At 60.4% G+C, this 45,254-nt stretch carries 53 protein-coding genes, 1 other RNA gene, 1 pseudogene and 1 other annotated feature (1 of these 56 running past the window's edge); of the genes and pseudogenes, 45 read left to right on the top strand and 10 right to left on the bottom strand.

Annotated features, from left to right (window positions below; genetic code table 11):
* Window positions 1–173 precede the first annotated feature (173 nt).
* Window positions 174–414: a binding site (T-box leader), on the top strand.
* A 44-nt stretch (window positions 415–458) separates the two neighbouring features.
* The 4 genes from H8S34_RS10120 (at window position 459) to H8S34_RS10105 (ending at window position 3,820) form a co-directional block, all read left to right on the top strand.
* Window positions 459–758 (top strand): zinc ribbon domain-containing protein, encoded by a 300-nt coding sequence (locus tag H8S34_RS10120; RefSeq protein ID WP_101693053.1) that lies wholly within the window; start codon window positions 459–461, stop codon window positions 756–758.
* 50 nt (window positions 759–808) lie between these two features.
* Entirely contained in the window at window positions 809–2,035 is a 1,227-nt protein-coding gene (tyrS, locus tag H8S34_RS10115) for a tyrosine--tRNA ligase (RefSeq protein ID WP_101693054.1), read from the top strand.
* Between the two features lie 32 nt (window positions 2,036–2,067).
* Window positions 2,068–3,288, top strand: coding sequence for an AI-2E family transporter (locus tag H8S34_RS10110; protein ID WP_207724940.1), 1,221 nt, complete (start codon window positions 2,068–2,070; stop codon window positions 3,286–3,288).
* Between the two features lie 67 nt (window positions 3,289–3,355).
* On the top strand, window positions 3,356–3,820 hold the full coding sequence (locus H8S34_RS10105) for a GNAT family N-acetyltransferase (protein ID WP_186963904.1): 465 nt from the start codon (window positions 3,356–3,358) through the stop codon (window positions 3,818–3,820).
* Here the strand turns inward: H8S34_RS10105 and dapA are convergent.
* Window positions 3,796–4,731, bottom strand: coding sequence for a 4-hydroxy-tetrahydrodipicolinate synthase (gene dapA / locus H8S34_RS10100; RefSeq protein WP_243207979.1), 936 nt, complete (start codon window positions 4,729–4,731; stop codon window positions 3,796–3,798). The two genes, H8S34_RS10105 and dapA, sit on opposite strands and share 25 nt — an antisense overlap.
* Before the next feature lie 4 nt (window positions 4,732–4,735).
* Window positions 4,736–5,824 (bottom strand): aspartate-semialdehyde dehydrogenase, encoded by a 1,089-nt coding sequence (gene asd, locus H8S34_RS10095; RefSeq protein WP_101693057.1) that lies wholly within the window; start codon window positions 5,822–5,824, stop codon window positions 4,736–4,738.
* Window positions 5,825–6,103: 279 nt separating this feature from the next.
* On the opposite strand from asd, the gene H8S34_RS10090 reads away from it, so the two are divergent.
* The 22 genes from H8S34_RS10090 (at window position 6,104) to H8S34_RS09985 (ending at window position 24,237) form a co-directional block, all read left to right on the top strand.
* Entirely contained in the window at window positions 6,104–7,762 is a 1,659-nt protein-coding gene (locus H8S34_RS10090; RefSeq protein ID WP_186963902.1) for a SpoIID/LytB domain-containing protein, read from the top strand.
* Complete coding sequence (gene queA / locus H8S34_RS10085) at window positions 7,759–8,829, top strand: tRNA preQ1(34) S-adenosylmethionine ribosyltransferase-isomerase QueA (RefSeq protein ID WP_186963901.1); 1,071 nt, start codon at window positions 7,759–7,761, stop codon at window positions 8,827–8,829. The genes H8S34_RS10090 and queA overlap by 4 nt, the downstream gene beginning before the upstream one ends.
* 189 nt (window positions 8,830–9,018) lie before the next feature.
* Window positions 9,019–9,441, top strand: coding sequence for a DUF3842 family protein (locus tag H8S34_RS10080; RefSeq protein WP_101693060.1), 423 nt, complete (start codon window positions 9,019–9,021; stop codon window positions 9,439–9,441).
* 111 nt (window positions 9,442–9,552) lie between these two features.
* The gene (gene tgt / locus H8S34_RS10075) at window positions 9,553–10,683 is read left to right on the top strand and encodes a tRNA guanosine(34) transglycosylase Tgt (RefSeq protein ID WP_101693061.1); all 1,131 of its coding nucleotides are present in this window, start codon (window positions 9,553–9,555) and stop codon (window positions 10,681–10,683) included.
* 114 nt (window positions 10,684–10,797) lie between these two features.
* Complete coding sequence (yajC, locus tag H8S34_RS10070; protein ID WP_366485849.1) at window positions 10,798–11,121, top strand: preprotein translocase subunit YajC; 324 nt, start codon at window positions 10,798–10,800, stop codon at window positions 11,119–11,121.
* 120 nt (window positions 11,122–11,241) lie between these two features.
* Window positions 11,242–11,664 (top strand): TIGR04086 family membrane protein, encoded by a 423-nt coding sequence (locus H8S34_RS10065; protein WP_186963900.1) that lies wholly within the window; start codon window positions 11,242–11,244, stop codon window positions 11,662–11,664.
* A 68-nt stretch (window positions 11,665–11,732) separates the two neighbouring features.
* Entirely contained in the window at window positions 11,733–11,876 is a 144-nt protein-coding gene (gene scfA / locus H8S34_RS10060) for a six-cysteine ranthipeptide SCIFF (protein WP_101693063.1), read from the top strand.
* Window positions 11,877–11,998: 122 nt separating this feature from the next.
* Complete coding sequence (gene scfB, locus H8S34_RS10055; protein ID WP_101693064.1) at window positions 11,999–13,360, top strand: thioether cross-link-forming SCIFF peptide maturase; 1,362 nt, start codon at window positions 11,999–12,001, stop codon at window positions 13,358–13,360.
* A gap of 294 nt (window positions 13,361–13,654) precedes the next feature.
* Entirely contained in the window at window positions 13,655–14,278 is a 624-nt protein-coding gene (locus tag H8S34_RS10050) for a stage II sporulation protein M (protein ID WP_101693065.1), read from the top strand.
* A gap of 33 nt (window positions 14,279–14,311) precedes the next feature.
* Complete coding sequence (gene xerD / locus H8S34_RS10045) at window positions 14,312–15,193, top strand: site-specific tyrosine recombinase XerD (RefSeq protein WP_101693066.1); 882 nt, start codon at window positions 14,312–14,314, stop codon at window positions 15,191–15,193.
* A 218-nt stretch (window positions 15,194–15,411) separates the two neighbouring features.
* Entirely contained in the window at window positions 15,412–15,948 is a 537-nt protein-coding gene (gene ruvC / locus H8S34_RS10040) for a crossover junction endodeoxyribonuclease RuvC (RefSeq protein WP_101693067.1), read from the top strand.
* A gap of 23 nt (window positions 15,949–15,971) precedes the next feature.
* A complete protein-coding gene (ruvA, locus tag H8S34_RS10035) occupies window positions 15,972–16,577 on the top strand; it encodes a Holliday junction branch migration protein RuvA (RefSeq protein WP_186963899.1) in 606 nt (201 codons plus the stop codon).
* Between the two features lie 54 nt (window positions 16,578–16,631).
* Complete coding sequence (locus tag H8S34_RS10030) at window positions 16,632–17,084, top strand: hypothetical protein (RefSeq protein WP_101693069.1); 453 nt, start codon at window positions 16,632–16,634, stop codon at window positions 17,082–17,084.
* 12 nt (window positions 17,085–17,096) lie between these two features.
* Window positions 17,097–18,161, top strand: a complete 1,065-nt coding sequence (ruvB, locus tag H8S34_RS10025; protein ID WP_101693070.1) for a Holliday junction branch migration DNA helicase RuvB — start codon at window positions 17,097–17,099, stop codon at window positions 18,159–18,161.
* Window positions 18,162–18,219: 58 nt separating this feature from the next.
* Window positions 18,220–19,572 carry a phosphoglucosamine mutase gene (gene glmM / locus H8S34_RS10020; protein ID WP_186963898.1) on the top strand — a complete coding sequence of 451 codons (1,353 nt, stop codon included), beginning with the start codon at window positions 18,220–18,222 and terminating at the stop codon, window positions 19,570–19,572.
* An 87-nt stretch (window positions 19,573–19,659) separates the two neighbouring features.
* Entirely contained in the window at window positions 19,660–20,295 is a 636-nt protein-coding gene (locus H8S34_RS10015) for a sigma-70 family RNA polymerase sigma factor (protein WP_101693072.1), read from the top strand.
* Between the two features lie 79 nt (window positions 20,296–20,374).
* Window positions 20,375–20,656, top strand: coding sequence for a zinc-ribbon domain containing protein (locus H8S34_RS10010; protein WP_101693073.1), 282 nt, complete (start codon window positions 20,375–20,377; stop codon window positions 20,654–20,656).
* A gap of 323 nt (window positions 20,657–20,979) precedes the next feature.
* Window positions 20,980–21,192, top strand: a complete 213-nt coding sequence (locus H8S34_RS10005) for a DUF1858 domain-containing protein (protein WP_101693074.1) — start codon at window positions 20,980–20,982, stop codon at window positions 21,190–21,192.
* A 69-nt stretch (window positions 21,193–21,261) separates the two neighbouring features.
* The gene (locus H8S34_RS10000; protein ID WP_186963897.1) at window positions 21,262–21,978 is read left to right on the top strand and encodes a class I SAM-dependent methyltransferase; all 717 of its coding nucleotides are present in this window, start codon (window positions 21,262–21,264) and stop codon (window positions 21,976–21,978) included.
* On the top strand, window positions 21,965–22,759 hold the full coding sequence (locus H8S34_RS09995) for a Nif3-like dinuclear metal center hexameric protein (RefSeq protein WP_101693076.1): 795 nt from the start codon (window positions 21,965–21,967) through the stop codon (window positions 22,757–22,759). Before H8S34_RS10000 ends, H8S34_RS09995 begins: the two co-directional genes overlap by 14 nt.
* Before the next feature lie 115 nt (window positions 22,760–22,874).
* Window positions 22,875–23,603, top strand: coding sequence for a YebC/PmpR family DNA-binding transcriptional regulator (locus H8S34_RS09990; protein ID WP_101693077.1), 729 nt, complete (start codon window positions 22,875–22,877; stop codon window positions 23,601–23,603).
* A 259-nt stretch (window positions 23,604–23,862) separates the two neighbouring features.
* On the top strand, window positions 23,863–24,237 hold the full coding sequence (locus H8S34_RS09985; RefSeq protein WP_186963896.1) for a DUF6291 domain-containing protein: 375 nt from the start codon (window positions 23,863–23,865) through the stop codon (window positions 24,235–24,237).
* Between the two features lie 56 nt (window positions 24,238–24,293).
* Here H8S34_RS09985 and rnpB read toward each other — a convergent pair.
* Together rnpB and H8S34_RS09975 are read right to left on the bottom strand one after the other, a co-directional pair.
* Window positions 24,294–24,752, bottom strand: an RNA gene (gene rnpB, locus H8S34_RS09980) — RNase P RNA component class A.
* A gap of 33 nt (window positions 24,753–24,785) precedes the next feature.
* Window positions 24,786–25,013 carry a hypothetical protein gene (locus H8S34_RS09975; protein ID WP_186963895.1) on the bottom strand — a complete coding sequence of 76 codons (228 nt, stop codon included), beginning with the start codon at window positions 25,011–25,013 and terminating at the stop codon, window positions 24,786–24,788.
* Window positions 25,014–25,271: 258 nt separating this feature from the next.
* Here H8S34_RS09975 and murD point away from each other — a divergent pair, with 258 nt between their 5' ends.
* From murD to H8S34_RS09930, 9 genes and pseudogenes are all read left to right on the top strand, one after another.
* On the top strand, window positions 25,272–26,660 hold the full coding sequence (gene murD / locus H8S34_RS09970) for a UDP-N-acetylmuramoyl-L-alanine--D-glutamate ligase (protein WP_186963894.1): 1,389 nt from the start codon (window positions 25,272–25,274) through the stop codon (window positions 26,658–26,660).
* Window positions 26,661–26,708: 48 nt separating this feature from the next.
* Window positions 26,709–27,743 (top strand): zinc-binding metallopeptidase family protein, encoded by a 1,035-nt coding sequence (locus H8S34_RS09965; protein ID WP_101693980.1) that lies wholly within the window; start codon window positions 26,709–26,711, stop codon window positions 27,741–27,743.
* Entirely contained in the window at window positions 27,737–28,762 is a 1,026-nt protein-coding gene (locus H8S34_RS09960) for a M42 family metallopeptidase (protein ID WP_186963893.1), read from the top strand. The genes H8S34_RS09965 and H8S34_RS09960 overlap by 7 nt, the downstream gene beginning before the upstream one ends.
* Window positions 28,763–28,778: 16 nt before the next feature.
* Complete coding sequence (locus H8S34_RS09955; protein WP_186963892.1) at window positions 28,779–29,777, top strand: M42 family metallopeptidase; 999 nt, start codon at window positions 28,779–28,781, stop codon at window positions 29,775–29,777.
* 43 nt (window positions 29,778–29,820) lie between these two features.
* The gene (locus H8S34_RS09950; RefSeq protein ID WP_101693083.1) at window positions 29,821–31,071 is read left to right on the top strand and encodes a methionine gamma-lyase family protein; all 1,251 of its coding nucleotides are present in this window, start codon (window positions 29,821–29,823) and stop codon (window positions 31,069–31,071) included.
* A 64-nt stretch (window positions 31,072–31,135) separates the two neighbouring features.
* Window positions 31,136–31,816, top strand: coding sequence for a sporulation protein YunB (gene yunB, locus H8S34_RS09945; RefSeq protein ID WP_186963891.1), 681 nt, complete (start codon window positions 31,136–31,138; stop codon window positions 31,814–31,816).
* 62 nt (window positions 31,817–31,878) lie between these two features.
* Window positions 31,879–33,861: an NAD-dependent DNA ligase LigA gene (ligA, locus tag H8S34_RS09940; protein ID WP_186963890.1), complete on the top strand. Its 1,983-nt coding sequence runs from the start codon at window positions 31,879–31,881 to the stop codon at window positions 33,859–33,861.
* Window positions 33,862–34,109: 248 nt separating this feature from the next.
* The gene (locus H8S34_RS09935; protein WP_243207978.1) at window positions 34,110–34,610 is read left to right on the top strand and encodes a spore coat protein CotJB; all 501 of its coding nucleotides are present in this window, start codon (window positions 34,110–34,112) and stop codon (window positions 34,608–34,610) included.
* Window positions 34,610–34,705 (top strand): annotated as a pseudogene (locus H8S34_RS09930) (manganese catalase family protein); the annotation flags it as partial. The gene H8S34_RS09935 and the pseudogene H8S34_RS09930, both read left to right, overlap by 1 nt.
* A 19-nt stretch (window positions 34,706–34,724) precedes the next feature.
* Here the strand turns inward: H8S34_RS09930 and H8S34_RS09925 are convergent.
* The 4 genes from H8S34_RS09925 to H8S34_RS09910 form a co-directional block, all read right to left on the bottom strand.
* A complete protein-coding gene (locus H8S34_RS09925) occupies window positions 34,725–36,188 on the bottom strand; it encodes a recombinase family protein (protein WP_186963889.1) in 1,464 nt (487 codons plus the stop codon).
* A complete protein-coding gene (locus tag H8S34_RS09920; protein WP_186963888.1) occupies window positions 36,185–36,763 on the bottom strand; it encodes a Uma2 family endonuclease in 579 nt (192 codons plus the stop codon). Before H8S34_RS09920 ends, H8S34_RS09925 begins: the two co-directional genes overlap by 4 nt.
* Window positions 36,764–36,782: 19 nt before the next feature.
* A complete protein-coding gene (locus H8S34_RS09915; RefSeq protein ID WP_186963887.1) occupies window positions 36,783–38,102 on the bottom strand; it encodes an SNIPE associated domain-containing protein in 1,320 nt (439 codons plus the stop codon).
* A 304-nt stretch (window positions 38,103–38,406) separates the two neighbouring features.
* Window positions 38,407–38,793 (bottom strand): helix-turn-helix domain-containing protein, encoded by a 387-nt coding sequence (locus H8S34_RS09910; RefSeq protein ID WP_186963886.1) that lies wholly within the window; start codon window positions 38,791–38,793, stop codon window positions 38,407–38,409.
* Between the two features lie 148 nt (window positions 38,794–38,941).
* On the opposite strand from H8S34_RS09910, the gene H8S34_RS09905 reads away from it, so the two are divergent.
* Window positions 38,942–39,094 (top strand): hypothetical protein, encoded by a 153-nt coding sequence (locus H8S34_RS09905; RefSeq protein WP_186963885.1) that lies wholly within the window; start codon window positions 38,942–38,944, stop codon window positions 39,092–39,094.
* Window positions 39,095–39,137: 43 nt separating this feature from the next.
* The gene (locus tag H8S34_RS09900) at window positions 39,138–39,338 is read left to right on the top strand and encodes a hypothetical protein (RefSeq protein ID WP_186963884.1); all 201 of its coding nucleotides are present in this window, start codon (window positions 39,138–39,140) and stop codon (window positions 39,336–39,338) included.
* A 17-nt stretch (window positions 39,339–39,355) separates the two neighbouring features.
* Here H8S34_RS09900 and H8S34_RS09895 read toward each other — a convergent pair whose 3' ends face one another.
* On the bottom strand, window positions 39,356–39,565 hold the full coding sequence (locus H8S34_RS09895; RefSeq protein WP_186963883.1) for a hypothetical protein: 210 nt from the start codon (window positions 39,563–39,565) through the stop codon (window positions 39,356–39,358).
* Window positions 39,566–39,772: 207 nt separating this feature from the next.
* Here H8S34_RS09895 and H8S34_RS09890 point away from each other — a divergent pair, with 207 nt between their 5' ends.
* Window positions 39,773–40,138 (top strand): hypothetical protein, encoded by a 366-nt coding sequence (locus H8S34_RS09890; protein WP_186963882.1) that lies wholly within the window; start codon window positions 39,773–39,775, stop codon window positions 40,136–40,138.
* A gap of 377 nt (window positions 40,139–40,515) precedes the next feature.
* Here H8S34_RS09890 and H8S34_RS09885 read toward each other — a convergent pair whose 3' ends face one another.
* Entirely contained in the window at window positions 40,516–41,502 is a 987-nt protein-coding gene (locus H8S34_RS09885) for a DUF4393 domain-containing protein (RefSeq protein WP_186963881.1), read from the bottom strand.
* 22 nt (window positions 41,503–41,524) lie between these two features.
* Here H8S34_RS09885 and H8S34_RS09880 point away from each other — a divergent pair, with 22 nt between their 5' ends.
* The 7 genes from H8S34_RS09880 to H8S34_RS15360 all read left to right on the top strand — a co-directional run.
* Window positions 41,525–41,764 (top strand): hypothetical protein, encoded by a 240-nt coding sequence (locus H8S34_RS09880; protein ID WP_186963880.1) that lies wholly within the window; start codon window positions 41,525–41,527, stop codon window positions 41,762–41,764.
* A 16-nt stretch (window positions 41,765–41,780) separates the two neighbouring features.
* Window positions 41,781–42,095 carry a hypothetical protein gene (locus tag H8S34_RS09875; RefSeq protein WP_186963879.1) on the top strand — a complete coding sequence of 105 codons (315 nt, stop codon included), beginning with the start codon at window positions 41,781–41,783 and terminating at the stop codon, window positions 42,093–42,095.
* 5 nt (window positions 42,096–42,100) lie between these two features.
* On the top strand, window positions 42,101–42,418 hold the full coding sequence (locus H8S34_RS09870; RefSeq protein ID WP_186963878.1) for a hypothetical protein: 318 nt from the start codon (window positions 42,101–42,103) through the stop codon (window positions 42,416–42,418).
* Window positions 42,419–42,566: 148 nt separating this feature from the next.
* Complete coding sequence (locus tag H8S34_RS09865) at window positions 42,567–42,932, top strand: helix-turn-helix transcriptional regulator (RefSeq protein WP_186963877.1); 366 nt, start codon at window positions 42,567–42,569, stop codon at window positions 42,930–42,932.
* A gap of 1 nt (window position 42,933) precedes the next feature.
* Window positions 42,934–43,332: a hypothetical protein gene (locus H8S34_RS09860; RefSeq protein WP_186963876.1), complete on the top strand. Its 399-nt coding sequence runs from the start codon at window positions 42,934–42,936 to the stop codon at window positions 43,330–43,332.
* Window positions 43,333–43,346: 14 nt separating this feature from the next.
* The gene (locus tag H8S34_RS09855) at window positions 43,347–45,032 is read left to right on the top strand and encodes a PcfJ domain-containing protein (protein WP_186963875.1); all 1,686 of its coding nucleotides are present in this window, start codon (window positions 43,347–43,349) and stop codon (window positions 45,030–45,032) included.
* Window positions 45,033–45,043: 11 nt separating this feature from the next.
* A protein-coding gene (locus H8S34_RS15360) for a DUF3102 domain-containing protein (protein WP_186963874.1) crosses the window boundary here: on the top strand, window positions 45,044–45,254 show its beginning. It continues 971 nt past the right edge of the window; the window shows 211 of its 1,182 coding nt (coding positions 1–211); the start codon lies at window positions 45,044–45,046; the stop codon falls past the right edge of the window.

The raw sequence follows: 45,254 nt of genomic DNA, 5'->3' as shown, positions 1-45,254 counted from the left end.
GTGTCCAAGGGCAAATAATTTGTTGGTTAGGTAGTGGGGCTTAACACTTATTCTTTAGACTATTCCGCCCCAACCGGGGCGGATTTTTTTATGTTTATTTTTTACTTTGCGAATTGAAGGACGCGGAAATCTCCATTTGACAAACCGGGAGGACTGCGCTATAATACATCTCAATCACTGTGATGATGGGGAGAAGTAACGGCCCCACCGCTGCAAAGAGAGCCTCTGGATTGGTGAAAAGAGGAGAGCGGACGCCGTGAATACACCCCGGAGCAGCCCCCTGAACGCTCAGGTCAAGTAGGGAGGGTCGGGTGCGCCCGTTATCGCGCTGGGAGTGTGATGGCACTCGACGAGGTCTCCCGCCGTGAGGGGGAGACGAACCAGAGGTGGTACCGCGTGATCCACGCCCTCTGTCCGAATGGGACAGAGGGCGTTTTTTTGCGAAACGGGGGGAGAATATGGAGCGGGATACCTGCATCCGCTGCGGCGGTACGATGGCGCCCATGGGATCGCATTTTCTGAAGAAAGGTGCTCCCGGCTGGCATCTGCGGGGCAACCTGGAGCATTTCGACGGGGAGAATCTCCTGCCGGTCGAGGTCTGGTGCTGCCAGAACTGCCGCCGGCTGGATTTTTACCTGGCTGAGAGCGCTTCCGGCAGCTCCGGCTCCGGCATCGCCCAGACCCGCTGTCCTGTCTGCGGAACGCTCCATGATCTGGACGACCCCAAATGTCCCCACTGCGGAACGCGGCTCTATTAAACTGTAACAAAACGGATTCCCATCAGAATCCGATCAAAGGAGAATGGAAGATGACTTGCTACGAAGAACTGAAGGCCCGCGGCCTGATCGCCCAGGTGACCAACGAGGAGGAGATCTCCAAGATGATCAACGAGGGCAAGGCGGTATTCTACATCGGCTTTGACCCCACCGCTGACTCCCTCCACGTGGGCCACTTCATGGCCCTGTGCCTGATGAAGCGGCTCCAGATGGCGGGCAACCGGCCCATCGCCCTTATCGGCGGCGGCACCGGCATGGTGGGCGACCCCTCCGGCCGCACCGACATGCGCCAGATGATGACCCCCGAGACCATCCAGCACAACTGCGACTGCTTCAAGAAGCAGATGGAGCGCTTCATCGAGTTCGGCGAGGGCAAGGCCCAGATGGTCAACAACGCCGACTGGCTCATGAAGCTCAACTATGTGGAACTCCTGCGGGAAGTGGGCGCCTGCTTCTCGGTGAACAACATGCTGCGGGCCGAGTGCTACAAGCAGCGCATGGAGAAGGGTCTGTCCTTCCTGGAGTTCAACTACATGATCATGCAGTCCTACGACTTCTACCACCTCTTCCAGCACTACGGCTGCAACATGCAGTTCGGCGGCGACGACCAGTGGTCCAACATGCTGGGCGGCACCGAGCTCATCCGCCGCAAGCTGGGCAAGGACGCCCACGCCATGACCATAACCCTGCTGCTCAACTCCGAGGGCAAGAAGATGGGCAAGACCCAGTCCGGCGCCGTGTGGCTGGACCCCAACAAGACTTCTCCCTACGAGTTCTACCAGTACTGGCGCAACGTGGGCGACGCCGACGTGCTCAAGTGCCTGCGGATGCTCACCTTCCTGCCCATCGAGCAGATCGACGAGATGGACCATTGGGAGGGCGCCCAGCTCAACACCGCCAAGGAGATCCTGGCCTTTGAGCTGACCCAGCTGGTCCACGGCACCGAGGAGGCCCAGAAGGCCCAGGACGCCGCTAAGGCCCTCTTCGTGGGCGGCGGCGACATGAGCAACGTGCCCACCACCACGCTGGAGACCGGCGACCTGACCGAGGGCTCCATCGGCGTGCTGGATCTGCTCCTCAAGTGCGGCCTGGTCCCCTCCAAGAAGGAAGGCCGCCGTCTGGTGGAGCAGGGCGGTGTGTCGGTCAACGGCGAGAAGGTCTCCGACGTGAACGCCGCCTTTGACGCCGCCTCCTTCGGCGACGAGGGTCTCATGATCAAGAAGGGCAAGAAAGTGTTCCACCGTGCCCTGCTGGGCTGATTTGCCGGACCAGTACCGATGAGAAGGGTGGAATGCCTGTGAAGGAAAAGAAGAAATGGTTCTCGCTGGACGAGCGCATGTGGTCCAATCTGCTGGTAGTCCTGGCCGGAATCGCGTTTTACCTGATCTTTTCCCATTTTGATATGGTGCGCGGGGTGGTCTCCATGATCACCGGCGTGCTGATGCCGTTTATCGTGGGGTTTGCCTTTGCCTACCTCCTCAACGGCCCGACCAACTATTTTGAGCAGAAGGTCTTCTATCGATTCAAATGCCGGCGGGGCCTTGCGGTGCTGTTGGTGTATCTCCTGGTCATCGCGCTGCTGGCCGTTCTGGTCAAGCTCATCCTGCCCCAGATCGTGCAGAGCATCGTGGCGCTGTACAGCATCATCCAGAGCTTTTTCCTGAATATCAACACCTGGATGCAGGAGGCGGCGATCCAGCTGAACATCGACCAGAATGCCCTCAACGAGTTCCTTTTGGACCTGAATTCCTCCTATAAGGACATCATGACGAACCTGTCCAACATGCTCTCCAAGGCGGTGCCCTATGTGCTGAGCATGGGCGTGGCCGTGGGCAGCGGGGTGGTGTCCGGCGTGATCTCGGCCATCACCACCGTGATCTCCTCGGTCTACATGCTGCTGGACAAGGACCGCCTGTCCCTTCAGTCCAAAAAGCTGGTCTATGCGATTCTGCCCACCAGAAAGGCCAATCGGCTCATCACCGTGTGTGCCCAGGCCAACGGCATCTTCTCCGGCTTCATCAACGGAAAGATCCTGGACAGCGCCATCATCGGCGTGCTGTGCTTTTTCCTGACCTCGCTCCTGCGGATCGAATTCCCGGTGCTCATCAGCGTGGTCATCGGGGTGACCAATGTGATCCCCTTCTTCGGCCCCATCGTGGGCGCAGTCCCCTGCGTGCTCATCCTGCTGCTGGTGGACCCCTGGCAGGCCCTGCGCTTCGGCATCCTGGCCCTGGCCCTGCAGCAGTTCGACGGAAACATCCTCGGCCCCAAGATCCTGGGCGACAGCACCGGGATCTCGGCCTTCTGGGTGCTCATCTCCATCGTGGTGGGCGGGGGCCTGTTCGGCTTCCCCGGGATGCTGCTGGGCGTGCCCACCTTTGCGGTGATCTATGCGCTGGTAGGCGAGTGGACCCGGGCGCGCCTCACCCAGAAGGGCATTCGCCCCGTCAAGGGCGGGGAGCCGGAGGTCATCCCGCCGGAAGGGCCGGACGATCCCACCAATGAACCATAAAAGCGAAAAAAGGACTCTGCTTCTTACAAAGCAGAGTCCTTTTCTACCCAAAAGAAAGGAGTCCATCATGAATCTTCGACCTTATCGCCCTTCTGACGTATCGGCGCTGGCGGAGCTCTTTTACCAGACCGTCCACAGCGTGAACCGGCGGGACTATACCGCGGAGCAGTGCCGGGTCTGGGCCACGGGGCATCCGGACCTTTCGGCCTGGGACGCGTCCTTTCAGGCCCACCGGACCTGGATCGCGGAGGAGGACGGGCACATCGTGGGCTTTACCGACCTGGACGTGGCGGCCGGATATCTGGACCGGCTCTACGTTCACAAGGACACCCAGCGAAGGGGCGTGGGCACCGCCCTGTGCGATGCCGCCGAGGCCTGTGCCCGGGCGGCCGGGGTGCGCCGATTGGAGACCCACGCCTCCATCACCGCCCGTCCATTCTTTGCCGCCCGGGGCTACGCCCTGCTGCGGGAGCAGGAGGTGGAGCGGGGCGGAATTTTGCTGAAAAACTACGTCATGATCCTGGAGCTCTGAGCCGGGGAGGGTGTGAGGGCCGGGAGGACCCCCGAGCGCTCCATGGCCTCCCGCAGTTCCCTCCGGTGTGCCTCCGAGATGGGGCAGAGGGGGAGGCGGAGGGGCCCCACCGGGTACCCCGCCATCTCCAGGGCGGCCTTGATGGGAATGGGGTTGACCTCCAGAAAGAGGGCGTTGATCAGCTCCAGATAGCGGAGCTGAAGCTGCGCGGCCTCCGCAAAGCGCCCCTCCAGACACAGATGGCTGATGCGCCCCATCTCCCGGGGGATCAGGTTGGAGGCCACCGAGATGACCCCCTTTGCCCCCAGTGCCATGAGGGAGACCACCTGATCGTCGTTCCCCGACCAGAGGAAGAGGTCCTCCCCGCACAGGTGCCTGGTCTGGGCCGCCAGGGAGAAGTTCCCGCTGGCCTCCTTGACCCCGTTGATCCCCGGGTTCTGGGAGAGGACCCGGTAGGTCTCGGCGGTAAAGGAGAGCCCCGTGCGGCTGGGCACGTTGTAGAGCAGGATGGGAAGAGACACGCGCTGGGTCAGAAACTCATAGTGCCGGATGAGCCCGGTCTGCGTGGTCTTATTATAGTAAGGAGTGACATGAAGCAGAGCATCGGCCCCCGCATCCTGAGCTTGCTGGGAGAGGTAGAGGGCGGCGGCGGTGTCATTGCTTCCCGCCCCCGCGATCACCTTCACCCGGTGGTTCACCTGCGCGACACAGAAGGCCACGGCGTCGTGGTGCTCCCGGATGCTCATGGTGGCGCTTTCACCGGTGGTGCCGCAGACACAGATGGCGTCCACGCCGCATGCGATCTGCTCCTCGATCAACCTTCCGAAGACGTCATACGCGATGACGCCGTCCGGTTCGAATGGTGTGACGATAGCGGTGCACACACCGGTAAAAACAGGCTCTTTCTTCAATCCATTACCTCCTTGTGATGTATCCCTCCGCACACAGCAGCTCGGCCAGCAGCACCGCGCCGCCGGCCGCGCCGCGCAGCGTGTTGTGGGACAGGCAGACGAACTTGTAGTCATACTGGGTATCCGGACGCAGACGGCCGGCGCAAACGGCCATGCCGCGCTCGGTCATGCGGTCCAGCTTGGTCTGGGGACGGCTGGGGTCCTCGAAATAGTGCAGGAACTGCTGGGGCGCGGAGGGAAGGCCCAGCTCCTGGGGACGGCCCCGGAAGGACGCCCACGCCTCCTTGATCTCCTCCTCGGTGGGCTTGCGGTCAAAGCTGGCAAAGACCGCGGCCATGTGGCCGTCGGAAGCGGCTACCCGGAAGCACTGGGCGGTGATGGCAGGGGAGTCGGCATTGACGATCACACCGTCCTCCACGTGACCCCAGAGCTTAAGGGGCTCCCGCTCACTCTTCTCCTCCTCGCCGCCGATGTAGGGGATCACGTTGTCCACCATCTCGGGCCAGGTCTCAAAGGTCTTGCCCGCGCCGGAGATGGCCTGATAGGTACACACCAGGGCCTTGGAGAGGCCGAAGCGCTCCCGCAGGGGATGGAGGGCGGGTACATAGCTCTGGAGCGAGCAGTTGGACTTGACCGCGATGAAGCCGCGCTCGGTCCCCAGACGGCGGCGCTGAGCGGGGATCACGCTCAGGTGCTCCGGGTTGATCTCGGGGACCACCATGGGCACGTCGGGCGTCCAGCGGTGGGCGGAGTTGTTGGAGACCACCGGGCACTCATGCTTGGCATAGGCCTCCTCCAGCGCCTGGATCTCCTCCTTCTTCATATCGACCGCGGAGAACACAAAATCCACCTGGGATGCGATGCGCTCAATATCGGTCTCGGCGTTGAGCACCACCATGTGTTTGGCCGCCTCCGGCATGGGGGCCTCCATGGCCCAGCGATTGCCGATGGCCTCCTCGTAGGTCTTGCCGGCCGAGCGGGCACTGGCCGCAATGGCGGTGAGCTGGAACCAGGGATGCTCCGCCATCAGAGTGACAAACCTCTGTCCTACCATACCCGTGCCGCCGATCACGCCTACTCTGTACTTTTCCATTCTGATGACCTCCCGTTGTTCTGATAGATTCTATGCTGGTACAGAAGAAATCAGGTCTGTCCATTGAAAAAAATCCAAGGGAAAAAAAGAAATCAGCGGGTTTACACACCGGCTGATTTTGTACTATAATGGCATAAGGTATGTGGATCGGCCTGATCTGTACTTACTGTATGGACAGGTATCCGCCGGAAACGAACGCCTGACGTTGCTCTTAGAGTAGCACAGGAATTCTTTCGTGTCAATACTTTGCTGTGTTAAATGATAAAACAGGAGAAAACCATGAAGGGAAAATGGATCAAATGGACTGCCCTGTGCCTGGCCGTCGCCCTGTCCGCCTCCGGCCTGCCCGCCCGGGCGGCCCCGGCGGAGGAGACCATTCTGCGCATCGGGCTCTACTATGGAAGCAACGCCATGCCGTCGGCCAATCTGGAAAACAGCGTGGGCTCCGGCTACCGTCTGGGGTATTTTGACGACGCCAATCAGTTTGTGGAGCTGGGACGGACCAGCAAAACGAAACTGTCCATGCTGAAAACAAAGACTCTCTACCTCTCTGGGGGGACCTATCAGACCACGCCCAGCAGCGGGGCCCAGACCATCGGGGGATATTCCCTCCAGTGGCCCGGGACTTATTCTGATTTTACCTCCGCCCAGACGGCGGCCGCTTCTGTGTCGGGGGGCTTTCCCGCCTGGGTAGAGGGGACCTATCAGGTCCGCTCCGGGGCCTATGCCACCCAGGCGGAGGCCGAGGCCGCCGCCCTGGGGACCACTGCCCAGGTGGTCCAGACCAGCTCCTCCGGGATCAATGTGGTGGAGACCGGCACGGCCCAGATCCTCTTTCAGTTCGACGGGGGCAGCAGCTATGTGTTCGGCGTCATGCCCGATATCACCGGGGTGAGCCAGCCGGTCACCTGGTTCAAGGGCTATAAGTATTACGGCGGCTTCCGCTATGAGCGGGTGGGGGGCGACAACATCACCGTGGTCAACCTCATCGGCATGGAGGACTATATCAACTGCGTCATCTCCCAGGAGATGAGCGACTCCTGGCCGCTGGAGGCCCTCAAGGCCCAGGCCTGCGCGGCGCGGACCTATGCCATGCGCAAGCCCAACAGCAGCAAGCACGCCGCCGACCACTTCGACCTGTGCAACGGGACCCACTGTCAGGCCTATCCGGGCATGAAGCTGACGGGAAGCAACACCCTCCGGGCCACCCAGGAGACGGCCGGCATGGTCATCCGGTATAACGGCGCGCTCATCGACGCCGTGTACTCCTCCAGCGACGGCGGAGCCACCGAAAATTCCGAAAACGTCTGGAACGACGCACTGCCCTACCTGCGGGGCAAGGTGGACCCCTACGAGGCCACCATTTCCAGCCAGATCCCCAACTATAACTGGAGCGTGACCTATACCGCTGACGAGCTGACCCAGAAGCTGCGCAGCAGCGGGCGCTCCTGTGACCAGATCGTGGACTTCCGGGTCTCCGAGACCACCCCCACCGGAAATGTGAAAGCCATCACCTTCACCGACGCCTCGGGCAAGAGCTGGACCTTCCAGAAGGAGCAGGCCCGGACCTTCCTGGGCCTGCGCTCCCAGCGCTATACCGTGACGGGCGGCGGGGGGAGCAGCTCCTCCAGCTCCGGCGGGCTGTATGTCAACAACGCCCAGACCCCGCTGGATGGGAGCTCCTTCTACGCCATCGGCGGGGACGGCTCCACCGGGCAGGTGGATCTCTCCGCCTCGCCCTATGTGATCACCAGCAATGGGACCGCCCTGCTGGGTGGGGGGACCGCCGCCGGTTCCGACCGCTTTGTGATCCAGGGCTCCGGCTACGGCCACAATGTGGGCATGAGCCAATATGGCGCCAACGCCATGGCCAAACAGGGCTATACTTACCAAGAGATCTTACAATTCTACTACACAGGAGTCGACATATCCCGATGAAAACATCTGATTTTTACTTTGACCTTCCGGAAGAGCTGATCGCCCAGACCCCGCTGGAAAAGCGGGACACCTCCCGGCTGCTGGTTCTGGACCGGGAGAGCGGCCAGACCGCCCACATGCACTTCTTCGATCTCCCCAAGCTCCTGCGGCCGGGGGACTGCCTGGTGCTCAATGACTCCCGGGTACTGCCCGCCCGGCTGCTGGGCCACCGCATCCCCTCCGGCGGCGCGGCGGAGGTCCTCCTCCTGGTGGACCGGGGCGAAAAGGTGTGGGAGTGCCTGGTCCGGCCCGGACGCAAGGTGCGCACCGGGACCCGGCTCTCCTTCGGCGACGGCCTGCTCACGGCCGAGGTGGTGGAGGTGCTGGATAACGGCAACCGCCTGATCCGCTTTGAATACGAGGGAATCTTCCTGGAGCTGCTGGAGCAGCTGGGGAAGATGCCTCTGCCGCCCTATATCAAGGAGGAGCTGAACGACCCCGAGCGGTATCAGACCGTCTATTCCAAGGAGGTGGGTTCGGCCGCGGCTCCCACTGCCGGACTCCACTTCACCAAGGAGCTGCTCCACGAGATCGAGGCGATGGGCGTGCGTATCTGCTATGTCACCCTCCACGTGGGCCTGGGCACCTTCCGGCCGGTCAAGGAGGACGACATCCTGGACCATGAGATGCACTCGGAGTACTGCATGATCTCCGCCGAGACCGCTGAGACCATCAACCGCACCAAGCGGGAGGGGGGACGCGTCATCTGCGTGGGCACCACCTCCTGCCGTACCATCGAGAGCTGGGCCGCCCCGGACGGCACCATGCAGGAGAGCGCTGGCTGGACCAATATCTTCATCTACCCGGGCTACCGCTTCAAGGTGCTGGACTGCCTGATCACGAATTTCCACCTGCCCGAATCCACGCTGGTGATGCTGGTCTCGGCCCTGGCCGGGCGGGAGCACATCCTGAACGCCTACCGGGAGGCAGTGGAGCAGCGCTACCGTTTCTTCTCCTTCGGGGACGCCATGTTCATTACGGACCAGATGCCCGCCCTGGAGGAAACCCAGCCCAAATCCGACGTGTAATCCGTCCTATCCATTGTGCTGCAATATATGGAAAGTTATTCTACTTTACAGTTAACTTTTTAAAGATTCAGAAAGTCCTTCTTAAAATCAACTGTATAGCGATATTACTTTACAGACATTGTGGCACAACCTATATAAGCTAATGTGATATAAAAATACCCCTGAGAGAGAGAAAGAGGAGATGCCCCCATGAAGGTTCTTGTGATTGATGGTCAGGGCGGCGGGATCGGCCGTCAGCTGGTCGCCGCCATTCGGGAGACCTGCCCCGACGCGGAGATTACCGCCGTCGGCACCAACAGCCTGGCCACCAGCGCCATGATGAAAGCGGGGGCCCATCTGGCCGCCACCGGAGAGAACGCCGTCCTGGTTGGGTGCCGGAAAGCGGACGCCATCATCGGGCCCCTGGGCATCGTCATCGCCGACGCTCTGCTGGGGGAGATCACTCCGGCCATGGCCGCCGCCGTGGGGCAGAGCCGGGCCAAGCGCATTCTGATCCCGGTGAACCACTGCGACAACCTGGTGGCCGGGGTGGGGAAGCAGTCCATGGGCAGCCTGGTCCAGGACGCGGTGGACCTGCTCCGGTCCTTGCAGGGAGAAGCGTGCGGGCTCTGATTGCAGGGGATTTTATCCTGTGGTATAATAGCGATTAGTATAAGAGCGATATTATGAATTGGAAGAACGAGTGCGGCCAGGCGCGGCGTTCTCCATCAAAGGAGTTTTTCTGTGTTTGAAGTAATTAAGACGGAGGGGCGGGCCCGCCGGGGCGTTTTCCAGTGTGCCCACGGCACGGTGCAGACCCCTGTTTTCATGAATGTGGGAACCCAGGGCGCCATCAAGGGCGCGGTATCCGCCCACGACCTGAAGGAGATCGGGTGCCAGGTGGAGCTCTCCAACACCTACCACCTGCACCTGCGCCCGGGGGACAAGGTGGTCCGGGACATGGGAGGCCTCCACGCCTTCATGGACTGGGACGGCCCCATCCTCACCGATTCCGGCGGATTCCAGGTGTTCTCCCTCTCCGGGCTGCGCAAGATCAAGGAGGAGGGCGTCACCTTCGCCTCCCACATCGACGGACGGCGCATCTTCATGGGACCGGAGGAGTCCATGCAGATCCAGTCCAATCTGGGCTCGGACATCGCCATGGCCTTTGACGAGTGCGTGGAGAATCCCGCCACCTATGAGTACGCCAAGGCCTCCTGCGAGCGGACCCTCCGCTGGCTGGAGCGGTGCAAGAAGGAGCACGACCGGCTCAACGCCCAGCCCGACGCGGTGAACCCCCAGCAGATGCTCTTCGGCATCAACCAGGGCGCCACCTTCCCCGACCTGCGGGTCTGGCACATGAAGGAAACCGCCAAGATCCCCTGTGACGGCTATGCCATCGGCGGCCTTGCGGTGGGTGAGCCCACGCAGGTCATGTACGACATCATCGACGCGGTGGAGCCCCACATGCCCCCGGACAAGCCACGCTATCTCATGGGCGTGGGGACCCCCTCCAACATCATCGAGGCAGTGGCCCGGGGCGTGGATTTCTTCGACTGCGTGATGCCCGCCCGCAACGCCCGCCACGGCAAGCTCTACACCTGGGAGGGCTCCATCAACATCAAGAACGAGAAGTACAAGCTGGACCGGAGCCCCATCGATCCGGAGTGCCGCTGCCCCGCCTGTCAGCACTTCTCCCGGGCCTACCTGCGCCATCTCTTCGCCGCAGGGGAGATGCTGGCCATGCGCCTGGCCGTGCTGCACAACCTGTACTTCTACAACAGCCTCATGGCGCGCATCCGCGCCGAACTGGACGCCGGGACCTTTGCCCAGTTCCGGGCCGAGTACAGCGAAAAGCTGGACCGCCGCCTGTAACGTGCGGCCCATTCTGGGAAAAATCGCAAAAACACTTGTCAAACGGACAAGCCTGCCGTATAATATCTTTCACGTGCAAAGCGTGATGGAACTTTGATTTTGGAGGAGATTATTTTGAACGGAATCGGAACTGCACTTCTGACGGGCAGTGATACTGCAAGCATGGTCAGCATGATCCTGCCCTTTGTCCTGCTGATCGCCATTTTCTACTTTATGCTGATCCGTCCCGAGAACAAGAAGAAGAAGGCCATGGAGAAGATGCGCTCCGAGCTGGCCGTGGGCGACGTCATCACCACCATCGGCGGCATCGTGGGCACCATCTGCGCCGTCAAGGAGGAGACCATCGTCATCGAGACCGGCGCCGACCGTGTGCGCATCGAGTTCACCAAGTGGGCTGTCTCCACCAAGGGCCAGCAGACGGACGCTGCCACGAAATAATGGATCAAAAGATTCCTGTCCCTTCCGGAGGCGGGAATCTTTTTTTATCTCCGGTCCGGCATGACCGCTCCATGCGCCTCATAGAATGGGAGCAGAATCGATGAGGAAGGGGAGAGCGCTGTGCCGAAAAAAGAAGAGGGGCCGAAAGAATTGTGGACCCGCTACGCAGGCGGCATCCTGCTGGGCGGATGCATCGCCCTGGGCCTGTGCCTGCTTTTACTGCTTGCCGCCTCGGCGGCCATCTATCTGGGCGCCCTGAAGGAGTCTCATATGGACCGCATCACGCTGGCCGCGTGTGTTCTGGGAACCTTTTTGGGCGCGCTGTGGGCCGTGAAGCGCTGCGCACGGCGGGCGCTGCCCGTGGGCGCTGGGACCGGAGCGGTGGTTTTGCTCCTGCTGCTCCTGGTGGGAAGCCTTGCCTTTCACGCCCAGCCCCTGGAAAACGGATGGGTCGCGCTGGCGCTGGCCTGCCTGCTGGGCGGGTGCGGCGCGGGGCTGCGCAGTCAGTTGATGACGCCCCGCCGGAAAAAACGGCGAAAGTGATTGAAATTTCTTCCGGTCTATGCTATACTAATTGCGGTTATCCTATATCAAATGGGAGGGAAACAGAAATGAAGCATATCAAGACGCTCAACGGCGCTACCCTGAAGAACAGCGCTGCTCACGGCGGCTGCGGCGAGTGCCAGACCTCTTGCCAGTCCGCCTGTAAGACCTCTTGCACCGTCGCCAACCAGAAGTGCGAGAACAACAAGTAAGAGGCAGAACCAACACACATGGTTGAAAAGGGTGGGGCTTCCCACCCTTTTTCCATGCTACGTAAGCGCATACGTCCCCGCGATACCGGGACGCTCAATCTGATTTGGAGGATCGAAAGAACATGGTACATACCTTTCAAGCCCTTGGGGTCAATATCGCGGTGGATGTCAACAGCGGCGCGGTCCACGTGCTGGACGAGGTGACCTACCACCTGCTGGAGAAGGTGACCCCTCCCATGGGGGAGCACTGCCCGGAGGACATCAAGGCCGCTCTGTCCCAGTACGATCCCGCCGCGCTGGAGGAGGCGTGGCAGGAGCTGCGCGGCCTGGCCGCCGAGGGACTCCTCTTTGAGGAGGACGACTACATCGACCGGGAGAAGGCTGCCTCCATGCAGCAGTCCGCCCTGGTCAAGGCCCTGTGCCTCCACGTGTCCCACGACTGCAACCTGCGGTGCAAGTACTGCTTCGCCTCCACCGGCGATTTCGGCACCGGCCACCGCATGACCATGGACGTGGAGACCGCCAAGAAAGCCATCGACTTCGTCATCGAGAAGTCCGGTCCCCGCCGCAACATCGAGGTGGACTTCTTCGGCGGCGAGCCCCTCATGGCCATGGAGACCGTGAAGGAGACCGTGGCCTACGCCCGCTCCATCGAGAAGGAGAAGGGGAAGTGCTTCCGCTTCACCATTACCACCAACGGCGTGCTCCTGAGCGACGAGAACATCGAGTACATCAACCGCGAGATGTCCAATGCGGTGCTCTCCATTGACGGACGCAAGGAGGTCAACGACGACCTGCGCCCCACCGTGAACGGGAAGGGGAGCTACGACGTGATCGTGCCCAAGTTCAAGAAACTCATCGAGGGCCGGGGCACCAAGGACTACTACCTGCGCGGCACCTTCACCCGCTTCCACAAGGACTTCGCGGAGGACGTGAAGGCTCTGGCCGCCATCGGCCGGAACATCTCGGTGGAGCCGGTGGTGGGCAAGGAGGACGATCCCTATGCCCTCCAGGAGTCCGATCTGCCCGAGCTGGAGGCCGAGTACGAGCGCCTGGCCGAGTACCTCAAGGACCACCCCGAGACCAACTTCTTCCACTTCAATGTGGATCTGGCCCAGGGTCCCTGCGTGATCAAGCGCCTGCGCGGCTGCGGCGCCGGATGTGAGTATGTGGCCATCACGCCGGAAGGGGATATCTACCCCTGCCACCAGTTCGTGGGCAACGAGGAGTACAAGCTGGGCAACATCTACGACGGCACCTTTGATATGGAGCTGTCCGGAAAGTTTGCCGGTCTGAACATCTACACCCGCGAGGAGTGCGGCAACTGCTGGGCCCGCTTCTATTGCAGCGGCGGGTGCAGCGCGTCCAACCTGCTGGTCAATGGCGATATCAAGCACCCCCACCATGTGGGATGCGTGCTGGAGCGCAAGCGGCTGGAGTGTGCCATTGCACTGCGCGCCATTGCGTCCGGGATGGCGGATTAACTTTGACAACAAAACGGATACCGCTACATTTTGCGGTATCCGTTTTGTATATCGCTATATCTTGCGTTTTGTGGCCCCCGTTTGGGGGCCACATCTTTTTTCGCATTCTGAAATTTACATAATACTGTATACATAATGCGTTATCATAATTGACAAAAATCGGGTAGTTTTGGAAATCCTCTTGCATAATTGTATTATGTAGATTATTATAATTATGGATGAATCCAGTCCGTTGTTTTTCTGTGCTTCTAAAGGCCTCCCTCCTCCGCATAGGATGGGGTGGAGGTGAGAGAGATGCATAAACCCACTGCAAAAGTCTGGGACGTGCCGTCCGGCCTGAGTGCGGCGCTCGCTGTGACATCGATCTGCTTTTTCCTGGGCGGATGCCTGGGGTGTCTGTTGGCGGTGCGGGTCGGCGGGGGAGGGAACGACCTCCTCGCGGAATATCTGACCTCCTTTTTACAGAGCGTACAGGTGCAGCCCGCATCTCCTCCGCTGCTGATCTCCGTCTGGGAGACCATACGCTGGCCGCTTCTGGTGTTCGGACTGGGGTTTACCACGCTGGGGCTTCTGGGTATCCCGCTGGTTTTTTCCGTGCGGGGATTCCTCCTGGCCTTTTCCATCGCCTCGTTCGTCAAGATGTTCGGGGCGAGCGGCGCGCTGCTGGCCTTCGTGGTCTTTGGCGTGTCCGGCTGTATCGCGCTTCCGGCGCTGTTCGTCCTGGGCGTACAGGGTTGGATCGCGTCCCGCTGTCTGGCCACCCGCATGCTGGGGGACGGACGGCGTACCCTCCCGTATGGGAGACTCTATTTTTTGCGCTGCGGGGTGTGTGCCTGCGCGCTGTGTGTGTGTATCTTTTTAGAATCCGTGGTCGTCCCCTCGCTGCTGGCGGGCGCGGCCGGACTGTTTCCCCTCTAGGAAACCGGTAAATAGCGAAAAAGAAGGTGTTGGATGATGGACTGTTATCAAGAGTATGAGCGTTATCTGGCGGAGGAGAAAAAAGTAGCCTCCAATACATTGAGCTCGTATCTTCGTGATATCCGCCAGTTTTTGCACTGGCTGGAGGGTGCAGGCAAGCTGCCTGAGCAAGTAAAACAGTCAGACGTCGAATCCTACACGCAGTTTCTCTCCTCCGAGGGGAAATCGGCCGCGACGGTGACCCGTTCTCTGGCCTCGCTGAAATCCTTTTACAGCTTCCTGATCCGTCAGGGCGTGGTGGAGGTCAACCCCGCCCGGGGGCTCTCTCCGGCCAAGGTGGAGCGCAAGCTCCCCCAGATCCTGACCAGCAAGGAAGTGGAGCTCTTTCTGGAGCAGCCCGACGCCTCGGACGCCAAGGGCTGCCGGGACCGGGCCATGCTGGAGCTGCTCTATGCCACCGGCATCCGGGTGAGCGAGCTGATCGGCCTGAATATGGACCACATCAACCTGAGCGCCGCCTTTATCCGCTGCTCCGGCCGGGACCGGGAGCGGATCATCCCCCTGTATCCGGCAGCGGTGCGGGCCCTGAGCGATTACATCGAGCATGTGCGCCCCCAGATGATCGAGCACCCGGACGAACAGGCCCTCTTCGTCAACATGAGCGGTGAGCGGATGAGCCGCCAGGGCTTCTGGAAGCTCATCAAATACTATCAGGAGAAGGCGGGCATCCAGAAGGAGATCACCCCCCATACCCTGCGCCACTCCTTTGCGGCCCACCTGCTGGAGAACGGGGCCGACCTGCGCTCCATTCAGGAAATGCTGGGACACGCCGACATCTCCTCCACCCAGATCTACACCCAGATCGTCAGCCAGAAGCTGAAGGACGTCTACCGCAAGGCCCATCCAAGGGCATAAACCTGTCTCAAAAACGCATGGCATTTTTGAGAGGGGATACACTTTCTCGTCATGCCGAAAGCCGGTGCGCGGATGCGCGCCGGCTTTTCCTATCTCCACACGAGAGAGGCAGAGAAATCTCCTTTTCATTTTCAAACGTCTGTGCTACAATAAAGAAGATTGAGCGCCGGGTCTATGCCCGGCCCAGAGGATCGGAACACCGGGCAGGGAGGAAGGACATGGTTATTTTAGGCATCGACCCGGGATTTGCCATCGTGGGCTTCGGCATCCTGGAGGCCGACCGGAATGCCCAGCGTCTGCTCCGGTGCGGGGCCATCACGACACCGGCTGGGGTGCCCCTCCCTGGGCGCCTTCGGCAGATCTTCGAGGATATGCACCAGCTGCTGACCACCTTCCGGCCGGACGCCATGGCGGTGGAGGAGCTCTTTTTCAACCAGAACGTGACCACCGGTATCGGTGTGGCCCAGGCCAGAGGGGTGATCCTCCTGGCCGCCGAACAGGAGGGGGTCCCCATTTTTGAGTACAGCCCCTCCCAGGTCAAGCAGGCCGTGGCCGGCTATGGAAAGGCCGAAAAGCGCCAGGTCATGGAGATGACCCGCAAGCTGCTGCGCCTCTCCGCCGTCCCCAAGCCGGACGACGCCGCCGACGCGGTGGCCATCGCCCTGTGCCACGCCAGATCCTTTACCTCGCGGCTGAGTCTTCTGGACTCCGCCCGCCCGGGCAGCGGCCGCTACGCCGCCCGGACCAGATCATAACAGGATTGGAGAAACAACAGCGTATGTTTTACTATGTCAGCGGTACCGTGGCCCATGTGGAGCCCTATCTGGCGGTGATCGACTGCGGTGGGGTGGGCTATGCCTGCCGGACCACCAACCAGAGTCTCTCCCGCCTCACCGTAGGGGAGAAGGGGAAGCTCTTCACCCATCTCTACGTGCGGGAGGAGATCTTTGAGCTCTACGGCTTTGCCACCGAGGATGAGCTCAACTGCTTCCGGCTGCTCATCGGCGTGTCGGGCGTGGGACCCAAGGCCGCCCTCTCCATCCTCTCGGCCACCACGCCGGAGGGGCTGGCCATGAGCATCATCACCGGGGACGAGAAGGCCCTCACCGTGGCCCAGGGCATCGGGAAGAAGATCGCCCAGCGCATCATCCTGGAGCTCAAGGACAAGCTGGCCAAGGGACAGATCTCCCCCAAGGGCGAGAGCTACGGCGGCACCGGTGTGACCGTCATTCCCCAGAACAAGTCCAGCGAGGCCTCCGCCGCCCTGGCCGTGCTGGGATACAGCCAGAGCGAGGTGGCCATGGCCCTCAAGGGCATCGACGTGGAGGCCCTCAGCCTGGAGGACATCATCAAGCAGGCCCTCAAGAAAATGGTAAAGGGATAATCCCGGCGTAGGAGCGGTACAGTAATGGATATCTTTCAGGGTAGGTGAGACGGTATGCGTTTTTTGGATGCACTGTTTGGAAAAAAGAAAAGGCCGACGCTTCTGGAGGATCTTGCCACGGCAAGGGATTGGATTGCCGAGGCGCTGATCTTTTCCGGCTATCAGGCAGACCACACCTTGGAGAGTCTCCGGGAGATCGACCGCTTTTTCGAGGAACAGAGCGGTCCCGGCGGATTGCTGTCCCAGCAACGGGGACAGCGGCTTTTCGGGCTGGGCGCATATATCGGCGACGTATTGATCCGGACCTATGGCGGGCATTGGGTCACGGATGACCAGGACCCGCAGGGAGAACTCAACGTGGCGGTTCAGCTGGATAACGGCAGCATGGTGTGGCCGGTTCAGAGGGCCATGAAGCGCTATCAGAACGGACCGGACGACGGGATCTATCTTTATGGAGCAGCCCTGGGCTCCCATGGAGCACACGCCCAGAACCAGGGCAGCAAGTGAGGAAGTGAGATTTTGAGCATTGACTTTTCGGACGACGGGAGCCTGGAGACCAGAGAGCCGCTGGTGACCACCTCGCTGCTCCAGGAGGACGAGGGGGAGTACTCCCTCCGGCCCAAGGTCCTCTCGGAATACATCGGACAGCGCAAGGCCAAGGACAACCTGGAGGTCTTTATCCAGGCCGCCAAGATGCGCAATGAACCCCTGGACCACGTGTTGCTCCACGGCCCCCCGGGCCTGGGCAAGACCACCCTCAGCGGGATCATCGCCAACGAGATGGGGGTCCATATCCGCATCACCTCCGGCCCGGCCATCGAGAAACCGGGGGATCTGGCCGCCCTCCTCACCAACCTGAATGAGAACGACATCCTCTTCGTGGACGAGATCCACCGGCTCAACCGCTCGGTGGAGGAGATCCTGTATCCCGCCATGGAGGATTTCGCCATCGACATCATCATCGGAAAGGGTCCCTCGGCCAACTCCATCCGCCTGGACCTGCCCAAGTTCACCCTGATCGGGGCCACCACCCGGGCGGGCCAGCTCTCCGCCCCTCTGCGGGACCGGTTCGGCGTCACCCTGCGGCTGGAGCTCTACACGCCGGAGGAGCTCTCCCTCATCGTCACCCGGAGCGCGGGCATCCTGAACGTCCCCATCGAGCCCGACGGGGCCATGGAGATCGCCCGGCGCAGCCGCGGCACCCCCCGCATCGCCAACCGGATGCTCCGCCGGGTGCGGGATTTCGCCCAGGTGAAGGCCGGGGGCGTCATCACCCGCGCAGTGGCCGACCAGGCCCTCACCGCTCTGGAGGTGGACGACCTGGGGCTGGACGCGGTGGACCGCCGGATGCTGCGCGCCATCATCGAGCACTACGGCGGCGGCCCGGTGGGGCTGGAGACCCTGGCCGCCACCATCAACGAGGAGTCCATCACCCTGGAGGACGTCTATGAGCCCTATCTCATGCAGATGGGTTTTCTCACCCGCACGCCCCGGGGCCGCTGCGTCACCCGGCAGGCCTATCTCCACCTGGGACTTCCCGTCCCGGGGGGCGCCGCCGGCGGCATGGAGCAGCTCACCTTTTAAGCCCTGCGGGGAACTGCCATCGAATCTGACTCACATTCAACGAGAATGAGGTGTATTTATGGGAAAATTGTTTGGTACGGACGGCATCCGCGGCGTGGTCAACGCCGGTCTGGACGCCACTCTCGCCTATCAGGTGGGCCTGGCGGCCGCCGTGGTCATGGCCAAGGAGACCGGAAAGAGCCGCCCCCAGGTGGCCATCGGAAAGGATACCCGCATCTCCTCCGACCTGCTGGAGAGCGCCCTGATCGCGGGCCTTTGCTCCGCGGGAGCGGACGTGCTCCATCTGGGCGTGGTGCCCACCCCGGCGGTGGCCTTCCTCACGGTGGAGATGGGGGCCGACGCGGGCATCGTCATCTCGGCCTCTCACAACCCCTTTGAGCACAACGGCATCAAGATCTTCAACAGCCAGGGCTACAAGCTGCGCGACGCCCTGGAGGGGGAGATCGAGGAGATCATCCTCTCCGGACAGCTGCCCGCCCTCAAGACCCACGGGGACCTGGGCCGGGTCATCCACAAGGACGAGGAGGAGGCCCGGGCCTACATCGACCACCTGGTCTCCACCGTGGACACCGATTTTGCCGGTATGCGCATCGTGGTGGACTGCGCCAACGGCGCGGCTTCGGCCACGGCGCCGGGGCTGTTTGCCCGCTTCCCCAAGCTGCACGCCGACATCCTGCACGCCCAGCCCGACGGCATCAACATCAACAACGGCTGCGGCTCCACCCATATGGAGGACCTGAAGGCCGCTGTCGTGAAGGGCGGGTACGACCTGGGTCTGGCCTATGACGGCGACGCCGACCGCTTCCTGGCCGTGGACGAGAAGGGCGAGGACATCGACGGCGACCAGATCATGGCCGCCTGCGCACGGGTGCTCCAGGCCGAGGGCAAGCTCAACGGCAACGCCATGGTGGGCACCGTCATGAGCAACATGGGCCTGCACATCTTCGCCAAGGAGAACGGCATGGAGCTGCACTGCACCCCCGTGGGCGACCGCAACGTGCTGGAGAAGATGCTGGAGCACGACTTCGTCATCGGGGGAGAGCAGTCCGGCCACACCATTTTCCGCGCCTATGCCACCACCGGCGACGGAGAGCTCACCTCCCTCCAGTTCCTCCAGGTGCTCCACCGCTCGGGCAAGAAGGCCTCTGAGCTGGTGGCCGACTGCCGCCGGTATCCCCAGGTCCTCATCAACCTCCCGGTGGAGAGCAAGGAAAAGAAGGAAGAAATCATGGCCGCCCAGGCCCTCAAGGACGCGGTCCAGGCCAAGGAGGCCGCCCTTCAGGGGACCGGCCGCATCCTGGTGCGCCCCTCCGGAACCGAGGCCCTCATCCGCGTGATGGTGGAGGCTCAGACCGAGGAGGCAGCCCGTGCCTGCGCCGAAGAACTGGTAGATGTCATAAAAATCCTGTGAGATTTTTTGGCATAATATAAATATTTTGCATAAACGCTTGACAACAAGATATACTCTTGCGTATAATAACAGACAAGGAGCAAGAGCATGAGTGCTTTCCAACCCCAAAACTCCAATCCTTCCGACGAATGCCTGTGCGTCAGGAGCAAATCCGGCGATCGCAGCGCGGCAGAGGAGCTGGTTCTGCGCTATAACCGCGTGGTGCGTGTGTGCGCCCGGCCCTACTTTCTGGCGGGCGGTGACAGCGAGGATCTGATCCAGGAGGGGATGTTGGGACTTTGGAACGCCATCCGCGAGTACGATCCCCGGCGGGAGGTCTCCTTTCGGACCTATGCCGAGACCTGTATCCGCAACCGTTTGCGCTCCGCTATTAAAGCAGCAGCAAGAGATAAGCATTCCCCGTTGAACAATTCTGTTTCTTTCGAAACCCCGCTTTTTGACGGATTTGCCGTCCATGACATCTGTGGCAGGGAGTATCGCTGTCTGGAAAATCCGGAGGATACTCTGATCGGTCAGGAAGAAGTCCGTGAGCGAATGAATGTGCTAAAGGGCCAGTTGTCCGGTTTCGAAGCGAAGATCCTCGGGCTCTATCTGGAAGGGTTGTCCTATTCCGAGATTGCCGCTGAGGTAAAACGGTCCCCGAAATCGGTGGACAACGCTGTGCAACGTATCCGGCGGAAGGTCGCGCAGCACTTTTCATCTGGCGATGTCAGCGAGAGCTGAACGCAATATTAATCTGTCCCAGCACTTCACGGTTTCAATTCCGGACCTGGGCAAATGAGTCAAAGAGAGGGTATTTATCATGTACGAAGACAAGACTTTGGTATGCAAAGAGTGTGGCCAGGAGTTCGTGTTCACCGCTGGTGAGCAGGAGTTCTACGCAGAGCGCGGCTTCCAGAACGAGCCCCAGCGCTGCAAGGCCTGCCGTGACGCCCGCAAGGCCGCTTCCCGTGGCCCCCGCGAGTACTTCACTGCTACCTGCGCCGCCTGCGGCGGTGAGGCCCGCGTGCCCTTCGAGCCCAAGTCCGACCGTCCCGTGTACTGCAGCGATTGCTTCGCTCGTATGCGCGGCGAGCAGCAGTAAGCTCTGTATGTAAGACAAGGACGCCCCGGAGGGCGTCCTTGTTTTTTTGCGCAGGTTTCTGCGCTTTGCCACGGAGCCTCGCAGAGTTCCGCCGTCCGCAGACGGCGGAAGAGAGGGAAAGCGTGTTTTCCGGCGGCGTGTACGTCGGAAAACACTCCTCTCAGGCCGCAAGTGTGCGCGCATCCGCGCATGCGCGCCGCGGCCTGCATCCCCTTCGAAAAAATGCTTGCATTTTTGAGAGCGGAAAAAGAGTTGAAAAAGGGCGACAAATAGGATATACTACTCACGTATCCTTTTATCTTCTGATTTGGAGGTTTACCCATATGGTTCAGATTACGAAAGACACCATCATCGGCGACATCCTGGATATCGCCCCCCAGACTGCTCCTCTCTTCATGTCCATCGGCATGCACTGCCTGGGCTGCCCCTCTTCTCGCGGCGAGACCGTGGAGGAGGCCTGCATGGTCCACGGCGTCAATGTGGAGGCCCTGCTCAACGCCATCAACGAGCAGATCGCCGCTTCCGAGCAGCAGTAATCGGTACGAGAAAAAAGAGCGGCTTTTCGGCCGCTCTTTTTTGAGTTTCTCAGATCAGGAGGGAAGTTCTTGAAAACCATTGAGCTGTCGCCGCGCCTGCAGGCCGTGGCGGACCTGGTCCCACCCCAGACCAGGTTTGTGGATGTGGGGACGGATCACGCCTATCTGCCTGCCTATCTGATCCAGAAGGGGATCATCCCCAGCGCGGTGGCCTCCGATCTGCGGAAAGGGCCCCTGGAGCGCGCCCGGCAGACGGCGGAGCGCTACGGAGTCACCGATCAAATGTCCTTCCGCCTGGGCAACGGGCTGGAGCGGGTGCAGCCGGAGGAGGCCCAGACCATCGCCATCGCCGGGATGGGAGGGGAGACCATCTCCGCCATCCTCTCGGCCGCCCCCTGGTGCCGCCTGGGGGATCGGACGCTGATCCTCCAGCCCATGAGCGCGCTGCCCGAGCTGCGGGCCTGGCTCCAGCGCAGCGGCTACCGCATCCTGCGGGAGCGCCTGTGCCGGGATGGCAACACCATTTACACCATTATGCAGGTGGCAGCGGGGGAGATGCCCCCTCTGACCCCCGCGGAGTGCTGGGCCGGTTCCCGGGAGACTGCCGGGAGCGAACCGCTGCGCCCGGCGCTGCTGGAGCACCTGCTGGCCCGGGTGGAACGGGCCCTCACCGGCATCCGCCACTCGACGCGCCCGGAGGACATCCCCTGGAAAACAGAGCTGGAGTCCGTCCGGGAGGGACTCATCACCATGCAAAGGGAGTTGAAGCAAGATGAAAGTAAATGACATCTACGCCTATCTGGACCAGAGAGCGCCTTTCTCCATCCAGATGGACTTTGACAACGCCGGTTTTCTGGTGGGCCACGGGGAGCGCACGGTCTCCAAGGTCCTGATCGCCCTGGACATCACGGAAGAGGTGGTGGCCGAGGCCGCCGAGCTGGGGGCCGAGCTCATCGTGTCCCACCACCCGGTGATCTTCCATCCGGTGAAGAGCATCCGGGACAACGATCCCACCGGGCGCATCCTGCTCTCTCTGATCGAGCACCAGATCGCCGCCATCTGCGTACACACCAACCTGGACGCGGTGGCCGGCGGCGTCAACGACGCCCTGGCCCAGAAGCTGGGTCTCACCCAGCTGGAGCTCCTCCACACCGACGGGGTGGACGGGGACGGCCATCCCTACGGCGTGGGCCGTGTGGGCATGCGGGAGGGCATCCCTGAGTACGCCCCCGCCTTTGCCCAGTTCGTGAAGGAGACCCTGGGCGCCAACGGCGTGCGCTATGTGGACGCCCGCCGTCCCGTGCGGCGTGTGGCGGTGGGGGGCGGCGCCTGCGGCGACCTGCTGACCGACGCCTTCCGGATGGGCTGCGACACCTTCGTGACCTCCGATGTGAAGTACAACGGCTTCCTGGACGCCAAGGCCCTGGGCATCAATCTGATCGACGCCGGACACTATCCCACCGAGCAGGTGGTCTGTCCCGTTTTGGAGAAATGGCTGCGCGGCGCCTTCCCCGGGGTCGAGTTTGTACAGACAAAACGGCACAAAGAGGTCTTTTCTTATCTATAATCGTCACGTTTAGGGGTTGCAAAGGCCTGTGGGCTGTGCTAAACTAGTTTAGCTGATTTTTGTCGGCTGCCCGCTGGGGCAGACGTATTGATTTCTGGAGAAGGGAACGAATTGTATGTCCGGACATTCCAAGTGGCACAATATTCAGAAGACCAAGGGCGCGGCTGACGCCAAGCGGTCTCAGCTCTTTACCAAGATCGCCCGCGAGATGATCGTGGCGGTCAAGCAGGGCGGCAGCGGCGACCCCGCCAACAACTCCCGTCTGGCCACCGTCATCGCCAAGGCCAAGGCGGCCAATATGCCCAACGACAACATCAAGCGCACCATCGACAAGGCTCTGGGCGCCGGGAACAGCGACAACTTCGAGAGCGTGGTCTACGAGGGCTACGGCCCCAACGGCGTGGCCGTCATCGTGGAGGCTCTGACCGATAACCGTCAGCGCACCGCCCCCGAGGTCCGTCACCTGCTGGACAAGTACGGCAAGGGCCTGGGCGCCACCGGCTGCGTGTCCTGGTCCTTTGACCAGAAGGGCGTCATCGTCATCGAGCGGGAGGACCTGGACGAGGACACCATGATGATGGACGCCCTCGACTGCGGCGCCGACGACATGCAGGTGGAAGAGGAAGTCTTCACCGTCTACACCGCCCCCGACGCTTTCGGCGATGTGCTCGCCCAGCTGGAGGAGAAGGGCTACGCTTTCCTGGAGGCCTCCGTGCAGATGGTGCCCCAGAACTATGTCAAGCTCACCGATGAGACCGACATCAAGAACATGGAGAAGCTCATCGACCTGCTGGAGGAAAACGACGACGTGCAGAACGTCTACCACAACTGGGATCAGGACTGATCCATACCAGCAACACAAAAGAAGTCAGGTCTCCTGCGCTTTGCAGGGGCCTGACTTTTTTTGCCTTCTCACACCAAACATCTTCGCACACAAGGCCCCGCCCCACCGGGGCACGGTGGCTGTGCCTATGACCCTATCCATTTCTATGTCTATCTTTATTTCTATTTCTTTTTCTATTTCTATCCCTATATGGCGTCCCAGGTGTACGCAAACGTACACCAAAGGGCGGTCGGGAGGGTAGGGGTAGGAGGTGCTTTCCATGGCACAGAAGAAAAGTTTTCTCGTCTATTTTGACAACTACCCCATGGTCCAGGCTCTGCCGCTGGAGCAGCGGGGCCTGCTGCTGACCGCCCTCTTCGAATACGGCATGGCCGCCGGGGAGCCGGACAGTCCGTCCATCCCGGAGATCCTGGAGGCCTTTCCCGCCATGACGGAGGAGACCCGGATGGCCTGCCTCTTCATGTGTTCCAACATCCACCGGGACACCCAGCGCTGGTTGGGCCGCCAGGCCGCCCAGGAGCGCCGGCGGGCGGGGCAGGGGAGCGGCACGGAAACCGGGGAGCGCACCTATCAGGCCCGGGACGTCCTGGCCCAGATCCGCCAGGATCTGGCCCACCGCTGGGAGGTGGAATAGCCCTCTCTTCAGGGCAGCAAAAAACGCCCCGGCCATACAGCCGAGACGTTCTTTCTGGTACAAGCAGGCCTGTAAGCCGGGTTCTGTCATTTAAGACAGCCATCTATCTCGACGCACCGTTGCCGGTACGCTCCAGCCGCCTCCATGGGACGGTCGGGCCGACCATATGTCCCTCCACGGCGTTGCTCCGGATAGAGTTTACAGCGATGGACTGTTCCCAGCCATCGGGCGGGCTCTTATCTCCGCCTTTCCACCCTTACCTCGTCGGCGCAAGCTTCCTATCCCTCGCTTCGTCCCAAGGGACAAAGCTCGCTCAGTACGCTGCGCCTCCTCTCCCAACAAAAACATCTGTTTTTGTTGGGGCCCCAGAAAAGGGGACGAGGCGGTTTATCTCTGTTGCACTTTTCCTAGGGTCGCCCCCGGCGGGTGTTACCCGTTATCCTTGCCCTGCGGAGCCCGGACTTTCCTCACAGGCGGGCCTTTCGTCCCGTCTGCGCGGCTGTCCAGCCTACTTGCAAAGGGTATTGTACCCTATGGAAGAAAAATTGTCAAACAAAAAGAACGCCGCGATTCTCTTCCCACTGTTTGATATAGTGCGCAAGGTCGTGGTAATCATCCTGTTCTGCCGGCTGCAAATCACAGATAAAGCCGGCGATCTCCTCTGCACTTCTGTAATATTTCTGCAGGTGAGAATTGCCCTGCTGCAAAATGTACGATTTGAGCGCAATAGTCAGCATCTTTTTTCTTGGAAAAAACATATTTTTGGAAAAATCCATAAAAAATACTCCTTACCCTGTGTTGAGTAAAGAGTAGCATGCAGCTTCATTTATGTCAATATTAATTTTATATTATATCACTTTGTATAAACAATGTCAAGCGTTTTTTCGAGAGAAACCAGCAAGCCCATCTTCCGCAACCTGCGGGCATATCTCACGGCCGACGGATAACCGCAAGAATGGTTTGAAATTTTTGGGCGGAGGAGATATAATATATCAGTTAAACAACTGGAGTAATCCGGAAAGGGGAACGAGACCATGAGTTCCATGATACAGCAATACCTGGATGATCTCAGGGGGAAGCGGGTGGCCGTCATCGGCATCGGCGTGTCCAATACGCCCCTGATTAAAATGCTGGTGCGGGCCGGCGTGCAGGTGACCGCCTGCGACAAGCGGGACCGGGCCGACTTCGGCGGTCAGGCCGAGGCCCTGGAGAGCCTGGGCGTGACGCTGCGCCTGGGGGAGGATTATCTGGAGGGGTTGGATCAGGATGTGATCTTCCGTACCCCGGGCCTGCGGCCGGATGTTCCCCAGCTCCTGGCCGCCCGGGAGCGGGGCGCGGTTCTCACCTCGGAGATGGAGGCCTTTTTCGAGGTCTGTCCCTGCCAGATGATCGGCGTCACCGGCAGTGACGGAAAGACCACCACCACCACCATCATCGCCGGGCTTTTGAAGGCCGCGGGCTATACCACCTATGTGGGCGGCAACATCGGCAAGCCCCTGCTGCCCGACGCGGACGGGATGGAGCACGGGGACGTGGCCGTGCTGGAGCTCTCCTCCTTCCAGCTGATGACCATGCAGCGCAGCCCGGACATCGCGGTCATCACCAACCTGGCCCCCAACCACCTGGATGTACACACCTCCATGGAGGAGTATGTCTCCGCCAAGGAGAACATCTATCTCCATCAGGAGGAAGAGGGCCTGGTGGTCCTCAACGAGGACAATGAGATCACCCGCAGCTTTGCCGCCAAGGCCCCCGGCCGGGTGATGTGCTTCAGCCGGAAGCAGGAGCTGGAGCGGGGCGTCTATGTGAAGGACGGGGCCATCTGGGTCTCCGACGACAACGGCAAGCGGGAGGTGCTCCCCATCGAGGGCATCCTGCTGCCCGGCGTCCACAACGTGGAGAACTACATGGCGGCCATCGCCGCTGTGAACGGCCTGGTGCCCGACGACGTGATCCGGGAGTTTGCCGCCGCCTTCCAGGGGGTGGAGCACCGCATCGAGCTGGTGCGCACCCTGCGGGGCGTGCGCTACTACAACGACTCCATCGCCTCCAGCCCGTCCCGGACGGCGGCGGGGCTGCGCTGCTTCGACCAGCCGGTCATTCTGATCGCCGGAGGATACGATAAGCACATCCCCTTCGACACCCTGGGGCCGGAGATCGTCTCCCACGTGAAGAAGCTGGTCCTCACCGGACCCACCGCCGGCAAGATCCGCGCCGCAGTGGAGGGGGCTCCGGGTTACGCCCCGGGCCGGCCCGCCATCGTGGAGGTGGAGGACTTCGACGAAGCGGTGGCGGAGGCCAACCGGGACACGGTTCCCGGCGACGTGGTCATCCTGTCGCCCGCCTGCGCCTCCTTTGACCGGTTCAAGAACTTCATGGAGCGGGGCAACGCCTTCAAACGAATCATCCACGCGCTGGACTGAGCGCCATTCGGTTTTACCCAACACAACAGGAAGTGATATGGATTGAATATGCGAAACGCACTGGAGCAGCTGTGTGCCCAGAACGCGCCCTCCGGCTTTGAGGCCCCCGCGGCCCAGGTGGCCCGGGCTCTGCTGGAGCCCCTGATGGACGAGGTCTGGACCGACCGCATGGGCAATGTGATCGGGGTGCGCCGCTGCGGAAAGCCGGGCGCCAAAAAGCTGCTGCTGGACGCCCATCTGGACGAGATCGGGCTCATCGTCACCGGCATCGAGGAGGGTTTCCTCCGCTTTCAGACCATCGGCGGGGTGGACCCCCGGATGCTCCCCAACCGGGAGCTGAACGTGCTCACCGACCCGCCCCTCTTCGGGGTGGTGGCCTGCCTGCCCCCCCACGTGCAGAAGGAGGGGGACGACAAGCGCTCCATTCCCATCTCTGAGCTCTATGTGGACATCGGCATGCGCCAGGAGGAGGCCGAGCGCCGGGTGCCCATCGGCACCCCCATGACCTTCCGGGGAGGCTGCTTCCCACTGGGCGAGCGGGAGATCTGCGGAAAGTCCATGGACGACCGGGCCTGCTTCGTGACCCTGCTGCGGGCAGCGGAGCTGCTCCAGGGGAAGGAGCTGGACGTGGACCTCTATGTGATGGGCTCCACCCGGGAGGAGATCAGCGGCTCGGGCGCCCAGTGCGCCACCTTCGCCATCGCCCCCGACTTCTGCGTGGCGGTGGACGTGACCCACGGCCGCACGCCGGACGGTCCCAGGGAGAAGAGCTTTGAAGTGGGCGGCGGCCCGGTCATCGGGGTGGGTCCCAATATGACCCGCTGGATGACCCGCCGGGCCATGGAGAAGGCGGACGAGCGGGGCATTCCCTACCAGCTGGAGGTCATGGCCGGGCACACCGGCACCAACGGCTGGTTCATGCAGATCTGCCGGGAGGGGATCGCCACGCTGGTGGTCAGCCTGCCCCTCAAATATATGCACAGTCCCATCGAGGTCATGGATGAGCCGGACGCCGAGCAGGTGGCCCAGCTCCTGGCCGCCTTTGCCGAGGGACTGGGAGAGGAGGCGGAGACCCTATGCTGAATCTGCTGCAAGAGCTGTGCGCCTGTTCCGGCGTCTCCAGCTTTGAAGACGAGGTCCGCGCCTGTATCCGGGCTCATGCCCAGCCCTACGCGGACGAGATCCGGGTGGACGCCCTGGGGAACCTGATCGTGAAAAAGCGCGGCAAGAAGGCCACCGGCGACAAGCTGGTCCTGTGCGCCCACATGGACGAGGTGGGCCTCATCGTGCGCCACATCACCGACGAGGGGTATCTGAAATTCTCCGCGGTGGGGGGCATCGACCGCCGCGTCCTCATCGGAAAGCCCGTCAAGGTGGGGGAGAAGGGGCTCCCCGGAGTCATCGGCCTGAAGGCCTACCACCTGGTCAGCGCCGAGGAGGAAAAGGTGGTCCCCAAGCTGGACGACTACTATATCGACATCGGCGCCCGCTCCAAGGCGGAGGCCCAGGCGCTGGTCTCCCTGGGGGACTGCGCCGTCTTTGAGAGCGACTGGGTGGAGTTCGGTCAGGGTATGGTCAAGGTCAAGGCCCTGGACGACCGGGCTGGCTGCGCGGTGCTCCTGAAGCTCCTGGAGGAGGAGCTCCCCATGGACTGCACCTTTGTCTTCACCGCCCAGGAGGAGGTGGGGACCCGGGGCGCCTTCGGCGCGGCCTTCTCGGTCAAGCCCGAGATCGCCCTGGTGTTGGAGACCACCACCGCGGCCGATCTGCCCGGCATGGAGGGGCACCAGAAGGTCTGTGTCCCCGGCGCGGGCGCGGTGATCCCCTTCATGGACAAGGGCTCCATCGCCGACCGGGGGCTCTTCGAGCTGCTGCGCTCCCTGGCGGAGGAGCATCAGATCCCCTGGCAGACCAAACACTGGATTTCCGGCGGGAACGACGCCGCCGCCTTCCAGCGCGCCCGGGAAGGGGTGCGCACGGCCACCGTATCCCTGGCGGTACGGTATCTCCACGCGCCGGCCAGCGTGGCGGCCAAGCGGGATCTGGACGCCATCCTGCATCTGACCCGGCTCTTCATCGGCGCGATCGCCGCGCGCGCATAAACAGGGAGGTACCAAGATGGACATCGTAAAGATCATAGAAACACTCAACGCCTGCCACGCCCCCTCGGGAAATGAGCGGGAGATCGCCCAGGCCATTCAGACCCTCGCCGCCCCCTATGCCGACGACATCTCGGTGGATACGCTGGGCAATGTGATCGTGCACCGGAAGGGGAGCGGTCCCAAGGTGATGTTCGCCGCCCACATGGACTCCATCGGCGGGATCGTCACCCACGTGGATGAGAAGGGCTTTGTGCGCTTCGGCGCCATCGGCGGGCTCCACGCCCCCGATCTGGCCGCCACGCCGGTCCGGTTCCAGAACGGGACCCGTGGTGTGCTCTGCGTGCCCGAGAGCGCCGACCCCAAGGAGCTCAAGCTGGACGACCTCTATGTGGACATCGGCGCCTGCGACGAGGCCGAGGCCCGCAGCCAGGTGACGCTGGGTGACACCTTTGTGTATGACACCGCCTCCTTTGTGGCGGGCAAGCGCATGGTGGCCCCCTATATGGACAACCACATCTCCTGCGCCGTCCTGCTCCTGGCGCTGGAGCAGCTCCAGAAGAGCGAAAACGACCTCTATTTCGTCTTTACCGTGCAGGAGGAGGTGGGACTCCGGGGCGCCAAGACGGCGGCCTTCGCCATTGATCCCGCCTATGCCATCGCGGTGGACGTGACCTCCGCCGACGACGAGCTGGGGAGCAAGCACACCGCCACCAGCAAGCTGGGCGCGGGCGCGGCCGTCAAGGTCATGGACCGCTCGGTCCTCTGCCATCCCAGCATGGTCCGGAAGCTCAACGCACTGGCCAAGGGGCAGGGCATTCCGGTCCAGGGCGATATCATCAAGGCCGGCGGCACCGACGCCGGGGCCATCCACCAGAGCCGGGCGGGCGTGTATACCGGCGGGATCTCCATCCCCTGCCGCTACATCCACACCCCCCAGGAGATGGTGGACCTGCGGGATGTGGAGGCCTGCGCCAAGCTGGCCGCGGCCTTTGCCGGGGCGGCCCTGGAGGGCTGAGCCCATCATAGATTCAGATTTCGGATAGGATAGGAAGAGAGAGATGTCTTTACAGATCAGCGAGCGGGTCCGGAGCCTGGCGGCCCGGGCTCAGTCGGAATTGAGAGAACAATTTGACCGGATCGACGCCATTGCGGAGGTCAACACCCAGAAGGTCCTGGCCGCCTTCCAGAAGCACCATGTGGCCGAGAGCTATTTTGCCGGCACCACCGGCTACGGCTACGACGACCTGGGCCGGGACAAGCTGGAGGAGATCTATGCCGATATCTTCGGCACCGAGGACGCCCTGGTGCGCATCGGGTTTGTGAACGGCACCCACGCCATCTCCTGCGCCCTGTTCGGGGCCTTGAAGCCGGGGGATATTCTGGTCTCCGCCGTGGGCGCACCCTATGACACCCTCCTGGGCGTGATCGGCGTAGTGGACAAGGGCCCCGGCTCTTTGAAGGACTACGGGATCGAGTACCGGCAGGTGGAACTGGTGAACGACGCCCCCGATCCCGAGGGCCTGGCCCGGGCCGTGCAGGACCCCCGGGTTAAAGCGGTGCTCATCCAGCGCTCCAAGGGCTACTCCACCCGCTCCTCCCTCTCGGTGGAGGAGATCGGCGCCCTGTGCGCCGTGGTGCGGGAGCACAATCCCAACGCGGCCATCCTGGTGGACAACTGCTACGGGGAGTTCGTGGAGGAGCAGGAGCCCACCCAGGTGGGCGCCGATCTGGTGGTCGGCTCCCTCATCAAGAACCCCGGCGGTGGCCTTGCCCCCACGGGCGGATACCTGGCCGGGCGGAAGGATCTGATCGAGGCGGCCTCCATGCGCCTCACCGTCCCCGGCATCGGCCGGGAGTGCGGCTCCACCCTGGGACAGAACCGCGCCCTCTACCAGGGCCTCTTCCTGGCCCCCCACACGGTGGCCCAGGCGGTCAAGACGGCGGTCTTTGCCGCCAAAATGATGGAGCTTCTGGGCTACGCCACCGAGCCCACCTCCGACATGGTGCGCCATGACATCATCCAGATGATCCACTTCGGCACCCCCGAGCCCCTCAAGCAGTTCTGCAAGGGCATCCAGTTCGGCGCGCCGGTGGACTCCTATGTAACCCCGGAGCCATGGGACATGCCGGGCTATGACTGCCCCGTCATCATGGCGGCCGGCGCCTTCATCCAGGGCGCCTCCATTGAGCTCTCCTGCGACGCGCCCATGCGCGCCCCCTACACCGCCTATCTCCAGGGCGGCCTGACCTACGAGTCGGGCAAGCTGGGCGTCATGCTGGCGGTGGAGGAGCTGCTGCGGAGCGAGTAATCGGCCAAGCCGGCGGCGGCATATACTCCCTCAAGTGAGGTGAGTCTATACCATGCGGCGATGGATGCGACATATCTGGCTGCGCCGGCCCGCCCGGCCCGGCCGCTCCGTTCCCCGCAGGGGAGGGAAGGGCCTGCCCGCCCTGATCGGGGTGGGGCTGGCCCTTCTGCTGATTCTTCCGCTGGACGCGCTGCTCTCCCAATCGTTGCTCGCCCTGGCCTCCGCCCAGGTTCAGGCCCTTCTCTCGGAGGAGGTGAACGCCGCGGTGGCCCACCATCTGGAGGAGTACCCCCTCTCCTATGAGAACCTGGTCTCCCTTCAGGTGGGGGAGGACGGCACGGTCCAGACGCTCACGTCGGACCCCTTTGCCCTCAATCAGCTCCGCGCCCAGCTGGTGGAGGAGGTCAGCCGCCGTCTGCACGCCATGGAGCCCATGACGGTGTCCCTTCCCCTGGGCAATCTGACCGGCGTTTCCGTGCTGGGCGGGTACGGTCCCTCCATCCAGGTGCAGCTCCTGTCGGTCTCGGTGGCCGGGGCAGAGCTGCGCAACGAGTTCTCCGAGGCCGGGATCAACCAGACCCTCCACCGGATCTGGTTCGATGTGACGGCCAGCGCCGCCCTCGTCCTGCCGGGGCACAGCCTGGACATCCAGGCCCAGGTCCCGGTCTGTGTGGCCGAGACCATTCTGGTGGGGCAGGTCCCCCAGACCTATGTGCACATCTCCGGCGGGACGGAGAGCCCCTGAGGGGGGTACACGGGCACACCCAGTACAACAACCATCTGAAACATTCCAACGGGAGGTCCCTTATGGACGCAAAACAGGAAATACAGCAGCTGCGCCAGGAATTGGAACAGGCCAACTATGAATACTATGTACTGGACTGCCCCAGTATGAGCGACTACGACTTTGACCACAAGCTCCGCCGTCTGGAGGAGCTGGAGGCGGCCCACCCGGAGTACGCTGACCCCAGCTCGCCCACCCAGCGGGTAGGTGGGACCGTGGCCGACGGCTTTTCGCCCGTGGTCCATCCGGTTCCGCTGGAGAGCCTCCAGGATGTCTTCGACGGGGAGGAAGTGGCCGACTTCACCGTGCGGGTGCAGGAGGGCCTGGGCGCGGACCAGGTGGTCTACGATGTGGAGCCTAAGGTGGACGGCCTCTCGGTGGCCCTGGAGTACCGGGACGGCGTCTTTGTCCGGGGGGCCACCCGGGGCGATGGCCAGGTGGGGGAGGACGTCACCGAGAACCTGCGCACCATCCGCTCCATCCCCATGGTGCTGCCCGAAAAGCTCCCCAGCCTCATCGTGCGCGGAGAGGTGTATATGCCCAAGCAGGTCTTTGAGCAGCTCAATGCCGCGCTGGAGATCCAGGGGAAGCCCCTCTTCGCCAATCCCCGCAACGCCGCGGCCGGCTCTCTCCGGCAGCACGATCCCCGGATCGTGGCCGAGCGCCGTCTGGACATCCAGGTCTTCAACATCCAGCGGGCGGAGGGGAAGACCTTCTCCACCCACACCGAGACCCTGGACTACCTGAGGGAGCAGCACTTCAAGGTCATCCCCTATCGCCTGTGTACCGGCATCGACGAGATCCGGCAGGAGATCGACCGCATGGGGGAGGAGCGGGAGGACTACCCCTTTGAGATCGACGGCGCGGTCATCAAGCTCAACGATCTCGCCGACCGCACCATCCTGGGCAGTACCGCCAAGTTCCCCCGCTGGGCGGCAGCCTACAAGTACCCGCCGGAGCAGAAGCCCTCCCGGATCGTAGACATCGTGGTCCAGGTGGGCCGGACGGGCGTGCTCACCCCCAAGGCGGTCATCGAGCCGGTGCGCCTGGCCGGGACCACGGTCACCAACGCCACGCTGCACAATCAGGACTTTATCTCCGAGAAGGACATCCGCATCGGGGACACGGTCCTGGTCCAGAAGGCGGGGGAGATCATCCCCGAGATCGTCCGGGTTCTGCCCGATCTGCGCCCGGAGGGGACGCAGGCTTATCATCTGCCCTCGGTCTGTCCGGTCTGCGGGGCCCCTGTGGTCCGGGATGAGGACGGCGCCCACATCCGCTGTACCGGCGCGGAGTGCCCGGCCCAGCTGCTGCGGCATCTGGTGCACTTTGCAAGCCGGGACGCCATGGACATCGAGGGTCTGGGACCCGCGGTGGTGGAGGCGCTGGTGAAGGCCGAGCTAGTTAAGTCCCCGGCCGACCTCTACCGTCTGGAGGTAGAGCAGGTGGCTGCTCTGGAACGGATGGGCCAGAAGAGCGCGGAAAACCTGATCGCGGCCCTGGAGGCCTCCAAGGAGCGGGACCTCTCCCGGCTCCTCTTCGCCTTCGGCATCCGGCAGGTGGGGCAGAAGGCGGGCAAAGTGCTCTCGGCCCACTTCCGCACCCTGGACGCGCTGATGGCGGCCACCATCGAGGAGCTGACTGCCATCCCCGACATCGGGGAGATCACCGCCCGGAACATCGTCTCCTGGTTCGAGAGTCCCCAGAGCCGCCATCTGATCGAGTCGCTCCGCGCGGCAGGCGTCAATCTGGAGAGCCGGGAGGCCCCCGCCGGCGATCAGCTCGCGGGCAAGACCTTTGTCCTCACCGGCACGCTGGAGCACTTCACCCGGGACGAGGCCAAGGCGCGCATCGAGGCCCTGGGCGGAAAGGTCTCCGGCTCGGTCTCCAAAAAGACCACCTATGTGGTGGCGGGGGAGGCGGCCGGCTCCAAGCTGCGCAAGGCCAATGAGCTGGGCATCCCCGTGCTGACCGAAGAAGATCTGATCGGACTGTTGGAATCCTGATTACAAGAAATCCGGCGGCCTCTGCATCACCATAGCAGAGGCCGCCGGAATTTTTATTTTTGTCCCTTTGCTCCGTCCGGAACCGAAAAGAGAGCGGGAACCCTTCCATTTTCGCAAAGGGACCCGCTGTGGAGCGGAGAGCCCCTCCCCGCAAGGCGTTCCTGACCGGGGGAGGGGCGCATAGGATGGTCCGGAGACGCAGAAGTCCCCCCGCACCTGTCTCCAATTCATCTGAGGAGGAATCACACTTGTATCCAGATACCAACTCCCGCGCCCCGGGCAGCCGCATGGAGCAGGCACCCGGAGCGGAGAATGACCGCTGCTCCGACGGCTGCGGCCCGCTTCCCGAATGTGCGCCGCTGGCGGTCCCCTATGTGGCCTTCCAGCAGACCGACTCCAAGCGCTACAACCGGCAGGAGGCCCTCAACAACGGAACCCTCTTCCCGGGGCTGAATCTTCCCTTCCACCTGAAGCCGGAGGCAGCCGACGTGGTGAACGGCCCCCTGGCTGAGCTCCAGGCCCTGGAATTCGTCCTGGTGGAGCTGGGGCAGTACCTGGACACCCACCAGAGCGACCAGGAGGCCTTTGCCCTCTATCAGCAGTATGCCGCCATGGAGGAGGAGGGCCGCAGACAGTATGAGGCCCTCCACGGACCCCTTCGCCAGACCGCCACGGCCTCCAGCGAGAACTGGACCCAGTGGCTGAAAGATCCCTGGCCCTGGAACCTTGCGGAAGGAGGGAAGCGCTGATGTTCGTCTATGAGAAAAAGCTGCAATACCCCATCAAGATCGAAAACCCCAACCCGCAGCTGGCCTCCTTTATTATCAGTCAGTACGGCGGACCATACAACAATAGACTATTATTCAAGCTAAAAAAATACGATAGTAGATCTGGATGCAGTTGGACGCCTTATCGAACACGCATTTCTCCACCGCATCATGGACCGCCTTCTTCTTGGCGTCCAGTGTGGACTTGGGATCGGTCAGGACCGCGATGCACTGCTGGATGTTCTTCCGCAGAATGGCCTCTGCTTTTTGGGGGTCTTCCGGCCGGTCCAATTCTTCCAAACGCTTGGAAATATGGGCGGCCTGTTCCTCCAGCGCGGCCTTGGCGGCGCCGTAGCTGGACAGATCCTCCACGCCGGCAAGGTAGGCCTCCCGCAGGCGGGCCAGCTTGGCGGTGAGCTGCTTCTGCTGCTCCTGGAGCATGGCGGCCTCGTTGATCTGCTCCGGCCGGGACCGGACAATGGAATAGGACAGGGGAGCGGCCCCTTCCGCGTCGTACCGCATCCGGGAGAGGATCATGCCCTTCAGCTTTTCGTCTGAGATGTGCTGAGAGGTCTTGCAGCCGCCCCGGACATAGTTGTTGCACTTCCAGTAATGGGGCTTGGAGAAAATGAGCGTGGTGCCGCAGGAGGCGCATCGGACCAGCCCGGTCACCCAGTCCCGGTTCTCGGACAGGGGCCGGCCATGGTATTTGTGCTGCGCTTTGACCTGGGCCATCCGGGCCTGCACGGCGTCCCACAGCTCCTGTGAGATGAGCGGCTCGTGCTGGGCGTCCGAGAGGATGATGTTCTCGTTGGTAAAATCCCGGCGGGTCCGTCCGGCGGGATTCCACCGCAGCTTTCCGATGTAGGCCGGGTTGCGGAGGATGTACTCCACCGTGCGGTTCTCGAAACGGCCGCCCCGGTGGGTCTTGGCCCCCAGGGAATTGAGCCACTTGGCCAGGGGGAACAGGCCCTCTCCATCCCGGAAGCGCTGGAAGATCGACTGCACCAGCGCGGCCTCCTCGGGGACCGGGACCAGGACATTGTGCTCCACCCGGTAACCGAAGGGGGGCGTGCTCTGGAGCCCGCCCCGGCGGGCCTTCTCCGTCATGCCGCGCTTGACCTCCTCGGCCAGATTGATGGAATAATACTCATCCATGGCCTCGATGATGGCCTCCATGAGGATGCTGGTCTTGTCGTCGGTGAGGGGTTCGCTGATGGAGATGACCTCGATGCCCAGCTGCCGGCGGAGCATGGACTTGTAGACGATGCTGTCCTCCCGATTGCGGGCGAAGCGGGAGAACTTCCAGAGGAGCACCGCGTCAAAGGGCTTGGGTTTGGTCTTGGCCAGGCCGATCATCTGCTGAAAGGCCTGGCGCTTGCCTGTGTGCTTGCCGCTGATGCCCTCGTCCAAAAAGACAAATTCGTTGGGGATGATATAGCCGTGGGCCGCGGCATACTTCCGGATCTCGACCAGCTGGGCGTCCGGGGAGTATTCGGCCTGATCCTCCGTGGAGACCCGGATATAGGCCGCGGCAATCTGATAGTTCCGGCCGCTCATACCACCGCCTCCGGAAAGACCTTGGACAGGTCGATAAAGCAGCCGTCCAGCACATGGACCTTCAGCACATCCCCGGGGGTTCCCAGATCCTTGGCGGTGTAGTGGCCGCTTTCCAGCACGAAGGACTGGATGCTCCGGGCGGAGGGGTCCACGATCCAGTATTCCCGCACGCCGGCGCGCTGGTACAGGTTGTACTTGGTCAGGCGGTCGTGCCGCAGGCTGGAGGGGGAGAGGATCTCTATGATCAGATCGGGCGCGCCCTTGCAGCCCACCTCATCCAGCTTGTCGCGGTCGCAGACCACGGAGAGGTCGGGCTCGACCAGGGTGCGGACATCCTCCGGCCGGTCGCCGGGGCGCTCAAAGAGGCGCACGGCAAAGGGGGCCGGATAGACCCGGCACTGCTTGCCCTCCAGGTAGTTGGCCAGCTGCCGGGTGAGCTCGGTCAGGATCTCCTGGTGGGCCCGGCTGGGCGGCGCCATCATCACCGGCGCGCCGTCAATGAGCTCAACACGGTCCGACTCCTCCCAGCTCAGTACATCGGCCAGGGTATAATGAGATTCTTTTGGGAGCGGCATAGTAAGACCTCCTATGGAGTTATGCAGAGTGCGTATCCTCATCATTTAATTTTAAGGTTTCTCTGTACTCTGTGGCATCTGGTATATCCACAAATTTGACCGTGGCATTATGCTTTTCCAATACAACCTTTTTTATTTCATCCAAATCAACACGGAAAAATTCTTTCCTTGGGTTTACTCTGTTTACCCGTTCTGCGTTGAAATGCTGGTGAAGAATGGCCTCCAGTCCAGGTGCGTCATCTGAGAAGATCATCGCGTGGACATCAAATGGGAAGGGAACAGAAGCGCTGCTCAACTCAGCGATTCGATCCATGGGCTCAAGACGCCGAGTCATACCGATTTTAAAAACGTGCTCCCCAAAAGAGCCGATATTAGAAATAATGTACACAAATCCGGCCCGGGTATTTTGCTCCCGATTCAGGATATCCTCCTTATTGGCCTGGAGATCTTTTAGTTTATCCTGTAACTCCTGGATTTTGTCAATGTAGATCTGTCGCTCAATATCGTCCTTTGCCTTTTGCATATAGGCCATTAACTTGTTGACCTCATTTGTAAATTGGGCTTCTTCTTTTTCAATTTTTTGTTTTTCACGCTCAAGCTCTCTTCGAACTTTTTCTTCCTCCACCATTTGTTCACGGATTGCACGCTTTTGCTCCCTCTCATCCGCTTCTTTTACCATATATGCATATACTAAACTAAGCTCTTCATACTTCGATGCAAGGTAAGCCTGTGTGATCTGTACCGAGTCAGAGGAGAAGATTTTATTCAGAGCATCGAAAGAACGCTGGATTTTGGCTCTGGACGAATCTACGTTTTTAACGGTCACAGAGGCCAAGATATTAGAACATTCCGCATTGAAACAGCGGAGAAGCTGTTTGCTTTGGGTTGTTATAAATTTCTTTTTTGCAGTAGAATCTATAATCTGTATCGCACTTCCATCCCGGACTAAAGTATCTTGCTTTCCACGCAGCATGGTCAACTCATTTTTAATCTCGTCTGATCTCAGATTTTCATATGCATCAATTCGAACCATATTCGGAACGATATCGAGATTCAATGTTTTCAATTCGCTCAGCAGCTCCGCACGCTGGGAAGACAAGATGCCAACTTCTTTTGTGAGAACTTTCACCCGGTCCTCAGCATCACGGATTATCCGGTCCGCTTCTGTGTGCTTTGCAACACTGTATGCATCAGCATCTGTTACTCCACCGGCAATCTTGGATACCTCTTTTAGTCTTTGCTGTGTTTTTTGTAGAGCAAATAGTGTTGCAAAAAAAGCAATAGGAAACCCCAGTATCCATAGCCCTGCCATAAAGTTAAGAACACTGTCCAGATTCATAGAAAATTCCTTCTCTCTATATTTAATACGATAGATGATTATGCACAATTTTGTGCCTCATCCAATAGGGATCCTCTCTTGACGTTATAGAACTGATGTTCTATAATAAGCAAGAATAATTTCGTATTGCGGAAAAAGGGGAGGGATTACGTAATATGGTGCCAACTTTCAAAAAGGATCAAAAAATAGAAGAATTGCTCTTTTTGATTGCAAGGAACCAAGGTATTCCAGAATACATCCAGCACCTGTTAGCATGTGCGATTGCCTATGAGAAGGCAATGAAGTAAAAAGCAGCCCCGGAGGGTCAGCCCTCTGGGGCTGCTTTTTTTGCAAAGCCGTCGACCAATTTCTGGATGACGGCTTTTTCCGTGTCATCCAGGGCCCAGTATGATTTGATGATCCGTTTGATCAAATCATCGTTTGAAATTGTGATCTGAGCGAATATGTTCTGAAGTTCCTGATCTTCGTCAACCTTGAGAAACATTTCGCCTTCTCCAGTACGAAGCCAGACTTCCGATACATTAAATTCGCGGCAGATATCGGCAATCGTGCGGTCACTTGGTGTTGCGTCAGGGTCTTTGCCAAACTTTGAGATATACGCTGGAGTAACATTGATTTTCCTTGCAAAATCGCTTTTATTTCCACCTGTCTTTTCTACGATATTGATTATTCGATTTGCGATGGTATCCAATTTATCACCTCCTACCTGCTTCACATTATACCCAGTGGCATGTCAAAAGGCAAGATAGATTTTAAACTGAGTTGAAAAAACATATTGATTTTTAAACTAAGTTAATATATAATGTTACCAGGTTGAAAACAGTGAAGGAGGTGAGCTTATGTATGCCATCATTGACGCTGCAAAGCTGGCTGACGTTCAGGCTTTGGCCGATAAGCTGGCACAGCTGCCAGAATCTGCACTGCTCTATATTGCTGGCTATGCAGAGGGCAGAGCCGACGCGGCAAGGGAGCAGAAGAAGGAAGCCAGCTAAAACCCCCGCACAGAAGGGCGGAGTAGGAGAGGAGGAAAACCAGATGGAAGAGACTATCCATATCCGGGAGCTCAGGACCAGCAGGATGCACCCGGACCACATCAAGGTGGAAGTGAGCGGAAAGGTCATGCCGGAGGAGCTGGTCAGCATCATGGCCATGCTGCGGCGTGCGGCGCGCATCCGGAAGCAGGAGGGAGCAGCGCCGCTGTCCTATGAGATCGTAAAAAGCCCCCGCCCACAGTGAGCGGGCGGGGGAAAGGGTCAGGGAGAAGCGGCGTCGATGTCATCATAGACAATACCTTCGTAGGGAGCATCGTCAGTAAACGCTTCAAAGGAAAGGCTTGGGGGAAGGGCATTTTCCCCTGTGCCGTCGGCGTCCAGGATCGAGACCGTGACCCAGTCCATTTTGTCGTCCAGCATCTGTTTGGCGATCTCGTAAAGCTCCTTCACGGAAATCGTGATTTCGTCCATATGCACACCTCCTTTCTGTACCTATATCCTATCACGTCGGGAGCGGCACCACAAGAAGGGAGACCTGTATGAAAGTAGAAAAAATTGACAGAGCGTGGAGGGAGTCTGGAATGACCATCACGGCGCAGAAAGAGGATGAACCGAAGGCCAGCTAAAACCCCCGCCCCGTGCGGCAACACGGAGCGGGGACGGGAGGGGGTGAGGAAGATGGATCAGACGCAGATAAGAGAAATCCTCGGCAAGCAGCTGGAACTGCTGGCCGAGGTTTCTGAAAGCAAGCCGAGTAATCTGCCGGAATTGTCGGTGGCTATGTGTGAGATAGCCGACCGGCTTGAGGAGGTACAGGACCCGATCAGTCGTTCGGGATGCTTTGAGAGTGGGATGCTTGAGGCTTCGGCAAAATCGGAGCTGGGAAAAGAACTGGATGAGGCGATTGGCCCCGATGAGTTTAAGGCGCTCGGACAAGATTTGGCCCTTGTGATTGCAAAGCACAAGTTGACAAGAAATCCAAAAATCTGTGAAAAGGTGTTCCGCTATATGTCCTTTGTGATTTTAGGCTGGAACTCTTTGTAAAGCGGGCAACTAAAACGGTCCTTGCAGAACATGAGTTCATATTCTTGCTTCTGTTCATGCCTAGGAAGTTTTGAATTTTCAATAATCGGACACTCTGCACGCAGAAACTCCCATATGCCACCGGGCGATTCTCTGTACCATCCATATACTGATACATCAACATTCCACAAGGGGCATTTCCCGCTGTTGGCCTTAAATATAGATGTCATTACCATGTAAATACCTCCTTTTTCTATGGATTCCATTCTAACATGGCTAAGGACAGCAGGACAAGCGAAATCCCGCCCCGTGCGGCAACACGGAGCGGGGTAATAAAGTGGAGGAGGATGGAAGTGATATTAGGCGTGATTGCACTTGAAACGGATGGAGATGAGAGGCTAATCAATACAAATCTGTTTAAAGCATTCGCCGAGAGGAGTCAAACTGGCAAGGCCGTTTTCGATTAAAAGCTTCCACGAAGGTTTTTGTCTTTGGATCTCTTGCAACACCCCTTTGTAATATGAGGTTTCCTTGAATTTGTCATATACGTGTTCCTTGGTCAGAAAAGTGCCATGGGAGACGTCTATGAGGCCGAGCCGAGCAAGACACGAGATGGACTGAGACTGTTTTTCAATATCGTCGATTGTATCGTTAACAGCCTCATTTTCCAAAAATACATTGTAACAGAGCGTTACATATCCATTCTCGCTTTTCTGAATTTGATATTCAACAATAGGAAGATCGGCCTTAAAATAGGTCAGATTTTGGGCGTCGAGAGGTGACATCTGTCGAATGATATCCGGGAAGGAAGGGTGGATGGCAGGCGTCTTGGAGGCGTCCATGGAAGAGGCAACGAGCTTTGCGAACATTTCGCGAATCTCTGGTTCCTCAAAATAGTATTTTGAGGCCTCCAGTGCGGGGCCGACGACGGAAAGGGCAGGCTCACAGAGATTTTCTTCCGGAATCGAGGCCACATGACGATCCAATGAATCTCGAAAATCCTCCAACGCTTTTTTTCGTGTCAGGCGCTTTCTCTCCACATAGGTATTGAAACCGCCGAACACTAAATCCCATATATCTGCAAGTGTTTGGCCAGCCGAAGAGCAGACCGGAGTCAGAAGGTGATTCGCAGGTTCGGTTACTTTATCCAATATTTCAGGTATATCAGAAACAGGCACAAAATCACATCCTTTCTTCCAAATCTTATCATATTCCTCAGGAGTAGACAAGTGAATTCCCAACAGGTAACAAAAGCCGTGTCCGATGATTGCAGCATCAGACACGGCAAGGGGGGAACCGGAAACATGGCGCCCAAGTTCCACCCTCATTATGACGAACCAGAGCGCCGCTGTCAAGGCCAGAATAGGACGGGCCGGAGGCGGCATAGCGTGAAGATGAGGTGATACTATGGTAGTTCTGACCACGCCGGAGGGCTGGACCTTCAACTCTCAAGCATTTGTCAACATCAAGGGCCGGTATTACGACATGGACGAGATCACCCCGGAGCAGAAGCGCTGGGTCAGTACCATGATCAACGTCCAGGGCCTCAACGCGGCCTTTGCCGGAGAGCGGGTATACCGTCCGGCCGAGCCGCTTCCCCCGCTGGAGGAGGTTTTCCCGGAATTTGCCGCGGAGCCTACTACATAAGAAGGAGAGAAACACCATGTACAGTAAGACAACCAAGGCCATCGTGGCCGACCTGATGGATCTATCCCTGGAGCACGGCCCCATGGAGCTGGCCGTCACCGAGGAGACCGAGGACGGAGATTTTATCCCCAGCATCCTGGACGCCGAGTGGAGCGTCATCCAGCGGGAGGCAGCTGCCGAGCGGGAGCGGCGGGAAGCCGCGGGGAAGTACCGCAGCCGCAACCGGCAGCGCCGCCGGGCCGCCCGCCTGCGCCGGAAGGCGTATGCCTGTATTGGGGGGCTGCTGCTCCTGACCGTCCTGGCCACCATGGGCCTTTCTGTGTGGAGGTGATGGAGGTGGCCGCAAAAGAGCGACTCTATAACTATGAAGTGAGCCACCCGGAGTTTGGCGTGGTCACCGTCCAGACCATCGGGCCGGACTCGGCCACGCTGCTGGCCGCTGAACGTTGGGGCCAGAAGGAGAACTGGAAGTACATCGTGGGCGGCATGAGCGTCCGGAAATGCGGCCGGGCCCTGGAGCCCACCTGCCGCCGGTGCGGAAAGCGCACCGCGGAGCCGGGTCTGTGCCGGGACTGCCGGGCGGCGGAGGAGTTTACCCGCCGCCAGATGGCGGATATCCAGACCAGGGACCGCCGTGCGGGGATGCGGCGATGAGGACAAAAACAGCCCCCTGCGTTCGGTGCGGTCAAACACAACGCAGGGGGCGGCAGAGACCAGCAGCGCAGACGCCGCCGGATACACCTATCCTATCACAGAGGTGTCCGGCGGCGCAACCATATTTCCTGGAAAGGACGTGGAAGCGATGAAATTGTTTTCCTCAAAGCAGGGGAAGGGCGTCTGGATCGGCGGCGGCGCCACAAGGCCGTGGGACGGCGCACCCTCTGAGGGCGCCGTGGAGCGGGAGCGCCATCACTATGCGCCGCCGGACAAGCGGTGCTTTGACTGCAAGGTGCCCGGCGGGTGCGATAAGCGGCACCCCCTGTGCGCCCTCAAGCAGAAGAGCCAGGAGAGCGCGCAGGAGCGGCGGGAGACCTTCCTGCGGCTCTATGCCGAGGGAAAGAGCGACGGACAGATCTCCCGGGAAATGGGGCTCTCCCGCTCAACCATCGCTGGCCGCCGGAAGCGCCTGGGCCTGGAGCCCAACGGGAAAAAGAAAGGAATGGTGTGATATGGACAGGATTGATGAGGCTGTGCGGAAAATCGCAGAGGAGAAGACACGATTCAAGGGCGGAAGAAAAGAACAAGCCGTCAAGGATGAGGTCGCGGAGGCCCTGACGAGATTTGTCAGACAGGATGCGGAGTTTGCCCAGGCCGTGGTCCAGGCAGACGGAACGCTGAGCGATTGCTGCGCCGCAGCCATGAAAGGAGTCGGAAACTGTATCAGCGATCTGAAGCTCTATCAGAAAGCCGTGCAGTTCTATTTCCCAGGTGCAGATATCCGCTGCCAGATGACGATCGATCTGTGCGCATCTGTACATGGGGATGCGGAGACAAGTCCCGTACCAGTGCAAATGGACAAGCCTTCCCGTAAGGCCGGCGTGCTCCTGGACCTGACCGATTTTCTGTAAGGAGGCGCGGGAGCATGGGCAAGGAATATCCGAACGGATTCCCGGTGGTGACGGGGGAGGACATCAAACGAATCAATGCGCTCTTCCAACCCTATGTTTTTTACAGCACGGGCCGGAATGGAGATCGCAGCTGTACCTGCACACACTGCGGAGAGCGGTACATTATCGAGTCACTTCCGCGCCTCATGACACCGGAATGGCAGAGCTTTATGGGGGCGCGGCACAACGGGGCCGTGAACTGTCCCAAATGCGGTGTACGGGCAATTTTGAAAAATATTGGCATCGCAAAAAGCAGAAAGAATCTGGTGGAGTGGTGCAAGGCGATCCTGTTCCACACAGACGGCGAAACCGTATGGGCCGAGGCGGCCTATGTGCGGAAGGACTACCGGGATGGGCTGTGCCCGGAACTGGAGGTCATGCCGAAAATGTGTTATCGCTTCACGCCCGGAAAAGCACAACAGTGGAAGATCCTGCATGATTGGACCGGGTTGGGACTATCGCCGGGTGGAAGAGTTCTGGATGAGAGTTGGATCGAGACCCGGAGTATTTATGAGCCGTTTCCGGATGGATACGGGTATTGGGCCTATATGGCCGGAGGATATCATGCGGTGGGCCTGGATCGCCTGAAGGATTCCTTTCTCCGATACTGCGGATACGAGCAGTTTGAGCGGGAAGGGCACAAGGTATGGATGGACGGCTACATACACACGGCGCTCATGCGCTATCTGGGGGCCGCGACGCGTCGTCCCCAACTGGAAATGATGGTCAAGATGGGTCTCCGAGAGGCTGTGCTGGATCTGGTGATCCGAAAGAGAAGCGGAAAAGGCATCGACTGGACACAGACAGACCCAAGAAAGGGATTTGGACTGGATAAGGCAGAGCTGAAAGAGTTTCAGGCGGTAGAAGGACGGCTGGAGCTGCTCCGACTTTATAAAAGTCTGCGCACCGCTGGAAAAGAATGTACCTTCCGGCAGCTGGAGGATCTGCGCCTGCGTGTCGGAAGTGCAGAGCTGGGAAAGCTCATCCGTTGGTGTATCCGTCTGGATCTGAACGTGGGACAGGCTGTGAACTATTTGAAAAAGCAAGATGCAGACTGGCAGCGGCGTGGAGCCATTGCAGTATGGGAAGAGTGGCGGGACTATCTGGAGGCCGCAGAGTTCCTGCGTTATGACCTGACCGTACACAATGTACAGCGCCCGAAGTCTCTAAAGGATGCCCACGACAGGGCAACCGAGGCAAGAGGCATCCTGGAGGCAAAGCAGGCAGACAAAGAAGCCCGGGTCCTGGTAAAGCGCTTGATGCAGAAGTACCGATTTGAGTATGCGGGCTATCTGATCCGGCCTCCATACTCCGTCAGTGAGATCGTGGAAGAGGGGAAGGCACTCCGACACTGTGTAGGAGGCTATGCCGCCCGCCATGCGCAGGGGAAGCTTACGATCCTCTTTCTGCGTGATAAGCGTCATCCAATGAGGCCTCTTGTTACCATCGAGATGCACGGGAACCATTTACAGCAGATCCATGGATACCGCAACGAACGGGAAAGCTGCCCGGAGAATCCGGAGCGGGAGGATCCAAAGGTAAGATATGCTGCGATCCTGGACCCGTGGCTCTCATGGGTAAAAAACGGAAGTAAACGCGACAAGGACGGCGCGCCCATCCTGCCTGCCGGTGCGGCTGCGCCTGCGGATCAGATTGCATAGGAGGATGTACGATGGAAGATCGTGATTTTGAAGCCCGCTGCCTAGCAGCGGATGCCGGGATGGCCCTGGAGCCGGCGCCCGAGCGGACAGTGGAACTGGTCACCGTGGAGATCAAGGCCCTCCACAAGCAGGCACAGCAGATGGCGCTTGGATATGCCATCGAGATCGGACGGAGGCTGGTAGAAGTCAAGGCCATGCTGCCCCATGGGCAGTGGGGGGACT

It is taken from the genome of Pseudoflavonifractor hominis (assembly GCF_014288125.1).
Taxonomy (GTDB): Bacteria; Bacillota; Clostridia; order Oscillospirales; family Oscillospiraceae; genus Pseudoflavonifractor_A; species Pseudoflavonifractor_A gallinarum.
This window is presented reverse-complemented; position numbering and strand designations above follow the sequence as displayed.

Bases quoted from the DNA above. Each gene is read 5' to 3' on its own strand.
- H8S34_RS10090 (WP_186963902.1), top strand. From the start codon at position 6,104: ATGAAGGGAAAATGGATCAAATGGACTGCCCTGTGCCTGGCCGTCGCC.
- H8S34_RS09925 (WP_186963889.1), bottom strand. From the start codon at position 36,188: ATGAGCGGCCGGAACTATCAGATTGCCGCGGCCTATATCCGGGTCTCC.
- H8S34_RS09965 (WP_101693980.1), top strand. From the start codon at position 26,709: ATGCGAAACGCACTGGAGCAGCTGTGTGCCCAGAACGCGCCCTCCGGC.
- H8S34_RS10120 (WP_101693053.1), top strand. From the start codon at position 459: ATGGAGCGGGATACCTGCATCCGCTGCGGCGGTACGATGGCGCCCATG.
- H8S34_RS09885 (WP_186963881.1), bottom strand. From the start codon at position 41,502: ATGCCGCCTCCGGCCCGTCCTATTCTGGCCTTGACAGCGGCGCTCTGG.
- H8S34_RS09950 (WP_101693083.1), top strand. From the start codon at position 29,821: ATGTCTTTACAGATCAGCGAGCGGGTCCGGAGCCTGGCGGCCCGGGCT.
- yunB (WP_186963891.1), top strand. From the start codon at position 31,136: ATGCGACATATCTGGCTGCGCCGGCCCGCCCGGCCCGGCCGCTCCGTT.
- H8S34_RS10105 (WP_186963904.1), top strand. From the start codon at position 3,356: ATGAATCTTCGACCTTATCGCCCTTCTGACGTATCGGCGCTGGCGGAG.
- H8S34_RS09960 (WP_186963893.1), top strand. From the start codon at position 27,737: ATGCTGAATCTGCTGCAAGAGCTGTGCGCCTGTTCCGGCGTCTCCAGC.
- H8S34_RS09920 (WP_186963888.1), bottom strand. From the start codon at position 36,763: ATGCCGCTCCCAAAAGAATCTCATTATACCCTGGCCGATGTACTGAGC.
- H8S34_RS10010 (WP_101693073.1), top strand. From the start codon at position 20,375: ATGTACGAAGACAAGACTTTGGTATGCAAAGAGTGTGGCCAGGAGTTC.
- H8S34_RS09985 (WP_186963896.1), top strand. From the start codon at position 23,863: ATGGCACAGAAGAAAAGTTTTCTCGTCTATTTTGACAACTACCCCATG.
- H8S34_RS10030 (WP_101693069.1), top strand. From the start codon at position 16,632: ATGCGTTTTTTGGATGCACTGTTTGGAAAAAAGAAAAGGCCGACGCTT.
- H8S34_RS09860 (WP_186963876.1), top strand. From the start codon at position 42,934: ATGGACAGGATTGATGAGGCTGTGCGGAAAATCGCAGAGGAGAAGACA.
- H8S34_RS09890 (WP_186963882.1), top strand. From the start codon at position 39,773: ATGGATCAGACGCAGATAAGAGAAATCCTCGGCAAGCAGCTGGAACTG.
- asd (WP_101693057.1), bottom strand. From the start codon at position 5,824: ATGGAAAAGTACAGAGTAGGCGTGATCGGCGGCACGGGTATGGTAGGA.
- H8S34_RS09895 (WP_186963883.1), bottom strand. From the start codon at position 39,565: ATGGACGAAATCACGATTTCCGTGAAGGAGCTTTACGAGATCGCCAAA.
- murD (WP_186963894.1), top strand. From the start codon at position 25,272: ATGAGTTCCATGATACAGCAATACCTGGATGATCTCAGGGGGAAGCGG.
- H8S34_RS09900 (WP_186963884.1), top strand. From the start codon at position 39,138: ATGGAAGAGACTATCCATATCCGGGAGCTCAGGACCAGCAGGATGCAC.
- H8S34_RS10015 (WP_101693072.1), top strand. From the start codon at position 19,660: ATGAGTGCTTTCCAACCCCAAAACTCCAATCCTTCCGACGAATGCCTG.
- H8S34_RS09990 (WP_101693077.1), top strand. From the start codon at position 22,875: ATGTCCGGACATTCCAAGTGGCACAATATTCAGAAGACCAAGGGCGCG.
- H8S34_RS10050 (WP_101693065.1), top strand. From the start codon at position 13,655: ATGCATAAACCCACTGCAAAAGTCTGGGACGTGCCGTCCGGCCTGAGT.
- H8S34_RS09905 (WP_186963885.1), top strand. From the start codon at position 38,942: ATGTATGCCATCATTGACGCTGCAAAGCTGGCTGACGTTCAGGCTTTG.
- ligA (WP_186963890.1), top strand. From the start codon at position 31,879: ATGGACGCAAAACAGGAAATACAGCAGCTGCGCCAGGAATTGGAACAG.
- scfB (WP_101693064.1), top strand. From the start codon at position 11,999: ATGGTACATACCTTTCAAGCCCTTGGGGTCAATATCGCGGTGGATGTC.
- xerD (WP_101693066.1), top strand. From the start codon at position 14,312: ATGATGGACTGTTATCAAGAGTATGAGCGTTATCTGGCGGAGGAGAAA.
- H8S34_RS09855 (WP_186963875.1), top strand. From the start codon at position 43,347: ATGGGCAAGGAATATCCGAACGGATTCCCGGTGGTGACGGGGGAGGAC.
- H8S34_RS09915 (WP_186963887.1), bottom strand. From the start codon at position 38,102: ATGAATCTGGACAGTGTTCTTAACTTTATGGCAGGGCTATGGATACTG.
- H8S34_RS10080 (WP_101693060.1), top strand. From the start codon at position 9,019: ATGAAGGTTCTTGTGATTGATGGTCAGGGCGGCGGGATCGGCCGTCAG.
- H8S34_RS09875 (WP_186963879.1), top strand. From the start codon at position 41,781: ATGTACAGTAAGACAACCAAGGCCATCGTGGCCGACCTGATGGATCTA.
- H8S34_RS10110 (WP_207724940.1), top strand. From the start codon at position 2,068: ATGCCTGTGAAGGAAAAGAAGAAATGGTTCTCGCTGGACGAGCGCATG.
- ruvC (WP_101693067.1), top strand. From the start codon at position 15,412: ATGGTTATTTTAGGCATCGACCCGGGATTTGCCATCGTGGGCTTCGGC.
- H8S34_RS10005 (WP_101693074.1), top strand. From the start codon at position 20,980: ATGGTTCAGATTACGAAAGACACCATCATCGGCGACATCCTGGATATC.
- ruvA (WP_186963899.1), top strand. From the start codon at position 15,972: ATGTTTTACTATGTCAGCGGTACCGTGGCCCATGTGGAGCCCTATCTG.
- queA (WP_186963901.1), top strand. From the start codon at position 7,759: ATGAAAACATCTGATTTTTACTTTGACCTTCCGGAAGAGCTGATCGCC.
- H8S34_RS09880 (WP_186963880.1), top strand. From the start codon at position 41,525: ATGGTAGTTCTGACCACGCCGGAGGGCTGGACCTTCAACTCTCAAGCA.
- tyrS (WP_101693054.1), top strand. From the start codon at position 809: ATGACTTGCTACGAAGAACTGAAGGCCCGCGGCCTGATCGCCCAGGTG.
- H8S34_RS09865 (WP_186963877.1), top strand. From the start codon at position 42,567: ATGAAATTGTTTTCCTCAAAGCAGGGGAAGGGCGTCTGGATCGGCGGC.
- H8S34_RS09975 (WP_186963895.1), bottom strand. From the start codon at position 25,013: ATGGATTTTTCCAAAAATATGTTTTTTCCAAGAAAAAAGATGCTGACT.
- H8S34_RS09955 (WP_186963892.1), top strand. From the start codon at position 28,779: ATGGACATCGTAAAGATCATAGAAACACTCAACGCCTGCCACGCCCCC.
- glmM (WP_186963898.1), top strand. From the start codon at position 18,220: ATGGGAAAATTGTTTGGTACGGACGGCATCCGCGGCGTGGTCAACGCC.
- scfA (WP_101693063.1), top strand. From the start codon at position 11,733: ATGAAGCATATCAAGACGCTCAACGGCGCTACCCTGAAGAACAGCGCT.
- H8S34_RS09995 (WP_101693076.1), top strand. From the start codon at position 21,965: ATGAAAGTAAATGACATCTACGCCTATCTGGACCAGAGAGCGCCTTTC.